Origin of the sequence: Rhizobium sp. NFR12, from assembly GCF_900108545.1 — a bacterium.
GTDB classification, from domain to species: Bacteria; Pseudomonadota; Alphaproteobacteria; order Rhizobiales; family Rhizobiaceae; genus Neorhizobium; species Neorhizobium soli.
Map to the genome: position 1 here is coordinate 288,358 of NZ_FNWM01000005.1, position 56,217 is coordinate 344,574.

The following is a 56,217-nucleotide window of genomic DNA, read 5'->3' on the forward strand; positions in this document are numbered from 1 at the left end:
GACCGTGCCGTGGAAGGGGGGCAGGTTCCAGGCGTAAAGCACGATAAACACGCCGACGATCCCGACGATGAGCGCGACGTATGTGGAAATGGATCTGAAGGCAGCGTTCATAGCTCTGTTCTTTTTCTAAAGTGTATCGAATTGACGGTCAGGCCTGCGTGGAGGCAGACGCATGCGGTATGAGCCGATCGCGGTGGGTCCACGCGAGATGGCATAAAAGCATCACGATCGCGCCGATTGCGATCAGGAAAGTCACGTAGAAGGCGTCGTTATAGGCAAGCACATAGGCTTGTTGCTGAACGGCCTTGGCGAAGGTCGTGGTGCCCTGGATCGTGCGCTGGGTCAGATCGGATGTCGACCGTGCGTAGGCGCCGACATACTGCTGGATTCTCGCCGTCACCATCGGATCGGTGGGGAGAAGGCGGGATGTCAGGATCGACGAGTGATATTGCTCGCGCCAGGTGACAAAGGTGCCGAACAAGCCGCTGCCGAGGAACGCGCCGACCTTCTGGGTAAACAGGAAGACGGCGATAAAGCTGATGACGTAGGTCAGGCCCTTCTTCAGCGCGGCGGCAAAACCCACCGCCATGGCCGGCGGTAGAAACAGACCGCTTCCGAATGCGATCATGGCCTGGCTGACATACATCTGTTCGGGCCGGGTCAGGACCGTGGATTGGCTGTCCATGTAGCATCCCGCCGCAATCAGGATCAACGCGACGAGGTGGATGAAGCCTTCACGGCCGGGCTTCATCACAAGCGCGCAGACGAGGCCTGAAATCACGCTGGCAATCAGGATCGCCCAGTAGAGCCCAGCCATCTGTTCGTTGAAGAGGCCGAGCTGTTTGAAGAAGTTGATCGCCCCTGTGGATTGCTCGGTCAAAAGCATGCGGAAGACCAGGAGAACGCCTGCAAAATGGATGATCTCGCGCGAGGTGATCCAGCGCACGTCGATGAGGTTTGTCTTGCGGTTGAGTTCGATGATCGTCATCAGAACGCCGGTGACGATCGCGACGACAAGCAGCCAGCCGAGCCAGTCCGCTTCCAACCACCAATACAGGCGGCCCATGGTGAAGACGACGGCAAGGCATCCCATGCTGGTGGCCAGAAGTGCATAACTGACAAAGTCGAGCGGCGCGATCACCTTGGCTCTTGGAGGCGAGGTGAGTGGCAGCAGGAACACAAGGCCGAACACGATCAGTGCGAGGCCCAGTTCCAGAAGGTAGAGGCCCTGAAGGTCGCGCTCGTCGAGCAGCGATGGCGACACGAGACCGGCAATCGGCGTTGCCAGAAGCAGACCGATCAGCGCCAGACAGATACCGATATTCAGCTTCTTCTCCGGCGGAAAGATCTCCAGCATGTAGAGAATTGCGATGGAGGAGACAGGCGCGGCCGCGGCTCCCGCAAAAAACCGGAGGGCAATGGCAACGCTGAGATCGTTCACCCACAGATGTGCCAGGCTGATGATCACGTAAGGGATAATGGCGATTTCGCAGAAGTTGCGGATACCGTATTGCGTGCGGACCTTGAACAGGAACAGACCAAGGCTGGCGTTGGGAAACAGATAGGCGGCCACCAGCCAGGACGCTTCGGTCTGGGTCGCTTCCATCGGGCCGGCAATCTGCTGGAGGTTGGCCGAAATCAGACTTGTGCCCAGGCCCTGCATGACCGCCGCGGCAATCGACGCGAATGCATAGAGGAGCGCAATCGGAAGCGGTTTCGGAACGAAAGCCGGGGGGGCTACAGGCGGCGCAACGGCAGGGGCCGCATCCTGCACAGCTGAGGCGGCCGATCGCCCCGCATCGGGGCTCGCATCTGAATTTTCGACGTCGTCTTTCACGACTGTTGTGTCACGTGATGACATTGAAGCTCTCCAGATCGGCAAGATTGGTGCCGATCGCGTCCAGAAGGTCGTTGGCACGGCGGATATCGTCGTGGTCGAGGCCTGCAAAAATCTGTTTCCGGATCTGGTCCGCGAGGGAGCGCACGAAGTCTGCCTGCTCCTTGCCGTGGGACGTCAGCGAGATCAGTTTCGCGCGTCGGTCGCCGGGATCGGGCCTGCGCTCGATCAGGCCGTTCTGTTCCATGCGGTCAAGCAGCCGGACCAGTGTCGCCTGCTCGAGCTCAAGCTCAAAGGCAAGCTCGGTCTGTGTCATGCTCTGCTTTTTAGTCAGCCGAAACAACGCACGGGCGCGCGGATAGGTCAGGCCGTGAGCCGTGACCTGCTGATTGAACGCCGTGCGGATTTTCCGGCTTACCTTGGTAAGCGATTCCAGAAAATCAGAGCTTGCGAGATCCTGATCCATAAAAGGTTAGTGTGCTAAGTTTATGATGACCATTAGTTAGCATGCGTACTATTCCGGTTCAAGGTCGGGATCGCCCTGTCTGCCGGCTTCAGCAACGCCATTATCGCATTGCGGACCCCGTTCTGCTGCATGGGTCCGGAGTGTCCGCTCCCATACTGACGTGCCTATTCCATAGAAAATGCCGCGCTCTTGGGAAGCGCGGCAGGACTTATCGCTGTATCGCAGAAAACCTGCGGCCAGCACTTGGTGTTAGCGGCAAACCTTCGTTTCCTTGATGATCACGGCACCGTGACGCATCGTCTTGACCTTCTTCACGACGCAACCGCGGCGCTGATGATGACGGTCACGTTCGCGCATCATGCGCGGCGGCGGCGGTCCACGGCGGTCGTCGGTAACGATCGTAACGCTCTGAGCCTGTGCAAAAGGTACAAATGATACAGTCGATGTAATAGCAATAGCGGCTGCGATAATAAAATTCTTCACGTTTCCTGCCCTCCTTGATGGCGGACAGTAACGCGAATGTCATCGACTGGTTCCACGCCTTTACATCTTAGCGAAGAAGGCTTTGCCCGCCGTCGACGAAGATCGGCGTTCCAGTGATGTGACGGGAGCGATTGGACGCGAGAAACAGCACGACGTCAGCAACATCCTCACTTTCGCCTGCCTTTCCTCCGGTGATCGGAATTTCACCTGCCGGGAAAACGACAGGCACAGCCGTTTCCTCCTTGCCGCGAAGGCTTGTATTGTCGTCGATGCTTGTCCCGATCGATCCCGGGCAGATCGCATTCACGCGGATCCTGTGCTTGCCAAGTTCGAGTGCCAGTTGCTGCACCATCGCAACCTGGGCAGCCTTGGTGGCCGAATAGGCGGTAGCGCCCGGCGTTGTGAACGTGCGGTTGCCGTTGATCGAGGAGATTACGACGACCGACCCGCCCTGTTTCTTGAGATGCGGCACGGTGACGTGAAAGGATAGGTAGGTGCCGCGCAGGTTGACGCGGATCGTGGTGTCCCACTCGTCCGGCTTCATGTCGTCGATCGGGGCCCAGACGCCATTGATACCGGCGTTGATCACAACGATGTCCAGTTGGCCATAGGCTTCGACGAGATGATCAACCGCTGCTCTCATTGCGGCTTCGTCCGCAACGTCGGCATCCAGCACGAGGGCGTCGCCGCCTCCGGCCGTGATTTCGTCAGCCGTCTCTTCCAGTTCGCTGCGCGTATGGCCGAGAAGCCCGATTCTGGCTCCCGATTGGGCCAGCTTGAGCGCTGCCGCCTTGCCAATTCCAGATCCGGCGCCAGTGACCAGGGCGACCTGCGTTTTCAATTCCATGAGCACATTCCTTGCTGCGACGCGAAAATCAGCGAAGGGCAAACGGCAAACGTAAATCGTGGTTCCCAGTCCGGACGTCAAAAGTGACCGCATGGAGAGACCCCGGTCGCCGGCGTCTCTTAACAGGAGCTCCAGGATCAAGGGTAGCGTCCCGCATTCGAGCCCGTCACAGTTCTCGTTCAGGCTCCGCCGTATCCTGCTTTGGAGGAGGGGAACTCCAAACGCGTTTGCGACGTTGGGTAGCAATCTCAGATGGAGCCAACCCATGCGCTTTCGCCGCCCGATCATCGCCTGCATCGCCAGCCTTCTCAGCTTGCCCGTATCGGCACAGGAGTCTTCCTTTCTTCCCACGCTCAAGGGCAGTTGGACCGGCGTCGGCACCGTCGTGACGCGCATCGGCGCAAAGCCGATCAACGTGACGTGCAAATTCGATATGTCGGGTGGGCGCACGGCGTTTTCGATGGACGGCACGTGCCGCGGCCTGCTGGTCGTCCAGCGCAAAATATCCGCCACACTTCAGGAAAGCGGCAATGGCTACCGCGGCACCTATACCGGCCCTTCCGGTCAGCCCTCGACCCTTTCGGGAAGACAATCCGGCAACCGGATCAATCTGTCCGTTCGTTGGGCACGTGTCATCAACGGCGATCGGACTGCCAATATGACAATTGAATCGCGCAGTGCTGGCAGCCTGCGTCTACAGACGGTCGACAAGGATCCGAGCACGGGCAAGACCGTCGTAACCAGCAGCATCAATTTAACCCGGTAGGCGCTCGAAAGCGCCTCGCCACGCACCTCGACGGCAGAGCGGGGAATGAACTTTTCGCTGCACTGCACGTTGTCTTGCGCCATCGATCATTCGGAGAGATAATTTTGGACATCATCCGCATCCTTTTTGCCTTCCTCCTGCCGCCGCTCGGCGTGTTCCTGCAGGTCGGCCTCGGCCTCCACTTCTGGCTGAACATCCTCCTCACCCTGTGCGGCTTTCTTCCGGGTATCGTGCACGCGCTGTGGGTCATCCTGAAGAAATAACAGGATCGCGGCGCTTGACGCGCCGTCGCGTCTCACTCGGACTTTCGCGATACTGCGCCCTGTAGCTGCGCGATAAGGCGGAAGCCGAGTTGAAACCGGTCTCGGCGGCTATGTCGGCGATTGTCCCTGAGGTCTCGATGACCTTTCGTCGGGCTGCGTTCAGACGCAGGGCAATATAATGAGTGTGTGGTCCTACACCCATCGTTGTCTGGAACATGTCTTGAAGATGCCGCGCGCTTACACCGACGCGCTTTGCGAGCCTGGTGAGAACCAAGGGAGCATCGACAGTCTCCTCCATCAATCGCACCGCCGCCTGAACTCTGGCGTCGCGTCCCTGTCTGACGGAAGTGACGGCTGAACCATGCTCGCGGCCTAGGCGGTGACCGTATTCATAGAGAAACAGCCTGGACACTTCGAGCGCCAGCGTATGGCCATGGGCCCTGCGGATCAGTTCCAGCATCAGGTCGAGCGTCGGAACCGGTCCGCCTGTCGTAATGCGCTTGCTGTCGATCACGAAGCGGTCTCGAACAAGCTCGACCTCCGGATAAACCAGCGAAAAGGCCTCCAGATCCTCCCAGTGGATGGTTGCACGCGACCCGTTCAGCAGGCCAGCCTCGGCCAGCACGAAGGTTCCGGTCTCAATACCCGCGATCAGGCTTCGATGTCTCGCTGTGCGAGCAAGCTGCGCCTTCAGGTCGTTCGTGACGCTTTTCTTCCAGTCATAACTCGACAAGACGAACAGCGGGTCCGTTTCCCTTGCCGGTCGAAACGCGCCAGCCACCGCGATCGGTATTCCGCATGTCGTGTCGACCGGCGTTCCATCAGGAGAACGCAGTGTCCAGCGATAGAGGTCGCCTCCGGCAATGCGATTTGCAGCCCGCAAAGGTTCGATCACCGACGCCAGAAGGATGAGGTTGGTCTCTGGCAGAAGAAGGATATCGAAGTGCTGACTGGGGGCCTTTTGGCTCATTCACCGTAATCCGTGCTGACTGCCGATAGTGTATGAAATGGCTCCGATAATGCAAAGCATTCCATCTGCCTCTCGGTCGTAATACGCTCAATCAGAAGGAGCATATGATGCCGCTTGAGATGAACCGCGAGGTTTTCATAACCTGCGCCGTGACGGGTGCCGGAGATACGACATCACGATCGTCACACGTGCCCATCACGCCGAAGCAGATCGCCGATTCTGCGATCGACGCGGCGAAGGCGGGAGCCGCCGTGGTTCACTGCCATGTGCGCAACCCGGAAACCGGTGCTGCGGCCCGCAATATCGAACTCTACAGGGAAGTGACCGATCGCATCCGCTCGGCCGATGTCGATGTGGTCCTGAACCTCACCGCCGGCATGGGCGGCGATCTCGTGTTCGGCAATGTCGAAGCGCCGTTCCCGGTCAATCCTGATGGAACCGACATGGCCGGCGCGACCGAGCGTGTGGCGCATGTGGCGGAGTGCCTGCCGGAGATCTGCACGCTCGACTGCGGCACCATGAATTTCTCGCTCGGCGATTACGTCATGACCAACACGCCGTCGATGCTGCGCGAAATGGCAAGGCAGATGACGGCGCTTGGCGTGCGTCCCGAGATCGAGGCTTTCGATACCGGCCATCTGTGGTTTGCCAAGCAACTCGTCGAGGAAGGCCTGATCGAGGATCCGGTGCTGATCCAGCTCTGCATGGGAATTCCATGGGGCGCGCCCGACGACCTGAACACGTTCATGGCCATGGTCAACAACGTTCCGAAAACCTGGACGTTCTCGGCCTTCTCGATCGGCCGCAACGCGCTTGCCTATCCGGCGGCAGCGGTGCTGGCCGGCGGCAATGTCCGGGTCGGTCTTGAAGACAATCTCTATGCCGGCAAGGGGCAGCTCGCGACCAACGCGCAGCTCGTCGAAAAGGCGGTTGGCGTGATCGAGGGCATGGGCGCAAAGATCATCGGCCCGGCCGAAGTGCGTGAAAAACTCAAGCTGCAGAAACGGCGATCGGCATGAGCAAGATCAAGAAGGCAGCCTGTATCGGTGGCGGTGTCATCGGTGGCGCCTGGGCCGCGCGTTTCCTGCTTGGCGGCATCGACGTTTCCATCTTCGATCCGCACCCCGATGCCGAGCGCATCGTCACGGAGGTGGTGGCCAATGCGGAGCGCGCCTATGGCATGCTGACCATGGCGCCGCTGCCGCCTCGGGGAAAACTCGTCTTTTGCCCCACGCTGGAGGAGGCGGTCGCAGGCGCCGACTGGATCCAGGAAAGCGTCCCGGAACGGCTGGACCTGAAGCGTGGCGTGCTGACGAAAATCGATGCGGCCGCCGATCCGAAGGCGCTGATCGGGTCGTCCACATCCGGCCTGATGCCGACGCAACTGCAGCGCGACATGCGGCATCCCGAGCGAATGTTCGTCGCGCATCCCTACAACCCGGTCTACCTGCTGCCGCTGGCCGAACTGGTCGGCGGGGAACGCACAAGTCCGGAGACCCTGCTTCTCGCCCGCGAGCGGCTGGCGCCGATTGGCATGAAGGGCGTGATCCTCAAGAAGGAGATCGAAGCCTTTGTCGGCGACCGTCTGCTGGAAGCCTTCTGGCGTGAGGCGCTGTGGCTGATCCATGACGATATCTGCGATACCGAGACACTCGACGATGTGATCCGCTATTCCTTCGGCATGCGCTGGGCGCAGATGGGACTGTTCGAAACCTACCGCATTGCGGGTGGCGAAGCGGGCATGCGGCATTTTCTGGCGCAGTTCGGCCCCTGCCTCGCCTGGCCCTGGACCAAGCTGACCGACGTGGTCGATCTCGATGACGCCCTGGTCGACAAGATCGCAGCCCAATCGGATGCCCAGTCCGGCGCCTATGGCATCCGCGATCTGGAGCGGATCCGGGATGAAAACCTCGTCGGAATCATGCAGGCGCTGAAGGCCGGCGACGGCGGCAAGGGCTGGGGCGCGGGCAAAATCCTGTCCGAGTTCGAGACGCATCTCTGGTCCGAAGGTGGCGGAAACGGCAAGGGGACAAGCCTGTCCGTCGACACCTCGGCCCCGCTGCGGCTGGTCGATACCAAGGTCAACGCCGCCTGGGTCGATTACAATGGCCACATGACGGAGCACCGATACCTCCAGGTGTTCGGCGACACGTCCGATGCCCTGCTGCGCCTGATCGGCGTCGACTTCGCGTATGTCGAGGCGGGCCACAGCTATTACACGGTCGAGACGCATATCCGGCATCTGGGCGAGGCCAAGCTCGGCCAGGCGATCTACGCCACACTGCAGATCCTGTCCGTCGACGAAAAGCGCGTCCGATTTTTCTCGACCATTCACGACTCGAAGACTGACGGCATCATCGCGACGGCAGAGCAACTGATGCTGCATGTGGATGCAAGCGCCGGCAAATCCGTTGTCGCTCCTCCGGAAGTGATGGCAAAGCTTGCGCCGATTGCGCAGGCGCATGCCAAGCTAACGTTCCCGGACGGGGCAGGCCGCTCAGTCGGGCAGAAAAATTAGCTCAGCGGAAGCGTTAGGCGGCCGGAACAATAACCGCATCTCCTCTGTTTCTGACAACAAGGAGAGATGCGCCATGACCTACGAGTTAAGGGCCGTCCGAGGCGATCAGATCATTCGGGAAAGTTTCGCAACGGCGCAGGATGCCGTCTCTTCGATCGATGCGTTGCGTGGACAGGGGGTGCGGGTGGAAGTAGCCATCGACAGCACCGCAGTCCAGCCTGATACACTGACGGATTCGGAACGGCTGATCATCCTGAAAGAAGGCCGGAGGTCCGCGGCAAGCGGCAACACGCTGGACACCTGCCCTTACACGGATGATCTTGACCGTCGCGCACTTTGGCTGGAAGGATATCAGGATCCGAGCTGATTGATTTTTCTGCCGGACGATCACACGTATCCCAACAGGGCAAAAATCATGCAGATTCGTCCGTTTAGCGCCGGGGACACCGATGAACTTGCGGGACTGCTCGAGGAAATGCAGGGCTATTACGGCGTGTTCTGCCCTCCGCGGGACGCAATCGTCGCGGGGATTCTCAACCGGCCGCTCAATACCGAGATCATCGTCGCCGGAACCAGCCGCGTGATCGGCTTTGCCGCCTTCGCTTCGATCTTTCCCGGTCCCGGCCTGGTGCCGGGCCTGTTCCTCAAAGAGCTTTTCGTGTCAGCTTCCGAGCGGGGCCAAGAGGTTGGTATCAAACTGATGCAGCGGCTTGCAGCGATTGCCGTCGAACGGAAGTTTGGCCGCGTCGATTGGACGGCGGCGCGCACGAACCAGCGGCTGTTGAAGTTCTACGACGACCTTGGCGGCGAGCGGAAGGAAACCCACATCTTCTACCGTCTCGAGGGTGCGAAACTGAACGCGCTGGCTGAACGGAGCTAGCTTAGAAAGCGCTGTCCTATCCCGGAAGCACGGACAGCCAGCGCCCCCGCTATGACATTCCTGCCACAGTTTGACCTCGCGTTTCCGTTCCGGGCAACTCTTGCTTTGAGCAAAAGAGTTCAGCCGTTGACTTGCAAAAGCCCTCCCGATAATTCCTGATCAAAATAATCATGATTTCCTTTCCGCTTGGTCTGAAGCGGCGGGGCGTCGTGGCAGGAATTTTAGTACGAGGGGAATTTCGCGTGGCGTTTCGGTCAAGACCTTTTCAAGTCAATGGTTTTTCACGGATTTCGACGGGGCGACGGGTAAGCGCCCAATGGATAGCGCTTCTTTCCAGTGTGGCAATCCTGCTGCCGCTGCAGGCTCTTGCACAGACAGCTGATGCCACCGGCACAACGCTCGCGCCGATTGTGCTCGAAAGCGGTGGCAATGGAGTGGGTCCTGATGCGACGATCGTTGCCAAGGCTTCCCGTTCCAGCAGCAAGACCGATACCCCTCTGCTCGACGCGCCCGCTTCGGTTTCCGTCGTGACGGAAGAAGAACTGGAAAAGCGCGGCGTCACGACGCTCGACGAGGCTCTGGCCTATACGCCGGGTGTTTCGACCGACATCTACGGCTCCGACAATCGCTACGATCACTATCTGATCCGCGGGTTCTACTCGACCGGCAACGCGACCTATCGCGACGGTCTGCCGATGTATACGGGTGGCGATTTTACGACCAACCGTATCGAACCCTACGCGATGCAGCGCATCGAAGTGCTGAAGGGTTCCAACTCGTCTCTGTTCGGACTGTCGGGACCGGGTGGTATCGTTAATGCGGTGACCAAGCTTCCGCAGGACGAGAAATTCGGCGAAGTCTACACGACACTCGGCGACGGTCATGTCGAGACTGGAACCGATTTCGGCGGCCCGCTGGATGCAGACGGTATCTGGAGCTATCGTTTGACCGGCAAGTGGCAGAATGCCGACGCAGGGATCGACGAGACCGAAGACGATCGCATCTACGTCGCGCCGGCGCTGACCTGGTCTCCGACCGCGGATACGTCCTTCACGTTTCTGATGGACTACAACAAGCGTGACGGCAGCACGTCTCACGGCATTCCGCTCGGCTCCGGCATCGATTCCGAGACCTATCTCGGCGAGCAAGATTTCGACAACATGGACGTAATCGAGAAGAATATCGGTTACCAGTTCCGCCACGATTTCGGCAATGGTTTCGAGTTCCGCCAGAACGCCAGGTACACCAAACTCGATGTCACATACGAGAGTGTCTACAATTCGGCTGATCCAGCCACGAGCCGGAACGCTCTTGCAGTCTACGGCGAATCCACGCGCTTCCATATCGACAACCAGTTGCAGTACGAGGCGAGCTTTGGTGCCTTCGACAGCCGGACGCTGCTCGGCTTCGACTACGGCCGCGACAGCAACGAGGAAATGCGGTTTGACGGTACTGCACTCGGCATCGGCGATATCCGCAATCCGGTATACTGCGGTCGAAGCTGCGTGTCATTCGGTGCCGGCGTTGCGTCCGAATCCGATCTCACGACCAAGGGTCTCTATATCCAGGAAGAGCTGACCTACGACGATCGGCTGATCTTCACTGTTGGCGGTCGTTATGATCACGCCGAGACAGAAAACACCTCCTACGGGACCTACTCCGACGCGATCGACGAGAATTTTTCGAAGCGCGCCGGTGTGACGTACAAGGCAACAAGCGAAGTATCCGTCTACGCCAACTACTCGGAATCCTTCCTGCCGGTTGCGGCCAATCGCAGCTACTTCATCGGCACCCCTAAACCGCAGGAAGGCAGGCAGTACGAAATCGGCATCAAGTATGAGCCGACCGGCATCGATGCGCTCTTCACGGCGGCACTGTTCGACCTGACGCAGACCAATGTTGCACAATGGGCACCGGACTATTCGGCACAGTACCAGGTCGGAAAGATCAACGTTCGCGGTCTCGAACTGGAAGCCAAGGTCGCGCTGTCCAATCGGATCAACTTTACCGCCGGATATTCCTACCTGGATGCAGAGATCGAGGAGGATGTCGACCCCACTCTCGTCGGCAACCGGCCGTATCTGGTTCCCAAGCACATGGCGTCGGCATGGTTCGACTACACGCTTCCCGGCAACGGCGCGCGCGGCGATCTGACGCTCGGCGTTGGCGGACGCCTGGTCGGCAGTTCCTATGCCGATAACGCCAACACGGATCCCGTTCCGTCGAGGGTCCTGTTCGACGCAGCCGTGAAATATCAGATCCGCGACAACGTCGCTCTCTCGGCGAACGTCACGAACCTGCTCGATAAGGAATATATCAGCCAGATCGACGGCTTCAGCAACACCGCCTATTACGGCGATCGCCGTACGGTTCTCGCAACGCTGAAATACACTTGGTAACCGGGCTTCGCCTCAATGGGGCACTCGAACTGTGAAACCTGATTATACCAAGACATGACTGTGGAAAGGACCGTTTACAGATGCCTATCTGCCAGACAGCGATCGGCTTCGGTATCGTTGCACCCACGAGACGACAGGTTCTGACGGCTATCGCGTCGGGGTTTGCCGCTGCGGCGACCGGAGGCCTTCCTGGTGTCGCGATGGCGCAAGACGAACTTCGCTTTGTCCATGCCTTCGGTGAAACGGTACTGCCGCAGCCGGCCAGGCGTGTGGTCTCGCTCGGGTATTCCACCCATGATCCTCTCCTGGCGCTGGGTGTCGTCCCTGTCGCCACGCGCCAGTGGTTCGGAGGCTATCCCTACAACGTCTGGCCTTGGGCCCAGGCGCTGATGGGAGATGCCCAGCCGCAGGTCATCTCGGGTGAAGTGTCAATGGAGATCGTCGCTTCGCTCCAACCGGACCTGATTATCGGCATCGGATCAGGTATCTCGCAGGCCGAATACGATATCCTATCCCAGATTGCGCCTGTCCTGATGCAGGAAAAGGGCGATCTCGCCTATGGCACCACCTGGGACGCCCAGACCCGCGTCATCGGTCGCGCGGTCGGCAACACTGGCAAGGCTGAGGAACTCATCGAAGGCGTCAAGTCGAGGTTTGCGGACATCAGGACACGGCATCCGCAATGGGCGGAACAGACCGCTGTCTGCGCCTACAATTTCGGCGGAGAAACCGGTGCCTTCATCGGCACCGATACCCGCGCGACGTTCCTGAAGGAATTGGGTTTCAGGCCGCCGCCAGCACTCGCCAACCTCGAAACAAACGAGGGTTTTTACGCCCGGCTTTCCCCGGAGGATCTTTCCAGTCTCGACGCGGACCTGCTGATCTGGGTCTCCACGTCCGATGCCGTGCCGGACATCGTCTCAATGCCGATGCGCAAGACGCTGAAGGCTCATGTCGAGGGTCGTGAGGTTCTGGCCGGAGCGCTTCTGGCCGGAGCGTTGACCTTCGGCAGCGTTCTTTCCCTGCCGTTCGCGCTCGAGCGGCTCGAAGCGGAGATCGGGTTGGCTCTGGACGGGAAAGTCGAGACACAGGTTCCGTCAAGCGTTGCCGCCGGGCTTGCCCCGTGAAATCAGCCGCCGTCCTTGGCCTGATTTTCCTCTTCGCCGTGGTGCTGACACTTGGCGTCGGGGTGCGCGATGTCACGCCTATCGATGTGTTCCAGGCAATCTTTGCATATGATGAGAGCAATCCGGTCCATATCGTCATCGGTTCCGTCCGAATGCCGCGCCTTGTCGCGGCGCTGATCGCCGGTGCGGGCCTCGGTATCGCCGGCACGATCATGCAGGCGCTCACTCGTAATCCGCTGGCGGATCCCGGCATCATGGGCGTCAACTCCGGTGCCGCCTTCGCAGTGGTGATTGCGGCTTTGCTGACAGGGCGGTCCGATAGTGGCTTGATGTCTGCCATGGCCTTTCCGGGCGCAGCACTCGCCGCCGCCGCCGTGTTCATGCTGGGCGGTGGACTACGCGGCGATGCAGGCCCCGTCCGGCTGGCGCTCGCGGGCACAGCGCTCAATGCGATGCTTCTGTCTCTGGTCTCGGCCATCGTCCTTGCCCGCAACGAGACGCTCGAAATTCTCCGTTTCTGGATCACAGGATCGCTGGCACAGGCTGGCGCGCGTCCGCTCGCCGGCATGGGGAGCGCCGCTGCCATCGGTATCGGGGTGGCTCTCCTGATTGCGCCGCGCATCGAGGCACTTTCACTCGGGTCTTCGCTTGCCCGCGGGCTGGGCACGAAACCGGCGCGCGTGCAGGCCGGAGCTCTCGTGGCGATCACGCTGACGACGGGTGCTGCGGTCGCGGTCGCGGGCCCCATCGCTTTCGTCGGCCTTCTGGTTCCGCCCCTGGCGCGGCGCGTCGCCGGACACGCCCTGCGGTTCGAGCTGATGGCGGCCGCTGTCATCGGCGCGTCGATCCTGCTCTATGCGGATACGCTCGGGCGTATCCTTCTCGCGCCATCGGAAATTCGCGTCGGCATCATGACAGCGCTGATCGGGGCTCCGGCTTTCGTCATCATCGCACGGCGGCTTCGTCCCGGAGCGACATCGTGACGGCGCGAGGCAATGGTCGGGCGAGGGGTGGCGGCAGGGCTGGCGTCGTCCTGCTGGTTGGCCTGCTGCTTTCCTCCATTCTCGCATCGCTCATGCTCGGCCAGATCTTTTTGACACCGCAGGATCTGTGGACCGGTCTATGGACGGGGACCGGGCCAGGAGCGCTGACGCTGCGTGTCCTGCGAGGCCCGGGAATTGCGACGGCAGTCGGTGTCGGGGCCGTTCTCGGCGCGTCCGGCACGATCTTCCAGATCCTGCTGCGCAATCCGCTGGCGGCGCCGGATGTGATGGGTTTCATGCAAGGTGCTGGCCTTGCGGTGATCTGCGGCGTCGCCTTCGGCCTTTCCCTGCCGCTGCCATTTCTGGCCGCCGCTGGCGGATTGATTGCGGCTGTCATTGTTGCGGGACTTTCTTACCGGCGGCACGGTACGCAGGCGGCGCTGACGCTTATTCTCGTCGGCCTCGGAATGGGTTTTTTCTGTTCTGCTGCAAGCAGCTTCCTGATGACCCGCCTGCCGCTCCAGGAGGCTGCGGATGCGCAGCGCTGGCTTGCAGGCTCTCTGGCCGCCCGCAACTGGGGACATGCGCTTCAGGTTTCCGCCACCGGCGGCGTTCTGTTTGCTTTGCTGGCCTTTCAGGTGCGCTCGCTCGGCCTGCTCGAACTGGGCGATGAGCTTGCAACGGGTCTCGGCGCGCGTGTGCGCCGGTCGAAATATCTGCTGATCGCCACGGGTGTGCTGCTGGCCGGCGCCGGTGTCGCCGTGGCGGGGCCGGTGCCGTTCGTGGCGCTGATGGCCGGGCCGCTCGGCTCGCGGATGACTAAGGCCAGCAGTCCGGGATCGCGGCTTGCAGCAGCCGCCGTCACAGGTGCCACAATTACTGTACTCGCGGATCTCGTCGCGCGCTCGCTTGTGCCGGGTCTGCAGCTACCGGTCGGCGTGATGACAGGGATCATGGGAGCGCCCTATCTACTGTGGCTGCTCTCGCGTGAAATGGAGACTGGAGACCTGTGACAGGCAAGGCGCTGAAAACCGAACTCCTGACCCTTGGCTATCGCGACCGGATCGTGATCCAGGATCTGTCGCTCACACTGCCGGACGGCAAGATCACGACCATTCTCGGGCCGAACGGATGCGGAAAATCGACGCTTCTGAAAGCGTTGGCACGGCTTATCCCGCCGCTGCACGGCACTGTGACGCTGGGGGGGGATGATATTGCGAAGATCGACACGAGAGCTCTCGCACGAAGGCTCGCCATCCTGCCGCAGGCATCCAAGGCCCCGGAAGGCATCAGTGTGTCTGATCTGGTGCGGCGAGGCCGCACACCCTGGCGCGGACTGCTCGCGCCCTGGAGCGAGACCGATGCGATCGCCTGCGAACGGGCGTTGTCACAGGTCGGCCTTGCCGATCTCGCCGACAGGCCGCTCGACGAACTGTCCGGCGGCCAGAGGCAGCGGGCCTGGATCGCGCTCGTGCTCGCACAGGATACGCCCTACCTTTTGCTCGATGAGCCGACGACATGGCTTGACCTCAGCCACCAGATGGACGTGCTTTCCGTGCTGCGCGAGCGCAATCGCAACCACGGAACGACGGTTGTGGCCGTACTGCACGATCTCAATCTAGCCGTCCGGTTTTCCGATCATCTCGTGTTGCTCGGCAGTAACGGACTGGTGGATGTGGGAAGCCCCGAGCAGGTCATGACGGAAGCCAATCTCGACGCGGCTTTCGGTTTGAAATCAATGATCATTGCCGATCCGGTGACGGGAAAACCGATGGTCGTCCCGCGGTAAACTGGTCGATGCCGGCGGCATGCCGACAAGCCTCGCGCCAGAAACGTGATATATATTCATATCACGGGGAAGATCTCATTCATAAAAACTAACAGTGATTGTTTTCACTTAAGAATTTGGACTGTTTATTGCCGCGAAGCAAATCCGTGCCGGATTCACGAATCTATACTGTTGCGCTAGATTCTGCTCAGCAAATGATTCGCCGTCACGATGCATTTATCTAGTGAGGCCACATTGGACGCAGTAAGCCACAGGTTTGAAGACCAGAGTTCTTCAGTCGAATACTGGGCCATGAACAGGGCCCATCAGATTGTCGTCCACCACGGTATGAGCCTGATCGAAGCCGCGCAGTGCCTTGACCGCAAGCGAACCAGCGCAAGCACCTACGCGCTCAGAAAAGCGATCATGGATTGCCTTGTCGAAGCGCTCACACAAGGCACCCAGCAGGAGGTGACGCCTGCAGAATGATTCTCATCACTGAGAGTTGAAGTCGAGTTCGCGCAACGGCATCGAAGCTTTTCATTCCTGTGTTACTGTTTTCAGCAGTACAAACGCAGTGATTGGAGTGCAGATGCTTGCAACACTCGCGATGCTGATCAGCCTGTCTTTGGCTGCAACGCCCGTCGTACAATCGCCTGCCACTGCGGGCGGTCCGTCCGGCGAGGTCGATGTCGAACTCGTCCTAGCCGTCGATACCTCCCGTTCCATGGATTTCGAAGAGGTCGCCATCCAACGCGAAGGCTATATCGAAGCTCTCCAGCACAGGGAATTTCTCGATGCGGTCAGGTCAGGCATGACCGGCCGCATTGCGATCAGCTATTTCGAATGGGCTGGCGGGGTCGTGCCGGGGTCGGTCATCGACTGGCACGTGATCGAAAATGCGCAGGATGCGCTCGTCTTTACGCAAAAACTGGCAGCGCGTCCGATCGAGACACAGAGGCGGACGTCGATTTCCGCGGCGATCACGCAAGGGGCGACGATGATCGTCTCCAACCCGCTGAGGGGCATGCGGCAGGTCATCGATATCTCGGGCGATGGGCCCAACAATTCCGGCAACCCGGTTGAGCCTGCAAGGAACAAGGCGGTCGAGGCCGGAATCGTCATCAACGGTCTAGCTCTGATGCTGCGACCGTCAGGTGCACCGGGCGGCCTGGACAAGTATTACGCGGATTGCGTGACGGGTGGTCCGGGCTCCTTCGTTCTCCCGGTTCACCGCATCGAGGATTTCGCAGTCGCGGTGCGCCGCAAGCTGGTGATGGAGGTGAGCGGCATCACGCCACCGGAGAAAGTCATGAAGATTGCTTCGGCGCCCAAGAGCGATTGCATGATGGGCGAGAAACAGTGGCAGGACATTTTCGACCGTTAGACTAAGACTAAAGACGGGGTAGTGAGCATCAAAGCCCCGCGGACCAGCTTTTGACGTGGGCCGCAACCGTCTTCAGGTGATCGTCGGCGGAATAGCCTGAAACGGTTTTTCGCGGCTTCAGATCGTGATCGCCATCGGGAAGCCACAGGAGTTCGATCGCGTCCGAAAGATCGTAGCCTTTGACCTCCTCTTCGCTGCCGAGCGGGTCGCGGGTTCCCTGGCAGATCAGCGTCGGCGTCTTAAGGTCGCTCAGATGTGCGGTGCGGAGCTTGTCCGGTTTGGCCGGCGGGTGGAACGGATAACCCAGGCAGAGGAGACCGGCAATCCTGCCATCGGCAAACGCCTGGTCAGCAACCATGCTGGCGACGCGTCCGCCCATGGATTTTCCGCCGATCACCAAAAGGGATTTCACATCAAGGTCGGTGATTGCCTTTAGGTATTCCTCCTGCAATCGTTCGGCTTTCGGTGGCGGCCGGTTGCTGCCGCTTTCACGCCGCGCCGCCATGTATGCGAACTCGAACCGCGCCACGCGAAACCCTTCGTCAGCGAGAGCCTCAGTGACGGCTGTCATCGCGCCTGAATCCATCGGGGCGCCTGCGCCATGCGCAAGAAGGATGGTCACCGGCGCGTCTTGTCGTCCATCGATCAGAAATTGTGTCGCCATCGTCAAGAAGCCCTTCCGCAAACTGAGGATAAGTCCTTTTATCGGCAGACGGATAGCTAGCCAATCGGGGCCATGTTCCTATCTATGCCATTCAGGCGTGTAAGCGAAAGCGACCGGTTTGGGCGGAACTGCCAGTATCGAAAACAGCAAGACGCAAGCCGATGGCGAATTGCGGCGCTTTCTCGTGGGCCTTGGCCGGGGTGCCGCGGGCGCGATGCTGTTCGGCATTCCCATGCTGATGACGATGGAGCTGTGGGAACTGGGTTTCTATATCGAGCAATCCCGGCTCCTGATCCTGCTCCTCGTCAACATCCCGCTCCTGATCGTGCTTGCGCATCTCATCGGGTTTGAGCGGACCTCTACCTTCTGGCAGGCCGTGCGCGACGCGTTGACGGCCTTCGCGCTCGGGATCGTCATGAGTGGTGCGGCACTTGTGATGCTCGGCGTGCTGAAGGCCGATATGCCCATGGCAACGATCATCGGCAAGATCGCCATCCAGGCGGTTCCGGCAAGCATCGGCGCCATGCTCGGGCGCTCCCAGCTGGGTGGAGAGGATAACGCTGACGACGAGGACGACGAGACGTCCCAGTCATCAGATGCCGTTCCCGACAGTCTTTCGACGAACTACGTGCGCGAGCTGTTTCTGATGGCGATCGGTGCACTGTTTCTCAACCTCAATGTCGCGCCGACGGAAGAAGTCGTCCTGATTTCCTACAAGATGATGAACTGGCACGGGGTCGTGACAATCCTGGTGTCGATCGCCATCATGCACTGTTTCGTCTATGCGGTGTCTTTTCGCGGCGGGCACAGAATGCCGGAAGACAGCTCACGCTGGCCTATCTTCTTCCGCTACACGCTTCCCGGTTATATGGTCGCGATGCTGGTCAGCCTCTATGTGCTGTGGATCTTCGGCCGGCTGGACGGCATGGCGGCAACGCCGGTGCTGATCTCGGTCATCGTCCTCTCATTCCCGGGGGCGATCGGCGCTGCCGCGGCCCGACTGATCCTTTAGCGAGGCCCTGATGAAAGACACGAGCGATATCGGCAAGGTCACCGAAAAGGGTGAGGCACACTGGATCGAGTGGGTCACTGCGATCGTTTCGACGCTGATTGTTGCGGGCGTCCTAGGCTGGGTTGGCTGGCGCGCCGTAAGTGAGGAGAAAGTCCCGCCCGCGTTCCGTATCGAGATCACCGAGCGCATGCCCGTCGAGGGCGGCTACCGCATCCGGTTCGATGTTTCCAACAGCGCTAACCGAACGGCGGCAGCGGTCGTCGTGCGCGGCGAGGTCATGGATGGTGATGCGGCCGTCGAACAGGCGGATGTCACCTTCGATTACGTTCCCGCGCAATCGAAAGCCTCGGGAGCCATCCTTTTCGCCCGTGAGCCGCGTCAGGATCAGATCCGGTTGCGGACGATCAGCTTCACCGATCCCTGAACGGACGCCGCCAGCCGATCATGGCTTTTCGACGGGCGCCGCCAATGCAATCCACTCACGTTCTGGAATCCGGCGTGACATTTCGTGTAGCGATGACGGGATCGATTCGGAGTCATGTGCGTTTATGTTCGCTGCCTGCGACCGACCAAGAGGTGAGGTCGCGGTAAAAGAAGAATTAAATGGAGTACAGGGATGAATAAGACTTTCGCCGCGGCTGTTGCCGCCCTGCCGATCGTTCTCACCGCAACGACCGCCTTTTCTGCAGACGTGATTTCGCGCAGGGATGCACCATACCAGGAAGCTGACCAGCGCGGCGGCGTCCGTATCGGCTATCTCGATTGCCAGGTCGGCGGTGGCGTCGGTTACGTCATCGGTTCCGCCAAGGAAGCCGAATGCACCTTCTCGTCCACGATGGGCAGCGAGCCGATCGATCAGTACACCGGCGTCATTCGCAAGATGGGTGTCGATCTCGGATTTACCACGCGCAGCCGCCTGATCTGGGCAGTCTTCGCACCTACCGCTGGCTATCACCACGGTTCGCTCGGCGGCCTCTACCAGGGCGCAACGGCTGAAGCGACTGTCGGTGCCGGCATCGGCGCCAACATTCTCGTCGGCGGCACATCCGGTTCGATCCATCTCCAGACCGTCAGCATCACCGGTCAGCTCGGCCTGAACGTTGCTGCGACAGGTACTTCGGTTACGCTGACCCCAGCCAACTGATCTATCGGCCAGACGTCAAGTCATTTGGAAGGCCGCCGGGTAACTCCGGCGGCCTTTCCATGTCTGGTAGCAACCTCTTGAACCGGTCCGCGCAAAATCATATTTTGACCCTGTCGCTTGGAAACAGCGTGCAGTTTGCGATCAATCAATTCGGCTAGGCGGCCGCGCCCCTACCGCGACAAGATAAGGATCGGCATCATGGATATAGAGAAAATCTTGGCGTCCGTCGTCGCGGTACGCGCCTCCATTCCCGATAACGCGTTCACGGCCGATGCTCTCGGCGTCCGGCGCGAAGGCAGCGGTGTGGTCATCCGGGAAAACGGTCTTATCCTGACGATCGGCTATCTGATTACCGAGGCCGATGACGTGTGGATCACGAGCCGTGATGGCCGCAAGGTCCCGGGCCATGCACTCGCCTACGATCAGGAAAGCGGCTTCGGTCTCGTGCAGGCCTTGGCGCCCTTGGAACTGCCTGCGCTCGAGATCGGGGATTCCGACAATGCTGCTGTCGGAGATCCGATCGTTTTTGCGGACGGGGAGGGCCAGTATGTGCGCGGCAATATCGTCGCCAAGCAGGAGTTCGCAGGATACTGGGAGTACCTGCTCGACGAGGCGATCTTTATCACGCCGGCGCATCCCTCCTGGGGAGGCGCCGCGATGGTCGATGCCGAAGGCCGGTTGATCGGCGTCGGCTCGCTACGGCTGCAGATGAGCAAGGGCGGAGAGATCGCCGATATCAATATGGTGGTCCCGATCAACCTACTGGCTCCAATCTTGGATGACCTGCTCAACAGCGGCGAATTCAAGCGCCAGCCGCGCCCTTGGCTCGGCGCGTTCTCGGCAGAAACGAATGGCGACGTCGTTGTCATGAGCGTCACCGAAAATGGCCCGGCCGCAAAGGCAGGGCTCAAGCGTGGCGACGTCATCTCGGAAATCCGCGACGGTGAGGTCGACGGGTTGGCTGACTTCTACCGCAAGGTTTGGGAAAGCGGTCCGCCCGGTGCGGAAATTCCCATGCGTGTTCTCCGTGACGGCCGCGAAGCCTGGCTTCGCGTGAAATCGGCGGACCGCAACGACTTCCTTCTGAAACCGCAACTGCAGTGAACGACAGCCGGATTACCGGATCAGGATCGCCCTGAAATCGTTGACATTCGTGCCCGTCGGGCCGGTGACGAACAGGTCACCGGTCGCTTCGAAGCCGGTATAGCTGTCGTTGCGTGACAGAAGCGCGCGTCCATCCTGTCCGGCCGCGATCAGTCGCCTTGTCGTGCTGCCGTCGCAAAAGGCGCCGGCGTTGTTTTCGGAGCCGTCGATCCCATCCGTATCGGCTGCGAGCGCAGTGATCTCGAGGCCGTCGATAGCGAGCGCATGGGCCAGTGCGAATTCGCCGTTGCGTCCGCCACGTCCGCCGTCGGAGCGCAGCGTCACAGTCGTTTCGCCACCTGAGAGAAGCACGGCAGGCTTGGCGAACGGCCGGTCGTGCTTTGCAATTTCCCGCGCAATCGCTGCATGAACGAGCGCCACATCGCGCGCTTCACCTTCGATGGAATCCGACAGGATATGCGGCGTCAGGCCGTGTGCCAGCGCTATCTCGGCGGCGGCCTGCAGCGAAACGCCGGCCGAGGCGATGACGTGATGCTCGTTCCGGGCGAAAACCGGGTCTGAAGGATCCGGAGCATCGGCTGCGGGTGACGTCAGATGCGCCATCATGGCCCGCGTGAGATTGAGTCCGTAGTTTTCGACGATGGCCAGCGCATCGTGCCGCGTGCTTTCGTCGGGGATTGTCGGGCCGGACGCGACAAAGGCCGGATTGTCGCCGGGGATGTCGGAGACGATCAGGCTGACGACCCTGGCCTGGGTTGCTGCCGCAAGACGGCCACCCTTGATCGTCGACAGATGCTTGCGGACAACGTTCATCGCAGAAATCGGCGCGCCCGATGCCAGCAGGATCTCGTTGAGGGCGATCTCGTCATCGAGCGTCAGTCCCTCCGGTGGCGCCGGCAGAAGGGCAGAGCCGCCGCCGCAGACCAGTGCAATCACCAGATCCCGTTCCGTCAGATCAGAGACCGTTTCCATGATCTTCACCGCAGCGGCGAGACCGGCCGCATCAGGCACAGGGTGAGACGCTTCCAGAACCTCGATAAACCGTGTTTCGCAACCGTAGCCGTAACGGGTGACGACGACGCCTGAGAGCTCGCCGGGCCATATCGTTTCCAGCGCAGCTGCCATCTGGGCTGCGCCCTTGCCGGCGCCGACGACTACGGTACGGCCGTTCTGTGGCGGCTCAGGCAGGTGCCGGCTGATGCCGGTTAGAGGATCGGCTGCCTTTACCGCTGCGCGGAACATCGCCTCCAACAATTCCCGATCCTGCATTCTCCGCTCCCTCATGCCTTCATTCGTCCGTTCGATCACGGTGACTTGCGGTCGTCAATCGCGTTTGCCCGCCGCCCCTGCAATGCCGCGTGCAGCCTGGCGGATCGTCTGCATCAGAATGTCGAGTGGCGCGGGGACGCCGGCTTCGGCCTTGAGGGTCAGCCCCACCGGACCCTTCGTCTCCGCCGTGTCGATGGGCAGCGTTGCCAGCAGGCCGTGGGCGATATCGGCCGCCACAACGCCGTGGGAGATGATCCAGATAGCGTCGCTGGTCTGGACGAAGGCGCGACCGAACGTATCGGAAACCGTCTCGATCTGGACCGGGAGATCGGTAATGCCGTGGGTGATCAGAAACTGTTCGACGACCGGCCGAATGATCGATCCGCGCGTCGGCATCAGGATCGGGAAATGACCCAGCGTTTCAAACAGCGACTGTTTCGCCTCGAGCAGTGGATGCCCGGTGCGGACCGCAAACACGACCTGTTCCGAATAGAGATGCTCGAAGCTCAGCCCCGCCATTTTCTCGGGCGCCGCAAGCCGTCCCACCACCAGATCGAGGTCGCCGAGGCGTAGCTGTTCCATCAGGACGGCATTCTCGCCCGTCACGATCTTGACCTGGCCGCCTGCATTCTCGGCAAGGAAAAGCGTCATTGCCCGCGGCATGATGTTGCTGGCGACCGTCGGGAGTGCGCCGATCCGCAGCGGCATCGTGTCACCAAAGCGGGTGGTGGAGACGGCATCCATGCCCCTCTTCAAGGAGGCGAGCGTGGTCCCGGCGTGGCGCAGAAACACTTCCCCTGACCGCGTCAAGCGCAGACCGCGGCCTTCGCGCTCGAACACCGTCACGCCAAGCGCCTCCTCCATCTCGCGAATGGTCTTCGTCACCGCCGGCTGGCTGACATTCAGCACCTTGGAGGCCTGCACGACACTCTTCTGCCGTGCGACCTCGACAAAGGTCTGCAGGTGGCGGAACTTGATTTTCAGATTGTCCAAATTCATAACCCATGGGTTAAGTAATGGCCGGAAATTATCATTTTACTTAACCGCATGCCAGTGCGAACACTATGCCCGGGAGGATTTGGTTCATGCAGTTTGTCGATCTTGACGGCGTCGTGGTTCACTATGATACCGACTGGGCGGGAGATAACCGGCCGGTCGTGGTGCTCGTGAATTCGCTCGGTACGGATAGCCGTATCTGGCATCACGTTGTCCCCAAGCTGGCAGGCGACTACACCGTGTTGACCTACGACAAGCGTGGTCACGGGTTGTCGGATCTGGGCAACCCTCCCTATTCCATAGAGGATCTCTCCGGTGAGCTTGCCTCGCTGCTTGATCACCTTGGTCTGTCCAATGTCATCGTCTGCGGCCTTTCCGTGGGTGGATTGATTGCCCAGAGCCTCTACGCGTCGCGGCCGGATCTCGTTCGCGCGCTGATCCTTTCCAACACCGCGCACAAGATCGGGACGCCGCAGATGTGGGCTGACCGTATCGGCGCCGTCGAGCAAAACGGCATCGCCAGCATTCTCGAACCTGTCATGCAGCGGTGGTTTACAGCGTCGTTCCGCGAGCCCGGAAATGCCGCCTACAAGGCCTATTGCAACATGCTGGTGCGCCAACCCGCACTCGGCTACAGCGGCACATGTGCTGCGATCAGCAAGGCGGATTTCACGGAGCAGGCAGCCCGGATCTCGGTGCCGACGCTGTGCATCGCGGGTGATCAGGATGGATCGACCCCACCGGAACTGGTGCGTTCCCTGGCGGATCTCATTCCCGGTGCACGCTATGAAGTCATCGAAGGCACGGCGCATATTCCCTGTATCGAAGCGCCTGGCGCCTATGCGGCCCTGATCCGCGGCTTTCTCGAAGAACTGGAGTCCTGAACGACATGGCAGAAGCTTCCATCCCGTCGGAACGCTACAAGCAGGGACTGGCGACGCGCCGCTCGGTTCTCGGCGAGGCGCATGTGGACCGCGCTCTTGCCAACGAGACGCCGTTCGACCAGCCCTTCCAGCAGTTGATCACCGAAGGCGCCTGGGGCTCGGTCTGGTCGCGGGACCAATGGTCGAAGCGGGAACGGTCGATGGTGACGATCGCGCTTCTGGCCGCACTCGGCCATGATGAAGAGGTGGCGATGCATATCCGCGCCACGGCCAATACGGGAGCGACGCGCGAGGATATCTGCGAGGCGCTGATGCATGTGGCGATCTACGCCGGCGTGCCCGCCGCCAACCACGCTTTCAAGATCGCCAAGGCCACCTATGCCGAAATCGATGCGGCAAAGCCTGCTGCGGAGGAGCAGAGATGAGCAACGCACCACCAGAAACAACACCCTTTTTTGCACGCGACCGGGAGAGGCACCCTCCGGCATACACGCCCGGCTACAAGACCTCGGTCTTGCGGTCGCCGCAGCGGGCGTTGATCTCGCTCGAAGGCACGCGCAGCGAAATCACCGGGCCGGTGTTCGGTCACAACATTCTCGGCGAATTCGATAACGACCTGATCGTCAACTACGCCAAGCCCGGTGAATCCGCGATCGGCGAGCGCATCATGGTCTATGGCCGTGTGCTCGATGAACGGGGCAGGGGCGTTGCGGGGGCTCTCGTCGAATTCTGGCAGGCCAATGCCGGCGGACGCTATCGCCACAAGAAGGAAAGCTATCTTGCACCGCTCGATCCCAATTTCGGCGGTTTCGGCCGGGCGATCGCGGATGCAGAGGGCTATTACTGTTTCCGGACGATAAAGCCCGGTCCTTACCCCTGGCCGAACGGCGTCAACGACTGGCGTCCGGCGCATATCCATTTCTCGGTATTCGGGCACGGTTTTGCCCAGCGCTTGATCACCCAGATGTATTTCGAGGGTGATCCGATGATCTGGCTCTGCCCGATCGTCAAGACGATCCCGGACCGGCACGCGATCGAAAGCCTGATCGCACCGCTCGACATGAATGCCTCGATCCCGCACGATCTGCGGGCCTACAAGTTTGATATCATCCTGCGCGGGCGCCGCTCGACCCTTTTCGAAAATCGTCTGGAAGGCAATTGATCATGGCGCAGCCGCTGAACTACCTCAAGGAAACGCCATCCCAGACGGCCGGACCCTACGTGCATATCGGTTGCACGCCGAATTTCGCAGGGCTTGAAGGCATCTACGACCAGGATCTCGGGTCCGGGCCAATGGCCAGCGACAAGACCAAGGGCGAACGAATCACCATCAGGGGGTTCGTCTATGACGGTGCCGGTGCGCCTCTGAAGGACGCCCTGATCGAGATCTGGCAGGCCGATGCCGACGGGATCTACAACAGCCCGTCGGAAACGCGCGGTGCGGCCGATCCCAGTTTCCTGGGGTGGGGCCGTTGTCCCGGCGATATGGCAACCGGCGAGTTCGCGTTCGAAACGATCAAGCCCGGGCGCGTGCCGTTCCGGGACGGGCGGCTGATGGCGCCGCATGTCACGTTCTGGATCGTGGCGCGCGGCATCAATCTCGGTCTGCAGACGCGAATGTATTTCTCCGACGAGGAAACCGCCAATGCGGAGGATCCGGTCCTTGCCCGCATCGAGCATCGCGTGCGGGTGCCGACCCTGATCGGGCAGCGGGACGGTGATACGGTTCGCTTCGATATCCATCTCCAGGGTGACAAGGAAACGATATTCTTCGATATCTGACGGACACTCTGAGAGAGACCAGCAAGGTGACAATTCCGGCATGACCGTTTCCGCATTCGAACATCCCTTCCTGTCTGGTCTGCTCGGCGATGAGGAAGTGTCTCGGCTTCTGTCTCCAGAGGCCGAGATCACGGCGATGCTGGCGTTCGAAGCGGCTCTCGCCACCGCGCAGGCAAAAAGCGGTCTGATACCGGATGCATCCGCACAGGCGATCGCTGCGGCATGCGCGTCGTTTTCGCCCGATATAGCCAAGTTGAAGCAGGCGACAGGCCGCGACGGTGTCGTCGTGCCGGAGTTGGTCCGACAGCTGCGCGGTGCGATCGGGGTTGAGGCGGCCCCGCATATCCATTTCGGCGCGACCAGCCAGGACGTGATCGATACCGCACTTATGCTGCGCCTGAAATCGGTCGCCGCGCTTCTGTCGGGGCGACTGCAGGATCTGGCCGAGCGGTTCAGTGAACTGGACCGGGCGAACGGTTCCCGCGCGATGATGGGGCATACGCGCATGCAGGCGGCTTTGCCGATCAAGGTATCGGACCGCGTGGATGCCTGGCGCCATCCGCTTATCCGGCAGAAACATCTGCTTGCCGCCTTTGCCGAAGATGGCTTTGCGCTGCAGTTTGGCGGTGCCGTCGGCACGCTGGAAAAACTAGGTGATCACGCGGCTCAAGTGCGCGCCATGATGGCCGCCGAGCTTGGTCTTGCCGATGCTCCGCAATGGCAGAGCCAGCGGAGCAGGCTTGCCGAGTTCGCCGGCATCCTTGCCACGATCTCCGGAAGCCTCGGCAAATTTGGACAGGATATCGCTCTTCTCGCGCAAATGGGTGGCGAGATAACCTTGTCGGGCGGTGGTGCCTCATCGGCCATGGCGCACAAGCAGAACCCGGTGGCGGCCGAAGCGCTTGTCGCTCTTTCGCGTTACACCGCGGTCCAGCTTTCCGGCATGCAACTGGCCATGGTCCACGAGCAGGAGCGCTCGGGCGCTGCCTGGACGCTGGAATGGCTGGTCCTGCCGCATATCGTGATGGCGGCGGGTGCGGGCCTGCGGCTGGCCGGCGAGCTCGCTTTCAACATCACCGCGCTCGGCCGCGATGCCCCGCGCGATATTTGACGGATAGCAATCGGCTGACACGCCGATTTCGGTTTTACATTGCAGCACCGCATGCAATCTTCTCGCAACGTTACATCGGGAGGCGATGCGACACATGGCACGGGAGAGCCTAATGAAGACGCTGATTTCAACTGTTTTCGCACTGACCTTGATGTCGGGAGCCAGCTATGCCGAGACCATCAAGGTCGGCGTCGTCGGTCCCTTCTCGGGCCCTTTCGCGCTGCAGGGAAAAAACTTCAAAGCCGGTATCGATGCCTTCTTTGCCCTGAACGGCAAGAAGGTTGGCGATAACGAGATCGAGGTGGTCTATCGCGACGTGCCGACCGCCGATCCCGCCAAGTCCAAAGCGATGTCGCAGGAGCTGATCGTTCGCGAGAAGGTCCAGTATCTCGCCGGATATTATTTCACGCCAGACGCGATGGCGGCGGCCCCCATGCTGCAGCAGGGCAATGTGCCGATGGTTGTCATGAACGCCGCCACGTCCGCAATCGTGAACGCGAGCCCTTATGTGGTGCGCACCTCGTTTACCACCTGGCAGACGGCCACGCCGCTCGCCAAGGTCGCCAAGGACGGCGGCGTTACCAAGACGATCACGCTGGTCAGCGATTACGGCCCAGGCGCCGATGCCGAGACGGCTTTCAAAACAGCGTTCGAGAAAGAGGGCGGGCAGGTTGTCGAATCCATCCGGATGCCGCTTTCGACAACGGATTTCGCACCCCTGATGCAGCGGATCAAGGATTCCGGCGCGCAGGCGCTGTTCACCTTCCTGCCATCCGGCCCGCCGACGCTTGCCTTCGTGAAGGCCTATAACGACACCGGCCTCAAGGCAGCAGGCATCAAGTTCTTCGCGACGGGCGATCTGACGCAGGAATCCGATCTTCCCGCCCTCGGTGAAGCCGGCCTCGGCCTTACCACCAGTTTCCACTATGCGGTGTCGCATGACTCTGCGGAAAACAAGGCTTTCGTCGAAGCGGCGCAGAAGGCGATCGGCAACCCCGCCGAACTTTCCTTCCCGGCCGTCGGCGCATTCGATGGCATGCATGTCATCGCAAAAATGATCGAGGCAACCGGCGGCAAGCAGGATGCGGCCAAGGCCGTCGAGGCCGTCAAAGGCCTGTCATGGACCAGTCCGCGTGGACCCGTCACGATCGATCCGGCCAGCCGGCACATCACCCAGAACATCTATCTGCGCAGCGTCGAGAAAGGCGCAGACGGCAAATACTTCAACAAGGAAGTCCAGACCTTCGAGAAACAGGGCGATCCGGGTCTGGCCTTCGCCAAGAAGTAGGCGTTCCGGCTGAGAGCTGCTCCGGCCTGTCAATGGGTTTGTAGGACCAACCCAATTGTCAAAAAGGCCCTGCTGAGCCCGTGTTCAGCAGGGTTGGAAAGCCTTCGAGTTAGGATGCCCGGCTCGCCGACACGTTCACAGCATCCGTTAGTTTGCAAAGCGCCATTACCCTTCTTACTCATGTCGAGCGGATCGTAGGCGTCCTCAGTCGGGCTACGCGTCGGAGAACCCAAACGGAGCCTCCGTCCTCCGATAGTTGTCCGGAAGTACCTGCCGTCCAATCGGCGGTTCGGCACGCGAAGTGCATTCTGTGCGCTGACAGAGCTGGCACGCAATGCCGATAGGCGTCGGCTTATGTGTCTGAGGGTGCTCTGAGGCGTAGACAAGCCGGTCTGCATATCGAGCCTCACAGACGATCGCGATCGCGCGGTCGACGCTCGGAAGGCCGTGGCTGCCACCGCCCGAGTGCACGGTTCGAGCTATCGAGAAGAACCTTTGGCCATCAGGCAGCTCCATCCATTGTGTCACGACCCGCCTTGGAGAGGTAAACACCTGATGGACCGTCCACAACGGACAGCCGCCGCCGTGTCGTGCAAAGGGAAAGGCGCCGCTGTTCAGTCTCTTGGAGACGTTTCCGGCAACGTCGACCTTAATGAAGAAGAAGGGAACTCTCTCGTGTCCGGGCTTTTGGAGCGTCGTGAGCCGGTGTGCAGTCTGCTCGAAGCTCGTCCCGAAGAAACGGGCTAATGAGTCTAGATCGTATCGGCGAGCCTCCACAGCTTTGGCAAAGGCAGCATACGGCATCAGGATTGCCCCCGCGCAATAGGCAGCGATAGCTCGATGAGCAAGCCGCTCCGAATTCTGCGATTCGAAATTCCCTTCGGCAACGGTGCTTGCAATCTCGTTCTCAAACTCGAGGTAGGCGAGCTGCTGCGCCATCTGGAAATTCTGGCTTGAATGATCCAGAGCTTCGTTGAGCAGCAGTTCCTTGCGATGCCAGTCAAGTCGCCGGAGGGATCCTGACATCACCTCTGCGGGAAGCCTTCGGACTTTAAACCCGTGCTCGTTCTGGAGGAAGGCTGGCAAACCGCCGCCCTGGCTTACCCGGCCCGCCAGCTTTTCCGACAGCGTGTCCAAAACCGGGAAGTAGTTCTTTCGGGCGGCTAGAAAGCTTCTGACGGCGGCGATGGAATCCCCTTCAAACGGGCGTCCATCGTTTGTCGTGTCTTGGCGCCGGTCGGCTAAAGCGAACTGCTCCTCTTTGTATGCCGTGTAAAGTCGCAGCAGCGCTTCAGCAAACCCGGGAAAGCTGTGTGCGATATCCGCGATATCGACCGCATTCAAATCGATGTCAGTGAAGATCGCGTCTCGTGCTGCAAGCCGTAACTGCGCGACAAGATCCTGGCCTGCGTCAGCGGTAAATTCGCTAAAATCGATCTTATATGCCTTGGCCAGTCGCAGCAGTATTTCAGCTGTCACCGGGCGCTGATTGCGTTCCATCAGCGCGACATAGGATGGCGAGATGTCGAGGTCGCTCGCCATCTCTACCTGCTTCAGGCCCAAGTCCCGGCGAAGTCTTCGCAGGCGCGGCCCAAGGTAAACACGATTATCCATACAAGCATTACAGCATTACGAAGAACTTCTGTAAAGTTTGACAGCTTGACTTCAGCGTGGCTCGCCATGGCCTTACCGGCTGTTATCCTCCCATGGACAGAAACATTGGAGGGTCTCATGTCGTATCAAAAGCTACTTGAAGAAGTCGAGCACCTGATAGGTGCGAATGAATGCTGGACTGGAATGACACCCGAGGCCGTTGCGAGGATGAGGCTTCAGAACCGGTTCAAGACCGGCCTCGACATCGCCAAATACACCGCCAAGGTCATGCGGCGAGACATGGACGCGTATGATAACGACCCGTCCAAGTACACGCAGTCGCTCGGGTGCTGGCATGGGTTCATCGGTCAGCAGAAGATCATATCGATCAAAAAGCATTTCCAAAGCACGGAGCGGCGCTACCTTTACCTCTCCGGCTGGATGGTCGCCGCGTTACGCTCGGAGTTCGGGCCGCTGCCAGACCAGTCGATGCACGAGAAGACGACCGTACCGGCATTGATCAACGAGTTGTACACGTTCCTGCGGCAAGCCGATGCTCGTGAACTTGGTGACCTATTCCGGCAAATCGACAAAGCCCGGGAGGCAGGCGATGCTGTCAAGGAACGGCAGCTCACCTCCGCGATCGATGATTTCCAAACGCACGTCGTCCCGGTCATAGCCGATATTGATGCCGGGTTCGGCAATGCCGAAGCGACCTACCTGCTCGCCAAGAAAATGATCGAGGCAGGGGCCTGCGCTCTTCAGATCGAAAACCAGGTCTCCGACGAGAAGCAGTGTGGCCATCAGGATGGTAAAGTTACCGTCCCTCATGAAGACTTTGTCGCGAAGATCCGTGCGTTGCGCTACGCTTTTCTCGAGATGGGAGTGGACGACGGCGTCATTGTGGCTCGCACGGATTCACTGGGTGCGGGGTTGACCAAACAGATCGCCTTTTCGGTCTCCGAAGGCGATATCGGCGACCAGTACAATTCGTTTCTGGATTGCGAGGAGGTCGGCGCGGGCCAGCGATCGAACGGTGACGTCCTGCTGACCCGTGGCGACAAGGTTCTTCGTCCGAAGCGCCTCCGCTCGAACCTCTACCAGTTCCGACCCGGCACGGGTGCGGATCGTTGCGTGCTCGATTGCATCAATGCGCTTCAGAACGGCGCGGACCTTCTCTGGATCGAGACCGAGAAACCGCACATCGAGCAGATCGCCGGGATGGTCGACCGCATTCGCGATGTCGTTCCGAACGCGAAGCTCGTCTATAACAACTCGCCTTCCTTCAACTGGACGCTGAACTTCCGGCAACAGGTCTTTGACGTGTGGGTCGAGCAGGGCAGGGACGTTTCGGCGTATGACCGTGCGAAGCTCATGAGCGTCGTTTACGACGGTACGGAACTCGGCAAAGAAGCTGATGAGCGCATCAGGACATTTCAGCGTGACGCAGCAAAGCGAGCAGGCATCTTCCATCATCTGATCACCCTGCCGACCTACCACACGGCGGCGCTTTCGACCGACAATCTTGCGAAGGATTACTTCGGCGATCAGGGAATGCTTGGCTACGTCGCCGGCGTTCAGCGGCAGGAAATTCGCCAGGGGATCGCAGCGGTGAAGCACCAGAATATGGCCGGTTCGGATCTGGGCGACGATCACAAGGAATATTTTGGTGGCGATGCGGCGCTGAAGGCGGCTGGAGAGCACAATACGATGAACCAGTTTGCAGCTTGAGCTGCAGGATCATACGCCTCGAAGGAGTGATGCTCCCTCGAGGTACACCTTCAACGGAGGAGCTGAAATGTCGACAAATACTGAGACCAAGACGTCACAACCCGAACGATCGAGAGCCGTCTTCTCAAACCAGGACTTCGAACTGATCCGGGTCGCGATCAGTCACTATTTGCAGCAAATCAAGGAGCAGCCGGAGGCGGTAAAATACTCGAACCTGTACCACCGGCTCGGTCGCGTTGTTTGAACCCGCAAAGCAGCACCGGTGATAGAGACCATCGGTGCTGCGCTCGAGGCTGGTGCTTGGGGCCGATTGCTGTGGAGCGTTCTGGATCGGCTTACCCAGCGAGATATTTCGCCGAATATATCCCTTGGCAAAAATTCCGCGTGCGATATATCGAGATGGATATCTTGCTTATGCCTGGGAGCGCGATTGGATGAATGGTAAGACTCGACGTTCCTATGTTTTTCAAGGGTTGATGACCGTCCTCGCAGCCTCCCTGTCTCTCGCCTTGCTGGCTGCTCCGGCCGCGGCGGATGAGAAGGTGACGGTGTTTGCTGCAGCCAGCATGAAGAATGCGCTCGACGCTGCCAACAAGGCCTATGGCAAGCCGGTGACCGCTTCCTATGCGGCAAGCTCGGCGCTCGCCAAGCAGATCGAAAGCGGTGCGCCGGCAGACGTGTTCGTCTCCGCGGATCTCGACTGGATGAACTATCTGTCCGGCAAGGCTCTGGTGAAGGAAGACACAAAGTCCAACTGGCTCGGAAATCAAATCGTGCTGGTCGCGCCCAAAGAGAATGCCGCACCGGTCGATATCATCAGGGGTCTCGACCTTGCCCGGCTTTTGAACGGCGGCAAGCTTGCCATGGGTGAGCCGAATTCGGTGCCTGCGGGCAAATACGCAAAGTCGGCGCTGGAAAAGCTCGGCATTTGGTCTTCGGTCGAAAAAAGCGTCGCCGGTGCCGAAAGTGTGAGGGCAGCGCTCGCGCTGGTGTCGCGCGGCGAAGCGCCTTACGGCATCGTCTATGCAACCGATGCCGCTGCCGATCCGGGTGTCGCGGTGGTCGGAACCTTCCCCGCGGACAGCCATGCGCCGATTATCTACCCGATTGCGATTCTCTCGGATTCAAAATCGCCGGATGCCGCGGGATATCTTGATTACCTGAAGTCCGCCAAAGCCGCGCCTTTCTTCGAAAAGGAAGGCTTTACGGTTCTGAAGTAAGCCAGTTTGACTTGGCCCCCTTGGGCTGATGTCTGAAGGGAAGCAGCGTTGGACTGGTTGGTACTCAGCGAGGAGGAATGGACGGCGGTGCGCCTGAGCCTTCGGGTCTCGAGCGTGGCCGTCCTTGTCAGCCTGCCCCTTGGCATTCTCGTCGCCTATGTCTTGGCGCGCGGAAAATTCTGGGGCAAATCGATCCTCAACGGCATCGTGCTTCTGCCGCTGATCCTGCCGCCTGTTGTGACCGGGTTTCTGCTTCTCATCGTCTTCGGAAGACGCGGCGTGGTGGGCTCGTTCCTCGCGGACTATCTCGGCATCGTCCTCTCCTTTCGCTGGACGGGTGCCGCCCTTGCCTGCGGGGTGATGGGATTTCCCCTGATGGTCCGCTCGATCCGGCTGTCGATCGAAACTGTCGATCGGAAGCTGGAGGAGGCGGCCGGAACGCTTGGCGCCAGTCCCCTCTGGGTCTTCCTGACCGTTACCCTGCCGCTCATTCTTCCCGGCATTATCGCCGGTATGATCCTCGCCTTCGCAAAGGCCATGGGTGAATTCGGTGCGACGATCACATTCGTATCCAATATCCCCAGCGAAACGCAGACGCTGTCGGCAGCGATCTACACGTTCACGCAGGTTCCCGGCGGTGATGTCGGCGCCATGCGTCTTACCATCGTAGCGATCGCGATCTCGTTTGCGGCGCTGCTCGCGTCCGAATTCATGGCCTATCTGGTCGGACGAAAGGTGGCGGTCGAATGACGATGATCGTGGACGTGCGGCAGTCGTTCAAGAGCTTCGTGCTCGACGCATCCTTCACGTCGACAGGCGGCGTGACGGCGCTGTTCGGCCGCTCGGGATCCGGAAAGACATCGCTGGTGCGCGCCATTGCCGGCCTCTCCAAACCGCAGCGCGGACGGATCGAGATCGACGGCGATGTCTTGCTGGATACCGAACGTGGCATCTTCGTGCCAATGCACAGGCGTCGCTTCGGATATGTCTTCCAGGAAGCACGGCTCTTCCCGCATCTAAGCGTCCGTCAGAACCTTCTTTACGGAAAATGGTTCGCGCCCAAGTCAGGGCAGGTCGGAAATATCTCGCATGTCGTCGAACTGCTCGGCATCGGTCCGCTCCTCGAGCGTCGGCCGGGCAATCTTTCCGGTGGCGAAAAGCAGCGCGTGGCGATCGGCCGAGCGCTTTTGTCGTCACCCAGACTGCTCCTGATGGACGAACCACTCGCAGCGCTGGACGACGAGCGAAAGGCCGAAATCCTGCCCTATCTGGAGCGGATGCGCGATGAGACCGCGATGCCCATCGTCTATGTCAGCCATTCGGTCGCGGAAGTGGCGAGGCTCTCGGACCGCGTCGTGATGATGAGCGACGGTCGGGTGGAGATATCAGGCACACCGTCGGACGTGCTGTCCGGCAGCCAAGTGCTGGCCACAGAGCGCCGCGAAGCCGGCGTGGTGCTTTCCGGAACCGTCGAAGCGATCGATTCGGCGCATGGCTTGGCGACTGTGCGGCTTTCGTCCGAAGTTCTCGTCGTTTCGAACGCGCGGGCGCAGGTTGGACAGAGCGTCAGGCTCCATGTGCCGGAGCGAGATGTGATGCTCGCCACCAGGAAGCCCGAAGGGCTGAGCGCCCTCAACATTCTGGAAGGGCAGATCGCCCAGATGGATGCCGAAGGGGAGGGCATGGTGCGCGTCAAGATCCGGTGTGGCGAAGACGTGGTTCTTGCCCGGATCACCGGCCTGTCGGTGCAGCGCCTTGCACTTCAAACCGGACTGCCCGTCTATGCGGTGATCAAGACCGTCGCCCTGGCACGGTAATTGGCCGGGTACGCTGTGCCCGAAATAAAAAGGGCCAGCGCTGGCTGACCCTTTTCGTCTGTCTATCGGCTTTAACCCGTTCGATCAGGTCGCGACACCCTGCGGGCTGTCGGCCGACCTGTCGGGTGCACGGCTGAGCATCAGGGCGACGATCGTGCAGATGGCACCCGAAATCAGGTATCCGCCGATGAAGATGATGCCGAACTGGCTCGCGAGACCGAGCGCGGTCAGTGGCGCAAAACCTGCGCCGACCAACCATGCGAGGTCGGAGGTCAGGGCCGAACCGGTGTAACGGTAAGGCTGGCTGAAGCGCGACGAAACCGAACCGGAGGCCTGACCAAAGGAAAGGCCGAGGATGGCAAAGCCGATGATGATGAATGCATCCTGGCCGGTACCGCCCGCATTCAGCAGGAACGGCGCCGTAAAGCTGAAGATGGCGATGATCACCGCACCAATGATCAACTGGCGGCGACGACCGATCCTGTCTGCAAGAAGACCGGAGATCACGACCGTCACGAGTCCGAGCAAAGCACCGATGACCTGGACGAACAGGAATTTCCCGGCGCTCTGGCCACCGAAAAGTGTCACCCAGCTCAGCGGGAAGATCGTTACAAGGTGGAACATCGCGAAGCTTGCAAGCGGGGCAAAGGCGCCGAGAACGACGTCGCCCCCGTGAACGCGCAGCACTTCCAGAACCGGCTTTGCCTGCAATTCGTGCGCTTCGAGCGCATCGCCGAACTCTTTCGATGCAACAATACGCAGACGAGCAAACAGGGCCACAACGTTGATGGCAAACGCGACGAAGAACGGATAGCGCCAGCCCCAGCTCAGGAAGTCGGCGTCGGAGAGATTGAAGACGAAATAGCCGAACAGGACGCTCGCGAGCGCAAACCCGAATGGCGCACCGAGCTGCGGGATCATCGCGTAAAGGCCGCGGCGGTTCGGGGGTGCATTCAGTGCCAGCAGCGATGCAAGACCGTCCCAGGCTCCACCCAGCGCAAAACCCTGGCCGAGACGGAACAGCGCCAGCAGAGCCGGCGACCAGTATCCGATCGTCTCATAGCCGGGCAGGAAGGCGATCGAGGCCGTCGAGCCACCGAGCACGAGAAGGGCAATCGTCAGCTTCGTGCCGCGTCCATAGGTACGGTCGACCCACATGAAGACCACCGAGCCAACAGGACGCGCGATGAACGCGAGCGAGAAGATCGCAAACGAGTAAAGCGTGGCGGTGACCGGGTCTCCGGCAAACGGAAAGACCACGCGAGGGAAAACCAGGACCGAGGCGAGGCCGTACACGAAGAAGTCGAAAAATTCCGACATTCTGCCGATGACGACCCCGATAGCAATATTGCTCGGTTCGACCGGCTTGTCGTCGTGGATCTGCCGGGCATCCCGTTCCATCTCTGTGGATGTAGGATTGGCAAGTTGGCTCATGAATGTGTTCTCCTGCACGTCTGTTTCCACATGAGAATGTCGGGCGTACCAGCTGTCAATCAAGACGTCGCGCAAAAAGCATATTTTGGGCGGATTTTGGTGTTTTCTGAGGCACCCATGGCAACAGATGGACATTGAGGCGGAGTTGATGTTTTTGCAACGACCATCATCAATCCACACACCCCGCTTGCATTGCAGCGCGAAAAAGTTATTGCACTGCGACGAAACACCTCATGGAGATCAGTTGCTTGCTCCGTTAGGCCGACTGGACACATCGAAAGTTTCGAGCAGACCAATGTTCCCAATGTTGAAACGTCTCATCCAAATCGCTTTGCTGCCGCTTTTGGCCACCCTTTCGGGCTGCAATCTCGTCGTGATGTCGCCATCAGGCGATATCGCCAGGCAGCAGGCAGATCTGATTATCGTCTCGACCGTTCTGATGCTGCTGATCATCGTGCCGGTCGTGTTTCTCACGCTCTACTTCGCCTGGCACTATCGTCATGCGAACACCACAGCAAAATACGATCCGGAATGGCATCACTCGACACGGCTCGAAGTGGTTATCTGGGCCGCGCCGCTGGCGATCATTGTGGCGCTCGGTGCGATCACCTGGATCAGCACCCACCGTCTCGACCCGTATCGTCCTCTCGACCGCCTCGATGCGGAACGTCCGGTTCCCGCCGAAACGCGGCCTCTGACGGTTCAGGTCGTGGCGCTCGACTGGAAGTGGCTGTTCTTCTATCCAGAATACGGCATCGCCACGGTCAACGAGATGGCCGCACCGGTCGATCGCCCGATCACGTTCGAGATCACCTCGAGCTCGGTGATGAACTCGTTCTACATTCCGGCGCTCGCCGGCCAGATCTACGCGATGCCGGGGATGCAGACCAAACTGCACGCCGTCATCAACAAGGAAGGCGAGTTCGAGGGACTTTCGGCAAACTACAGCGGTGCCGGGTTCTCGCACATGCGCTTCAAGTTCCACGGCTACACGGCCGAAGGCTTCGACGGCTGGATCGCAAAGGTCAAGCAGCAGGGTACCGCACTCAACCGCGATGCCTATCTAAAGCTTGAGAAGCCGTCCGAGCGCGAGCCGATCCGCTATTTTGCGGCGGCCGACAAGGATCTCTACAGCGCGATCCTCAACATGTGTGCCGAACCGGGCAAGATGTGCATGAACGAGATGATGCATATCGACATGATGGGTGGTGCCGGCACCGAGAGCCACGAGAACCGCGCGAAACTTCAGTATGACAATCGTCGTATCGGAGATGCGGAAGGTACAAACGCCGCGACTTTCCCCGCGACTGGCACCCCTGCCAAGAGCGATGAACAGCCGCACAATGAGCAAGGTCACGGCAACCACTCGATGCCGGACACGAACAATGGCGACGCCGATCCGGCGCCTGCGCAGATCAACAATTAACGGGTTGTCCCATGTTTTCCAATCCTGACATCCTGAAGTTTATCTTCGGAAGGTTGTCCTTCGAATCACTGCCGTTTCACGAACCGATCCTGATCGTGACGTTTGCGGCCGTGTGTCTGGGCGGCATCGGCGTGGTGGGTCTCATGACCTACTTCAAGCTCTGGGGGCCATTCTGGCGCGACTGGGTTTGCAGTGTCGATCACAAAAAAATCGGCATCATGTACATCGTGCTGGCCATCATCATGCTGTTCCGCGGCTTTGCCGACGCCATCATGATGCGCGTACAGCAGGCCATCGCCTTCAACGGCAACGAGGGTTACCTCAACTCTCACCACTACGACCAGATCTTCACCGCCCATGGCGTGATCATGATCTTCTTCGTGGCGATGCCCTTCGTTACCGGTTTCATGAACTATATCGTGCCGCTGCAGATCGGCGCGCGTGACGTCTCGTTCCCGTTCCTGAACAACTTCTCGTTCTGGATGACGACGGCCGGTGCGATCATCATCATGATCTCGCTGTTCATCGGCGAGTTCGCACGTACCGGCTGGCTGGCCTATCCACCACTGTCGGGCGCCGATTACAGCCCGGGCGTCGGGGTCGATTATTACATCTGGGGTCTGCAGGTGGCGGGCGTCGGCACGACGTTGTCGGGTATCAACCTGATCGCGACAATCGTGAAGATGCGTGCTCCCGGCATGTCCTTCATGAAGATGCCGATCTTCACCTGGACGGCACTCTGCACCAACATCCTGATCGTTGCCTCGTTCCCGATCCTGACCGCAACCCTCGTGCTGCTGTCGCTTGACCGTTACGTCGGCACCAACTTCTTCACGAACGACCTCGGCGGTAACCCGATGATGTACGTGAACCTGATCTGGATCTGGGGTCACCCGGAAGTCTACATCCTGATCCTTCCGGTCTTCGGGATCTTCTCGGAAATCGTTGCGACCTTCTCCGGCAAGCGCCTGTTCGGCTATGCCTCGATGGTCTACGCGACTTGCGTGATCATGATCCTGTCCTACCTCGTGTGGCTGCACCACTTCTTCACGATGGGTTCGGGTGCTTCGGTCAACGCCTTCTTCGGCATCACCACGATGATCATCTCGATCCCGACGGGCGCCAAGATGTTTAACTGGCTGTTCACGATGTATCGCGGTCGTATTCGCTACGACGTTCCGATGCTCTGGACGGTCGGCTTCATGGTGACCTTCGCCATCGGTGGTATGACCGGCGTCATGCTGGCTGTTCCGCCTGCCGACTTCGTGCTCCACAACTCCCTGTTCCTGATCGCCCACTTCCACAACGTCATCATCGGCGGCGTGCTGTTCGGCCTTCTCGCAGGCGTCAACTACTGGTTCCCGAAGGCGTTCGGCTTCAAGCTGAACCAATTCTGGGGCAAGGTATCGTTCTGGTTCTGGTTCGTCGGCTTCTACTTCGCCTTCATGCCGCTCTACGTTCTTGGCCTGATGGGCGTCACCCGCCGCGTATCGCAGTTCGAAGATCCGTCGCTGCAGATCTGGTTCATCATCGCAGCCTGCGGTGCAGGTATGATTGCCATCGGTATCGCCTCATTCATCATCCAGATCGGCGTCAGCGTCTGGAAGCGTGATGAACTGAGGGACGAAACCGGCGATCCGTGGCACGGCCGTACTCTGGAATGGTCGACATCGTCGCCGCCACCGGACTACAACTTCGCCTTCACTCCGGTGGTCCACGATCACGACAGCTGGTACGACATGAAGAACCGCGGTTATGCGCGTCCTCTTCAGGGTTTCAAGCCGATCCACATGCCGAAGAACACCGGCACCGGCGCGATCCTCTCCGGCATCAGCGTGGCACTCGCCTTCGGCCTGATCTGGTACATGTGGTGGCTTGCTGCCCTGTCCTTCATCGCCATCATCGTTGTGTCGATCGTCCATACGTTCAACTACAACCGCGACTACTACATTCCGGCGGACGACGTTGTCGCGGAAGAGAACAAGCGGACCGAACTGCTCGCTAGGCAGGTGTGATAACCATGAGTGCTTCTAAAACAGAGACGGCGGAAAACCCGCAATTCTACCTGGAAGAAGATCATCATCCGGAAAACAGCACCAATCTTGGGTTCTGGCTCTACCTGATGAGCGACTGCCTGATCTTCGCGATCCTGTTCGCCACCTACGCTGTCGTCGGCCGCAATTATGCGGCCGGCCCATCGCCGGCGGATCTGTTCGACCTGCCGCTCGTCGCGCTCAACACCGCGATGCTGCTGTTCTCGTCGATCACCTACGGGTTCGCGATGCTTCAGATGGAGCGTGGCGCCAAGGCGGAGACGCTGTTCTGGCTGGGCGTGACCGGCGTGTTCGGTCTCGCCTTCCTCGGCATCGAACTCTACGAATTCAGCCATCTCCTGCACGAAGGTGCCGGTCCGCAGCGCTCTGCGTTCCTGTCGGCGTTCTTCACGCTGGTCGGAACCCACGGTCTGCACGTCACCTTCGGTATCATCTGGCTGGTCACGCTGATGGTGCAGGTTTCAAAGCATGGCCTGATCCCGGAAAACCGCCGTCGCCTGATGTGCCTGTCGATGTTCTGGCACTTCCTCGACGTTATCTGGATCGGCGTCTTCTCCGTCGTTTACCTCATGGGAGTCCTCGGATGACCGACAAAGCACCCGCGCACGAAGATGCGCACGCAGCGCATCACGCCCATAGCCACGGGCACGAGGCCAGCCACGGTTCGCTGAAAAGCTATACGACCGGCTTCATCCTGTCGGTGATCCTGACGGCGATACCGTTCTGGCTTGTGATGGGCGACGTCTTCGACAATAAGGCTGTCACCGGCGCTCTGGTTATGATCTTCGGCGTCATCCAGATCGTCGTGCACATGATCTACTTCCTGCACATGAACACCAAGTCCGAAGGCGGCTGGACGGCGATGGCACTGATCTTCACGATCGTCATCGTGGTCATCGCTCTCTCCGGCTCGCTCTGGGTCATGCACCATCTCAATGCAAACATGATGGTCATGTCGCCGGAGATGATGAAGAACATGCCTTGAGGCGGTCATGAGACCGGTTGAGACAGACACCAATCAAAGTGGCGCGGGTCATTCCGCGCCACTTTCCCGTTCTCGCTCCCATATCATGCGGGCGTTTCTGGTCTTTGCGGCGCTGATTTTCGTGGCGCTCGGATCCTGGCAGGTGCAACGCCTGTTCTGGAAGCTCGATCTTATCGCAAGGGTCGACGCTCGTGTGCATGCAACGCCGGTGGCACCGCCGGCAGCCGGCCAGTCACCTGACGATATCGAATATCTCCACGTCGCCATCTCCGGGTCCTTCGATCACACGAAGGAAGCGCTGGTTCAGGCCGTGACGAAGCTCGGGCCCGGATACTGGGTCGTGACGCCTCTGAAGCTTGAAGACGGCAGGACGATCCTGATCAATCGCGGCTTCGTGCCCCCTGACCGCAGGGATCCCTCAACCCGGGTTGAAAGCCAGACCGTCGGCCAAGCCGCCGTCACAGGTCTTGTCCGCCTCTCCGAACCTGGCGGCGGCTTCCTGCGGGAGAACGATCCGGGCAACGAGCGTTGGTATTCGCGCGATGTCGCAGCGATCAGCGCGTCGCGCGGGCTTCAGGGCGTCATGCCCTATTTCATCGATGCGGACGCAACGTCGAACCCGGGTGGCTATCCGGTCGGCGGCCTGACCGTCATCCAATTTCCCAACAGCCATCTGAGTTACGCACTGACCTGGTTTGCGCTCGCAATCATGTCTCTCGGTGCTGCGATCTTCTTCGGACGCTTGCAGCGCGCAGCCGGTTGATCCGCAACGACTTCATCTTGAGGAGAACGCGCCTTGGATACTCCCGCCATCAGCGATATTGGCCTCGATTCTGATGTCGAGATCGCGGTTCGCCAGGAACTGACGCTCGTCGCACTTGGCAAGCTGCCGGCGGATACATCGCTCCGGGTAGGGCGGCTGCTTGATGTCAGCACCCGGATATGGCGCACCGATCAGGAAATCATCATCAAGGGCCGCCGCATTGCCTATGTCGGCGATGCGGGATCCTATCCGGGCACCGTCTCTCACCGGGTGCATGAACCCGATCTGGCTGCCATTCCAGGGCTTGGAGAGGTGCACAAGCATATCGAAAGCTCGCATTTGACACCGGAATGGGAAGCAGCACTCGTTCTTCCCCGCGGCAATACCTGGACCTGTGAGGCAAGCCATGAGTTTTCGAACGTCAACGGCGCGAAGACGCTTGAATTCTGGCTGAAGGCCCGCGCGGCCGGTTCGCCGCTCAAGATCTTTCCGCTGCCCGGCTCGGCCGTGCCGCCCACAGGTTATGAGCACGGTGGCGGCTATCTCGGCTACGACGAGCAGAAGCAGTTCATGACCGAAAGCCTGATGGTTGCGGGTCTCGACGAGGTGATGGACTGGCCGGGCGTGTGGGACAGAACCAGCCCTTCCTACGACCGCCTCTGGGGCATGATCCGAGCAACGTTCGAGAAGCGCGGAGTCGTTGAAGGTCACGCGGCGGGCATTCGCGACATTCCCACCATCAACGCTTTCGCCGCGGCCGGTCTGGCATCCGATCACGAAGCTTGGACGGTCGAAGAGTTCTGGGACAAGCTGACCCGTGGCCTGTTCATGGAACTGCGTCCGCACAGTCTGCCGGAGGTCATCACCGGTCTTCTCGAGAAGGGCCTCGCGGACTGGTCGCAGATCGCGCTCACGACGGACGATCGCAGCGCCTCCGATACGCTGACACTCGGCGCCACCGACTACAATGTCCGCCTTGCCATCGAGGCAGGCCTGGCGCCCGAAATCGCCATCCAGTGTGTGACCATCAACCCGGCTCGTCACATGCGCCTGACGCCGTGGGTCGGCACGATCGCGCCGGGACGTTATGCCGATATCGTGCTTCTGTCCGACGTCGGAAAATTCGAGATCGCCAAGGTCTGGGCCGATGGCATCCAGGTCTCTGAGGGAAATCGCTATCTGCCCGAGGTGCCCAAAATCGACTGGCCGGACTGGGCGACGAAGACAATCAATATCGGCCGTGAGCTGACGGCCGCAGATTTCGCGATTGCCGCTCACCCCGGCCGCCAGACAATGACGGCTGCGGTGCTGCGACCGTTTCACTGGACGGATGATTTCCTGACCTTCGAACTTCCCGTCGAAGATGGGCTCGTCCAGCGCGATGCCGATCGCAACATCACCAAGTTCTCGATCATCGACCGGTTCTCGGGCAAGGGAGCGGTGTCGAAAATGTTCTGGCTTGGCTGCGGGCCGCGGACGCCGGATACGGCACTTGCCTGCTCCATGGCACATGACAAGCACAATATCTGGTGCGTCGGCTCATCGGACGAAGCGATGGCCGCAGCTGTCAACGCCGTCGCTGCCAATGATGGTGGCTGGGCATTGGTTCGCGATGGAAAGGTCGTCGCGCGGGTTCGCTACGAGGTGGCGGGGCTGATGAGCTGCCGGTCGGCGGACGCTCTGCATGAGGAGATGCAGGTGCTCTATGCAGAGGGCGAAAAGGTCGAGTGGATGTTCGAGCCGAGCTTCCATCCGCGCTGGTCTGCAGGCTTCCCGGAGCGTCTCGCCTTTGCGACGCTCACCTGTGCACCCTGGCGCTGGGTGCTGGTCGCCCCGAGCGATTACGCGCCGGAGGGGCTCGTCAACGTCCAGACCGGCAAAACCCATCCGGTCGTTTTTTGACGCCGCTTCACCTTCCGAGCTTCGGCCAGGTATCCGAAAGAAGGTAACCGCCCGGCCAAGGGTCCGACGGATCCAGCATCAATTGATGCGTTCCGGTAATCCAGGCGCGGCCTGAGATCAGCGGATAGATTGCCTCGCGATCACCGACACGCGTCGTCGAATCGATACGGCAGTGGAATTCCGAACCGATGATCGAGCGTCCGATATAGGTCTCGCCGATCGCCATTTCGCCGCGGGCGTAGAGAACCGCCATACGCGCCGAGCAGCCCGTGCCGGTGGGAGACCTGTCGATCTTGCCCGGCTGGATGACGACGGCGTTTGCGCCGCTCAGCACGTCGTTTTCCCGGGTAAGGGGAGCGGCGATCTGGCAGAAGGAAATGTGGTCCCAGCCGGTATTGTCCGGATGGGTAAAGCCGATCTGCTCGTTGGCAGCCGCGGTAATCTTCACGCCCGCTTCTGCAATTTCGCGTGCCTCGTCGGGTTTCACCTCGAACCCCAGTGAACCCGCATCGACGATGACGAAACTGTCTCCGCCATAGGCTGTGTCGACCGTCAGTGTTCCGAAGCCGGCCACTTCCAGCGACACTGCGAGCTTGTCTGCAAAGGATGGCACGTTGCGCACCGTAATCCGTTCGGCCTTGCCGTCGCGGCATTCCGCTGTGACCTCGACCAGGCCGCCTGGCGCTTCGAGCGTCACGCGTGTCACCGGCTCGGTCATGGGAATGATGCCGGTGTCGAGCAGTACGGTCGCAACACAGATGGAGTTGGAGCCGGACATCGGTGGCGTGTCGGCGGGCTCCATGATGATCCAGCCCATCTGGGCGCGCGGATCCTTCGGCGGCACCAGCAGGTTCACATGCCGGAAGACGCCGCCACGGGGCTCGTTCAGCACGAAGTTGCGCAGCGTCTCGTCACGGGCGATGAAGCGTGACTGTTCCCAGAGTGTATCGCCCGGCAGCGGCAGCACACCACCGACGATTACGTCCCCGACTTCGCCCTCCGCATGGCAGCTGACGATGTGGATGACCTTTGATGTGCGCAATGCGACCCCCCGGCAGATGTTACCGCTTGGGTGTCATCAGGTAATGCCCAACGCCCCAGACCTCTCCCTTGTCATGGCCGAACAATCCGGCAGTGGCAAGGAAGAACAGACGCCAGCGGCGCTGCCAGAGGCAGGCATCCTTGCCGTAGACATCCTTCAAAATTGGTTGGATCTGCCCGATCTCGCGATCGAAATTTTCAAGCCAGTGCATCGCGGTGCGGCGATAGTTGAGACCCGACCAGCGCCAGTCTTGTTCGACGGTGAAAATATCATCGAAACGCCGCGGCAGGTCGTGCGCGGGCATGATGCCGCCGGTGAAGAAATGGTGGGCAATCCAGTCAGCTGGGTTGTCGTGCTCGAACCGGTAGGACCGATCCTTGTGGGTAAACACGTGCAGGAACAGCTTTCCGTCGGGCTTCAGCCAGCCTCTTGTGCGCTCCATAAGGCCTCGCCAGTTCGACATGTGCTCGAACATTTCCACCGAAACGACCCGGTCGTAGGTCTCATCCGTCGAAAAGTCGTTCATGTCGGCGGTGATGACGGTGAGGTTGTCGAGCTTCAGCCGCTCGATTTCGCTGAGGATGTGCTCACGCTGCGGGGCCGAGTTGGAGACGGAGGTGATCCGGGCATTGGGAAAATGCTGGGCCATGTAGAGCGACAGCGAACCCCAGCCGCAGCCGAGCTCGAGAATGTCCATTCCATCACTCAGTTCCGCGTGTCGCACGGTCTCGGCCAGCGCGTAGGATTCCGCTTCCGCAAGCGTGGTATCGTCAGCCAGATACAATGCGCAGGAGTACTTCCGCTGTGGACCGAGAGCGAGGCTGAAGAACTCTGGCGGGAGTTCGTAATGCTGGCGGTTGGCATCATCCGTATGGGTGGCGATCGGAAAGTCGGCCATCGACCTTGCGAACGCGTCCTCGGCGGTTGCCGGCGTGGAGGCCAGCTTCCGCTTGGTGCGACCGCAAAGAAAGTCGATCCCGGCAAGCGTCACGCCATCGCTTAAGGGTGCTCGTTCAGCCGTATTGATGGCAAAGGCCAGCATGTTCATCGTGGCGTTCCCCTATTGTGTTGAGAGTTTGGATCGACGCGGACCGGGGAAAAATGCGTTGACGCGTGCCTGGACAGCACGGAACTGGTCACCCCGGGATTTCAGCATGTGTTCCTCAAGCGGCGGAATGCCGGAGACGTGCACCAGCAGCCAATACATCATCACCGGCGCGAGGAGCGCGATCGCGGCAAAGCCCAGCGCCGGAAGCGCCATCAGCGGCCAGCTGCACCAGAACAGCCATTCGAAGAAATAGTTAGGGTGGCGGGAATAGGCCCACAGCCCCTTCTGGCAGATTTCCCGCTTGGCTTCCGGCGTCTTGCGGAATCTCGAGAGCTGAACGTCGGCTACCATCTCGCCGATAACGGCAATCGCTGCCACGGCAAGCGCGAGAAGATCGCCCACCTGCGGGTATTCTGCCGGGTTCGAAGCGGCGCAGTAGACTGCAAGCACAAGAATGAAGGCAGCGACCGCCTGGATCTGGAGAAAATAGAACAGGCGGAAGGAAGCGCGATCGCCCCATTCCTTGATAAGCTTTTCGTAGCGGGGATCCTCGCCGCCGAGCCGCGTGCGGGCGCCAATATGGAAGGCAAGCCTCAGCGACCAGGCCGCAACGATGACGATTGCCGTCACGCGGCGCTCGACGGGACCGGCCGCCAGATAGGCCGCAGCCACGCCGCCGACGCCGACCGCCAGCGACCAGATCGTGTCTATCCAGCCGCTCGCACCCGTCGCGCGCTGTACGGCCCAGGAGATCGCCATGGCCAGCGACAGGCCTATCGCCAGAAAAATGAGGTGAATGTAATCCATTGGTCTCCTCGAACGTAGAAAGCCCGACACGTTCTTTGTGTCCCTCTACGGCTGACATAGCCAATCAGTTTCATGGGCTTGGAAAAAATGTCGCAAAAAGAAGTGATATTGCGTGAAACTCTCTATCTCAATCTCTCGTAATGATTACAGAGCCCACAGGGCAGGTGATCGATTGCTTTGGGAGCTGGGGGAATTGTATGGCATTTCGTGAGACGCATAGGACCTCGGGACGTCGACGCATCGCAGTTGTCGGCAGTGGAATATCCGGCATGTCCGCTGCATGGCTTCTGGCCAAGGCCCACGATGTTACCATGTTCGAGGCAGCCGATCGTATCGGCGGCCACAGCCATACCGTGGATTTCGACGCATCGGGAAGAACCGTTTCCGTCGACACCGGCTTCATCGTCTATAACGAGGTGACCTATCCTAATCTGACGGCGTTGTTCCGTCATCTGGATGTCCCAACCACGGCCTCCAGCATGTCCTTCGCCGTCTCGCTCGACGATGGCGGTTTCGAATATTCTGGTGGCACAGGGTTCGGACTGTTCGCCCAGAAGTCCAACATCGTCAGCCCACGCTTCTGGTCGATGATGCGCGATCTCGTCCGCTTCTACCGCAATGCTCCCCGTGATCTGTCGACGATGGGCGGTTTGTCACTCGATGACTACCTCGACCGACATCACTACGGACGGGCGTTCCGCGACGACCATCTCTACCCGATGGCGGCTGCGATCTGGTCGATGCCCGCGGGTAAGGTGGGTGAGTATCCCGCGGTCAACTTCGTCCGTTTCTGTGGCAATCACGGGCTGCTCGAACTCTGGAACCGTCCGATCTGGCGCACGGTGCCGGGCGGAAGCCGGGAATATGTGGATCGCCTGACAGCTGACTTTCGCGATCGCATTCGCCTGTCGACACCCGTCCAGGCGATCAGGCGAACCGGTGGCGGTGTTGAAATTTCCACCGGACCGGACGGATGGCAGGCATTTGACGAGGTGGTGATCGCAACGCACGCCGATCAGGCACGTCGTCTCCTGTCGGACGCTGATGACCACGAGGCACGCATTCTGGGGGCCTTCCGCTATTCCCGCAACGAGGCGATCCTGCACAGCGACCAGAGCTTCATGCCGAAGCGCAAGGGCGCATGGTCCAGCTGGAATTATTCGGCAAAGACCGGCGAGGCGCAGGTCCAGCCTGCCATCACCTACTGGATGAACAAGCTGCAGCCGCTTGGCGATGCGCCGCCGACCTTCGTGACACTCAATCCCCCACGTCAGCCCCGCGAGGACGCAGTCATCCGACGCGAGATCTACGAGCATCCGATCTTCGACATGGCAACCGAGCGGGCACAGCAGGAAATCTGGTCGCTTCAGGGTGTGCGCAACACATGGTTCTGCGGCGCCCACTTCGGCTCGGGCTTCCATGAAGACGGCCTCCAGGCAGGCCTGGCGGTCGCGGAAGATCTCGGCGGCGTTCGGCGCCCCTGGAAGGTCGCCGAGGAAAGCGCCCGGATCGTGCGCCGGCCGCTCGGCGCTACCGTTCCGATCGAGGTCACGGCATGACGGCTTCGTTTCGGTCGGCGCTTTATCCCGGTCATGTCACGCATGCACGCATGCGGCCGAAAGAGCATCGGCTGGCCTACAGGATCTATTCGCTGCTGATCGATCTCGATGAGCTCGACGCGCTTGATCGCGGCCTGAAATTGTTTTCCGTCGACCGGTTCAATCTATTCTCGTTTCGGCAAAGAGATCGCGGCGACCGCTCGGGATCCGATCTTCGGGGCCAGATAGAGCAATGGATGCGCGCCGCAGGGCTCGAGCCTGATGGCGGGTCGATCAAGCTTCTCACCATGCCGAGAATACTCGGCTGGGCCTTCAATCCGCTCAGCATCTTCTTCTGCTACGGACGCGATGGCGAGGTGAAGGCGATCCTGTGGGAAGTGGACAACACGTTCGGCGAACGCCACGGCTACCTCATCCCGGCCGATAATCGTGTCGGCGGCGAGATCGTCCAGCACTGTGACAAGGCATTTTATGTCTCGCCGTTCATGGACATGGACCAGCGCTATACCTTTCGCGTGACGCCGCCGTCCGAACGGCTGTCGATCAAGATCGATACATTCGATGCCGAGGGGCCGATGCTGACTGCCCGTCATCTCGCGCACCGCCGTGATCTGACAGACCGGGCGCTTCTGAAGGCCTTCTTCGCCATTCCCTTCCTGACGCTCCGGGTCGTCGGCGGCATCCATTGGGAGGCACTGAAAATCTGGCTCAAGGGCGTGCGTTTGCGCAAGCGTCCAAAGCCACCGGAAAACCCCGTCTCCGTCACTCCTGCTGTTCCCCTACGCAAAGTGGAAATCCATGAGCCAATCTGACGAATTCACCTCCGTAACGACCGATCGCACACCCGGAGCTGGCGTTGCCGGCTTCGGCGCGCGCGTCGTGAACCGGCTGCTGAGCGGTATCCGCTACGGTTCCATTCGCGTTGTGCTGCCTTCCGGTCGCACCATAGAGATGGCCGGGCCGGAAAAAGGGCCGGACGCCGTTATCGTCATCAAGCGCTGGCGGATGCTGAGCCGCGTTCTGCATGCGGGCGACATCGGCTTTGCAGAAGGATATCTCAAGCAGGAATGGACGACACCTGATCTTACCAATGTGATCCGGTTTGCTGCGCGCAACCGGCATGGGCTGACGCTTGCGACCCATGGGGGCTATCTCGGCCGGATCGCGGTTCGCCTGTCGCATCTTCTCAACGCCAATACCAAGCGTGGCAGCAAACGCAATATCGAGGCGCATTACGATCTCGGCAACGAGTTCTACGCTGAGTGGCTAGACCCTTCGATGTTCTATTCCTCGGCGCTCTACGAGCATCAGGGACAGTCTCTCGAAGATGCCCAGCGTCAGAAACTCGAGCGTATCCGCGAAAAGCTCGCCATGAGCCAAGGCGACAGCGTGCTGGAGATCGGCTGCGGCTGGGGCGCTCTCGCGTTGGATCTCGCACAGAACGTCAATGCCCGGGTCACCGGCCTTACTCTTTCTCCTTCGCAGCTGGCCTTTGCAAACGAGCGCATCCGGCAGGCCGGCGTGGAAGGGCAGATCGATCTCCGACTGCAGGACTACCGCGATACATCAGGGCAATTCGACCGGATCGTCTCGATCGAGATGTTCGAAGCGGTCGGAGAGGCCTATTGGCCAGCTTATTTCGACACCATCCGTCGCTGTTTGAAGCCCGGTGGCCGTGCGGTTTTGCAGGTGATCTCGATCAACGAGGACCGCTTCGATTCCTATCGGCGCAATCCGGATTTCATCCAGAAATATGTGTTTCCGGGAGGATTTCTTCCCTCGGACAGCGCGTTCACGGCAGCCGTTGAGAAATCCGGGCTTGTCGTCAGCGACATCGAACATTTTGGCGCGTCCTATGCGCGGACGCTGGCCGAGTGGCGGACGCGGTTTCACGCCGCTTGGCCGAAGATTGCGGAACTCGGTTTCGACGGCCGTTTCCGTAGGTTGTGGGACTACTACCTTTGCTATTGCGAGGCTGGCTTCGAGGAGGAAGCGATCAATGTTGGCTTCTATACGATTGAACATGCGTAATCTGGGTTTGCGAGGCGGTGCTGTCGCAGCACTCTTGTCACTGTCGGCAGGGCCGCTTCTTGCCGCTGATCTGGACGGCAACTGGGCTCGTGGCGACGGCAATGCCAAGGTCGAGATCGCGCCTTGCGGCGCCCAGATCTGCGCCACCAACACATGGATCAAGCCCGGATCGGGAAGCGAGAAGGCCGGCGACAAGCTGGTCATGACGATCGACCGAACAGCGGACGGATCCTATTCCGGTACCGCCTTTGATCCGCAACGCAACATGACGTTCAAGATCACGGTCGTTGTCGCGGAAAAGAAGATGACGACGAAAGGCTGCGTTGCTGGCGGTATTCTTTGCCGTGCCGTCAACTGGTCACGCATCGACTGACACGAAAAGAGGGAACGAACCCATGGCGAAGATCTCGCTGAAGACGCTGGCTCTTGCCTACATCACCACGTTCATCGTGTTCGGCGCGATAGACTCCGTCTGGCTCAGCACGATGACAAGCCTGCTTTACCGGCCGGTCATGGGCGACATGCTTCTGCCGAGTTTCCGTCTCGCGCCTGCCGTGATCTTCTACCTTCTCTACATCGGCGGACTGACGCTGATGGCAGTGCGTCCGGCCCTGATTGCAGGCGGTGTCGGAGCAGCGGTGCGGCAGGGAGCGGCGATCGGGTTCATGTCGTACATGACCTACGATCTCACCAACCATGCGGTCATGAAGAACTGGTCGACGCTGCTTTCAGTGGCCGACATCATTTGGGGTACCTTGCTTTCGGGTCTCGCCAGCGGTCTTGCCACCTGGATCGTTCTGCGGTTCTTCAGAACAAAACACCACTAGCGTTCGAAAACAATATGGCCGGGAAATCCCGGCCATATCTTTGAGCTATTACTGTTCAGGCTCCTCGACCACGGTCGGCTGACCGCGCTGGTCGAGTATCTCTCGTTTGCCCACATGGTTGGCCGGTCCGACCAGCCCATCCTTCTCCATGCGTTCGACAAGCGATGCGGCCCTGTTGTAGCCGATCGACAGGCGGCGCTGGATGTAGGAGGTCGAGCACTTCTTGTCGCGCATGACGACCTTGATCGCCTGCTCGTACATCTCGTCCCGGTCTTCCTCGCTGATCGCGGACCTGTCGAAGACCGCCTGGTCTTCCTCCTCGACCTCTTCACCCTCTTCGTCTTCCGTGACGCTGCCGAGATAGAGCGGCTGACCTTGCGTCTTCAGATGCGCAACGATGCGCTCGACTTCCTGGTCCGATACGAAGGGACCGTGAACGCGGGCAATGCGTCCGCCGCCCACCATATGCAGCATGTCGCCCTGACCGAGCAGGTTTTCGGCACCCTGTTCGCCAAGGATGGTGCGGCTGTCGATCTTGGACGTCACCTGGAAGGAGATACGGGTCGGGAAGTTCGCCTTGATCGTACCGGTGATGACGTCGACCGAAGGCCGCTGCGTCGCCATGATCAGGTGGATGCCGGCAGCACGCGCCATCTGCGCAAGCCGCTGGATCGCACCTTCGATCTCCTTGCCGGCCACCATCATCAGGTCGGCCATCTCGTCGACGATGACGACGATATACGGCAACGGCGTCAGGTCCATGTCCTGCTGCTCGTTGATCGGCTCGCCGGTCTGACGGTCGAAACCGACCTGGACGCTGATCGAGATGACCTCGCCGGATGCGGACGCGGCCGCCACACGAGCGTTGAAGCCGTCGATATTGCGAACGCCGAGACGCGACATCTTGCGATAGCGGTCTTCCATTTCGCGCACGGCCCATTTCAGCGCCAGAACCGCTTTCTTGGGGTCGGTCACGACAGGGGTGAGCAGATGCGGGATGCCGTCATAGGCCGACAGTTCGAGCATCTTCGGATCGACCATGATCAGCCTGCACTGGTCCGGCCGCAGACGGTAGATCAGCGAGAGGATCATCGTGTTGACCGCGACCGACTTGCCCGAACCGGTCGTGCCGGCGACGAGCAGATGCGGCATCTTCGCAAGCTCGGCGACGACGGGTTCTCCGCCGATCGTCTTGCCAAGGCAAAGCGGAAGCCTGAAGCCGGTACCCGCATAGGTGCCGCTTTCGATCAGCTCACGCAGATAGACGGTTTCGCGCACGGGGTTTGGCAGTTCGATACCGATCACGTTGCGACCGGGAACGACAGCAACACGCGCCGAAAGCGCCGACATCGAGCGGGCGATATCGTCCGAAAGGCCGATCACGCGGGAGGATTTGACGCCGGGTGCCGGGGCGAATTCGTAGAGCGTCACGACAGGGCCGGGACGAACGTCGATGATCTCGCCGCGGATGCCGAAATCCTCCAGCACGCTTTCCAGAAGCCCGGCGCTCTGTTCCAGGCTTTCCTGGCTGACGGGGCTGATCTGGTCGTCCACCGGTGCCTGCAGCAATTCGATCGACGGGAACTCGTAGTCGTCGGACGCATGCAGCGGTTCGGTGTTGAACGGCCGGATCGGAGAGATCGCGCGGGTCGCCATGACAACCTGCCGCGTCGACTTTACTGGCACGACGGGAGCGACCGCAGGCGCCGGGGCCTCGATGACGGTCTCAGCGATGACGGGCGCAACGAGAACAGGCTCAGGAATGACAGGCTCAGGAGCGACCGGAGCAGCAGCAGCGATGACGGGCGCATCCTCCACTGGAGGCACCACCGGATTTGGCGCAGCATCGTGGCCGGCCTGGCGCAACGTGATCGATCGATAGAGATCAAGCGGCGACGGCCCCACCGGAATTTCTTCAACCAGACGTTTGGTCAGGGTCTCGATCGGCTGGCGAATGACCGGCGCCCTCAGGGCAACCCGCACAGGTTCGGGCCGGACCGGCTGTTTCGGATAGGTCGGGAGCGGACGCTGAGCAACGAACACAGGTCTCTGCTCGACCTTTGGCGGGGGAGGCGGGGTCAGCGCGAACTCTTCGCCGGTGGCCTCTCCAAGGCTCATCACCTCGAAGAACAGATGATCCGGCATGTTGGCGATCGGAGACTGTCTTTCAGTGCTAATCACGGGAGCATCAATCACTGCTTCAGGCTGCGCCGGCGCAACTGCGACCAGCACCATTTCAACGGTTTCCCGGGCAAACGTGGCCCGGCGTTCCCTCAGCGCCTGATCGAGAGTGCCGACGAGATTGCGGGCGCCGGGTTCAGGCGACAGGAAGCTGGCGATAGAGGTCGACAGCGCGTCGCCGTCATGTCTTTGGGTGAAAGTAATCTCGGAAATCTCCTGAACGGCTGGCGCCGCCATAGGGGGAATGACAGCCTCGGGGACGGCGTGGGAAGCGACGGCTTCGCCCTCCGCTTCCGGGCCGGAGGGTGCCCCACGCCTGGAGATGGTTTTCTCCGGCGTGCGGGTGAAACGAACGGTCGGGCCCAACATGAAGGCCTTCTGCCAGTCCGGCAGCGCCTCGATCTCGTGAGCCTGCATCTGGACTGTCGACACGATGTCGCAAGCCACCTGTTGCCCCGCATTCGGGGGCTCAGGCGGATTTATGGGGTGAGAGTGGCCGGTATCCGGCAGTTCGGAAGCCTGGGCTTCCAGCTTGTCAGTTTCGCGAAATTGCGGGCCTGTGAGACGCATTGCCACCAATGAAACCATATGAACAAATCTGGGACACGAACGTCCTTGGATATAAAACAAACATTAACCATGCGTTGCCGGCGCCGATAAATCGTCGAGCGCGGTGATGGCCTGTGACAAAAGGCGCCGGTGAAATGGTCTTTGGGACGGAACAGACTCGGGCAGTTGGTGGTTATTGGGTCAACTGTAGTCGTCAAGATGGAGCCCCCATGTCGAGTCCGAATTCGTTTGAAATGTCACGACGGGATCTTCTCGTCGCAACCGCTGCCGGCTCTGTGGCCGTGGCAAATAGCAACAGAGCTGCAAATGCGCAGGCGGCAACACCGCCTCCCCGGCCGGGGACAGCGACGTCGCGGGTGGGTTTTGTCGTCAACGGCACACGCCAGGATCTCGATCTCGACAACCGTACGACCCTGCTCGACGCGTTGCGTGAGAACCTGCACCTGACCGGCACCAAGAAGGGTTGCGATCACGGCCAGTGCGGCGCCTGTACTGTCATGGTCGATGGTCGCCGCATCAATTCGTGCCTGTCGCTTGCCATCATGCACGAGGGCTCCGAGATCACCACGATCGAAGGCCTTGGCACACCGGACGAGATGCATCCGATGCAGACGGCATTCGTCAAGCACGATGGCTTCCAGTGCGGCTATTGCACCCCTGGGCAAATCTGTTCCTCCGTCGCCGTTCTTGAAGAAATCAAGGCCGGCATTCCGAGCCATGTAACGGAAGACCTGACCGCCCCCACGCAGGTTTCCGAGATGGAAATCCGCGAACGTATGAGCGGCAATATCTGTCGATGCGGGGCCTACCCGAACATTGTTGCGGCTATCACGGAAGTTTCGGGGAGGCAGGCATGAAACAGTTTACTTATGAACGCGCCGCATCACCGGCTGAAGCTGCGTCCAAGGCCGCCAACAACCAGAACGCCAAGTTCATCGCGGGAGGCACCAACCTCCTTGACCTGATGAAGCTAGAGATCGAATCACCGACCCATCTCATCGACGTCAACGGTCTCGACCTCGACAAGATCGAACAGAGCGAAGATGGCGGCGTCCGGATCGGAGCGCTCGTGCGCAATACGGATCTCGCCTCGGACGAGCGCATCCGCCGCGACTACGCCGTGCTTTCGCGCGCACTTCTCGCAGGCGCATCGGGTCAGCTCCGCAACAAGGCAACGACGGCCGGCAACCTGTTGCAGCGGACGCGCTGTCCTTACTTCTACGACACCGCCCAGCCTTGCAACAAGCGAAAGCCCGGTAGCGGCTGTTCCGCCATCGGCGGCGTGACCCGCCAGCTGGGCGTGATCGGCGTCAGCGATGCCTGCATCGCCACCCACCCCGGCGACATGGCAATCGCCATGCGTGCCCTCGATGCAACCGTTGAGACGGTCAAGCCCGATGGCGCAACACGCGCGATCCCGATTGCCGACTTCCATAAACTGCCCGGCGATACGCCCGAGATCGAAACCACGCTTGAGCGCGGCGAGATCATCACGGCCGTTACGCTGCCGGCACCTGTGGGTGGCAAGCACGTGTATCGCAAGGTGAGAGACCGTGCGTCCTATGCGTTCGCTCTTGTGTCGGTTGCCGCGATCATCCAGCCGGATGGCACCGGTCGCGTTGCGGTCGGCGGTGTGGCTCCCAAACCATGGCGCGTCGAAGAGGCGGAAGCCGACTTGCCGCAGGGGTCCAAGGCCGTGATGGCCAAGGTCTTTGCAGGCGCAAAGCCAACCGAAGAAAATTCGTTCAAGGTGACACTGGCGGAGCGCACGCTCGCCGGCATCCTTGAAGAAACCAAGGGGTAAGCCATGCTATTCGATCGTCCCGCCACGACCAATCCCATCGACCAGATGAAGGTGGTCGGCCAGCACATCACGCGTATCGACGGCCCTAAGAAGGTCACCGGCACGGCGACCTATGCCTATGAATGGAACCACGCCAACCTCAATGTTGCCTACGGCTATCCCGTAGGCGCCGGCATCGCAAAGGGTCGGATCAGCTCGATGGATATCCAGGCGGCCCGCAACGCTCCGGGCGTTCTGGCTGTCGTCACGGCTGAAACGGCTGGCAAGCTCTCCAAGGGCAAGATGAATGCGGCCAAGCTTCTCGGTGGCCCCGAGATCTCGCATTATCACCAGGCCATCGCCGTCGTCGTCGCTGAAACCTTTGAGCAGGCTCGCGCCGCAGCGAGCCTCATCAAGGTGGATTACGTTCGCGCTCCCGGTTCCTACGATCTGGAAGCAGCGAAGGACACGGCCAAGAAGCCGGAGGGCTCCGAAGGTGAAGACGCAGACACCTCTGCCGGCAACTTCGAAAAGGCGTTCGCCGAGGCAGCGGTCAAGTTCGACCAGACCTACACGACACCCGACCAGTCACATGCGATGATGGAGCCGCATTCGTCTCTCGCCATGTGGGACGGGGACGAAGTTACGGTCTGGACCTCGAACCAGATGATTGCCTGGAACAAGTCAGAAATGGCGATCACGCTCGGCATCGATCCGGAAAAGGTCCATATCATGTCGCCGTTTGTCGGCGGTGGTTTCGGCTCCAAGCTTTTCCTCCGGTCGGATGCCGTGCTTGCAGCACTTGGTGCGAAAGCGGCGGGACGCCCCGTCAAGCTTGCGCTTCCGCGTCCCTTCGTGATGAACAACACAACGCACCGCCCGGCAACGATCCAGCGTATCCGCATCGGCACCACGCAGGAAGGCAAGATAACCGCGATTGCTCACGAAAGCTGGAACGGCAATCTGCCGGGCGGCAGCCTGGAGACAGCCGTGGCGCAGACTCGTCTTCTCTACGCCGGCGAAAACCGGATGACGTCGATGCGGCTTGCGGCGCTTGATCTGCCAGAGGGCAATGCGATGCGCGCACCGGGCGAAGCGCCTGGTCTCATGGCGCTTGAAATCGCCATGGACGAACTGGCCGAGCAGCTCAACCTCGACCCCGTCGAATTGCGGATCATCAACGACACGCAGGTTGATCCGGAAAAGCCTGAACGGAAGTTCTCGCACCGTCAGCTGGTCGAATGTCTTCGCCGGGGTGCTGAAACCTTCGGCTGGGACAAGCGCAACGCCGAGACGGGTCGCGTCAAGGACGGACGCTGGATGGTTGGCATGGGTGTTGCGGCAGCGTTCCGCAACAACATGAACATGAAGTCTGGCGCCCGCGTGCGGCTCGATTCCGAAGGCGTCGTGACTGTCGAAACCGACATGACGGATATCGGTACGGGTAGCTACACGATCATCGCCCAGACCGCGGCCGAAATGATGGGCGTAACGAT

The 56,217-nt window shown here is 60.3% G+C and carries 57 protein-coding genes (2 of these 57 cut by a window edge); 42 read left to right on the plus strand and 15 right to left on the minus strand.

The window, feature by feature from the left end; genetic code table 11:
* The 5 genes from BLW69_RS19990 to BLW69_RS20005 form a co-directional block, all read right to left on the minus strand.
* Positions 1 to 111, minus strand: the start of a protein-coding gene (locus BLW69_RS19990; RefSeq protein WP_092664474.1) for an HlyD family secretion protein. 960 nt of this gene lie to the left of the window's left edge; only the first 111 of its 1,071 coding nucleotides appear in the window; its start codon is at positions 109 to 111; the stop codon falls past the left edge of the window.
* A gap of 37 nt (positions 112 to 148) precedes the next feature.
* Positions 149 to 1,861, minus strand: a complete 1,713-nt coding sequence (locus tag BLW69_RS19995) for an efflux MFS transporter permease (RefSeq protein ID WP_092664477.1) — start codon at positions 1,859 to 1,861, stop codon at positions 149 to 151.
* Positions 1,848 to 2,303, minus strand: coding sequence for a MarR family winged helix-turn-helix transcriptional regulator (locus BLW69_RS20000; protein ID WP_062576743.1), 456 nt, complete (start codon positions 2,301 to 2,303; stop codon positions 1,848 to 1,850). Before BLW69_RS20000 ends, BLW69_RS19995 begins: the two co-directional genes overlap by 14 nt.
* Positions 2,304 to 2,552: 249 nt before the next feature.
* Complete coding sequence (locus tag BLW69_RS22610) at positions 2,553 to 2,786, minus strand: hypothetical protein (RefSeq protein WP_113110177.1); 234 nt, start codon at positions 2,784 to 2,786, stop codon at positions 2,553 to 2,555.
* Between the two features lie 67 nt (positions 2,787 to 2,853).
* A complete protein-coding gene (locus BLW69_RS20005; protein ID WP_092664480.1) occupies positions 2,854 to 3,633 on the minus strand; it encodes an SDR family oxidoreductase in 780 nt (259 codons plus the stop codon).
* A gap of 265 nt (positions 3,634 to 3,898) precedes the next feature.
* Here BLW69_RS20005 and BLW69_RS20010 point away from each other — a divergent pair, with 265 nt between their 5' ends.
* Together BLW69_RS20010 and BLW69_RS20015 are read left to right on the plus strand one after the other, a co-directional pair.
* Positions 3,899 to 4,399, plus strand: coding sequence for a hypothetical protein (locus BLW69_RS20010; RefSeq protein WP_092664483.1), 501 nt, complete (start codon positions 3,899 to 3,901; stop codon positions 4,397 to 4,399).
* 104 nt (positions 4,400 to 4,503) lie between these two features.
* Entirely contained in the window at positions 4,504 to 4,662 is a 159-nt protein-coding gene (locus BLW69_RS20015; RefSeq protein WP_082471680.1) for a YqaE/Pmp3 family membrane protein, read from the plus strand.
* Here the strand turns inward: BLW69_RS20015 and BLW69_RS20020 are convergent.
* Entirely contained in the window at positions 4,646 to 5,632 is a 987-nt protein-coding gene (locus tag BLW69_RS20020; protein WP_092664486.1) for a GlxA family transcriptional regulator, read from the minus strand. The genes BLW69_RS20015 and BLW69_RS20020 overlap by 17 nt on opposite strands.
* A gap of 107 nt (positions 5,633 to 5,739) precedes the next feature.
* Between BLW69_RS20020 and BLW69_RS20025 the strand changes: the two genes are divergently transcribed.
* From BLW69_RS20025 to BLW69_RS20070, 11 genes are all read left to right on the plus strand, one after another.
* Entirely contained in the window at positions 5,740 to 6,651 is a 912-nt protein-coding gene (locus tag BLW69_RS20025; protein ID WP_092664654.1) for a 3-dehydrocarnitine:acetyl-CoA trimethylamine transferase BcoG, read from the plus strand.
* Positions 6,648 to 8,150 carry a carnitine 3-dehydrogenase gene (locus BLW69_RS20030; protein ID WP_092664489.1) on the plus strand — a complete coding sequence of 501 codons (1,503 nt, stop codon included), beginning with the start codon at positions 6,648 to 6,650 and terminating at the stop codon, positions 8,148 to 8,150. Before BLW69_RS20025 ends, BLW69_RS20030 begins: the two co-directional genes overlap by 4 nt.
* Before the next feature lie 73 nt (positions 8,151 to 8,223).
* A complete protein-coding gene (locus BLW69_RS20035; protein WP_092664492.1) occupies positions 8,224 to 8,517 on the plus strand; it encodes a ribosome modulation factor in 294 nt (97 codons plus the stop codon).
* 48 nt (positions 8,518 to 8,565) lie between these two features.
* Positions 8,566 to 9,030 carry a GNAT family N-acetyltransferase gene (locus BLW69_RS20040; protein ID WP_244508902.1) on the plus strand — a complete coding sequence of 155 codons (465 nt, stop codon included), beginning with the start codon at positions 8,566 to 8,568 and terminating at the stop codon, positions 9,028 to 9,030.
* Positions 9,031 to 9,368: 338 nt separating this feature from the next.
* Positions 9,369 to 11,429 carry a TonB-dependent siderophore receptor gene (locus BLW69_RS20045; RefSeq protein WP_244508903.1) on the plus strand — a complete coding sequence of 687 codons (2,061 nt, stop codon included), beginning with the start codon at positions 9,369 to 9,371 and terminating at the stop codon, positions 11,427 to 11,429.
* Between the two features lie 80 nt (positions 11,430 to 11,509).
* Positions 11,510 to 12,556 (plus strand): iron-siderophore ABC transporter substrate-binding protein, encoded by a 1,047-nt coding sequence (locus BLW69_RS20050; protein ID WP_082476207.1) that lies wholly within the window; start codon positions 11,510 to 11,512, stop codon positions 12,554 to 12,556.
* Complete coding sequence (locus BLW69_RS20055; protein WP_062454449.1) at positions 12,553 to 13,539, plus strand: FecCD family ABC transporter permease; 987 nt, start codon at positions 12,553 to 12,555, stop codon at positions 13,537 to 13,539. Before BLW69_RS20050 ends, BLW69_RS20055 begins: the two co-directional genes overlap by 4 nt.
* A complete protein-coding gene (locus tag BLW69_RS20060) occupies positions 13,536 to 14,552 on the plus strand; it encodes a FecCD family ABC transporter permease (protein WP_062454447.1) in 1,017 nt (338 codons plus the stop codon). The genes BLW69_RS20055 and BLW69_RS20060 overlap by 4 nt, the downstream gene beginning before the upstream one ends.
* Complete coding sequence (locus BLW69_RS20065; protein WP_062454446.1) at positions 14,549 to 15,328, plus strand: ABC transporter ATP-binding protein; 780 nt, start codon at positions 14,549 to 14,551, stop codon at positions 15,326 to 15,328. The genes BLW69_RS20060 and BLW69_RS20065 overlap by 4 nt, the downstream gene beginning before the upstream one ends.
* A gap of 291 nt (positions 15,329 to 15,619) precedes the next feature.
* Complete coding sequence (locus BLW69_RS22870) at positions 15,620 to 15,796, plus strand: hypothetical protein (RefSeq protein WP_175487295.1); 177 nt, start codon at positions 15,620 to 15,622, stop codon at positions 15,794 to 15,796.
* 103 nt (positions 15,797 to 15,899) lie between these two features.
* A complete protein-coding gene (locus BLW69_RS20070) occupies positions 15,900 to 16,694 on the plus strand; it encodes a DUF1194 domain-containing protein (RefSeq protein WP_092664498.1) in 795 nt (264 codons plus the stop codon).
* Positions 16,695 to 16,722: 28 nt separating this feature from the next.
* Here the strand turns inward: BLW69_RS20070 and BLW69_RS20075 are convergent, their stop codons facing one another.
* A complete protein-coding gene (locus BLW69_RS20075) occupies positions 16,723 to 17,358 on the minus strand; it encodes an alpha/beta hydrolase family protein (RefSeq protein ID WP_092664500.1) in 636 nt (211 codons plus the stop codon).
* A 118-nt stretch (positions 17,359 to 17,476) separates the two neighbouring features.
* Between BLW69_RS20075 and BLW69_RS20080 the strand changes: the two genes are divergently transcribed.
* From BLW69_RS20080 to BLW69_RS20095, 4 genes are all read left to right on the plus strand, one after another.
* Positions 17,477 to 18,370, plus strand: a complete 894-nt coding sequence (locus BLW69_RS20080) for a TIGR02587 family membrane protein (protein WP_244473913.1) — start codon at positions 17,477 to 17,479, stop codon at positions 18,368 to 18,370.
* A 10-nt stretch (positions 18,371 to 18,380) separates the two neighbouring features.
* Entirely contained in the window at positions 18,381 to 18,794 is a 414-nt protein-coding gene (locus BLW69_RS20085; RefSeq protein ID WP_062454440.1) for a TIGR02588 family protein, read from the plus strand.
* A gap of 192 nt (positions 18,795 to 18,986) precedes the next feature.
* Entirely contained in the window at positions 18,987 to 19,514 is a 528-nt protein-coding gene (locus tag BLW69_RS20090) for a DUF992 domain-containing protein (RefSeq protein ID WP_062454438.1), read from the plus strand.
* Positions 19,515 to 19,712: 198 nt separating this feature from the next.
* Positions 19,713 to 20,618: a S1C family serine protease gene (locus tag BLW69_RS20095; RefSeq protein WP_062454437.1), complete on the plus strand. Its 906-nt coding sequence runs from the start codon at positions 19,713 to 19,715 to the stop codon at positions 20,616 to 20,618.
* Between the two features lie 12 nt (positions 20,619 to 20,630).
* Here BLW69_RS20095 and BLW69_RS20100 read toward each other — a convergent pair whose 3' ends face one another.
* Together BLW69_RS20100 and pcaQ are read right to left on the minus strand one after the other, a co-directional pair.
* Positions 20,631 to 21,887, minus strand: coding sequence for a glycerate kinase type-2 family protein (locus BLW69_RS20100; RefSeq protein WP_092664502.1), 1,257 nt, complete (start codon positions 21,885 to 21,887; stop codon positions 20,631 to 20,633).
* 54 nt (positions 21,888 to 21,941) lie between these two features.
* A complete protein-coding gene (gene pcaQ, locus BLW69_RS20105) occupies positions 21,942 to 22,880 on the minus strand; it encodes a pca operon transcription factor PcaQ (protein WP_092664661.1) in 939 nt (312 codons plus the stop codon).
* A gap of 92 nt (positions 22,881 to 22,972) precedes the next feature.
* On the opposite strand from pcaQ, the gene pcaD reads away from it, so the two are divergent.
* From pcaD to BLW69_RS20135, 6 genes are all read left to right on the plus strand, one after another.
* A complete protein-coding gene (gene pcaD, locus BLW69_RS20110; protein WP_092664505.1) occupies positions 22,973 to 23,767 on the plus strand; it encodes a 3-oxoadipate enol-lactonase in 795 nt (264 codons plus the stop codon).
* A gap of 5 nt (positions 23,768 to 23,772) precedes the next feature.
* Positions 23,773 to 24,192: a 4-carboxymuconolactone decarboxylase gene (pcaC, locus tag BLW69_RS20115; protein ID WP_092664508.1), complete on the plus strand. Its 420-nt coding sequence runs from the start codon at positions 23,773 to 23,775 to the stop codon at positions 24,190 to 24,192.
* Entirely contained in the window at positions 24,189 to 24,929 is a 741-nt protein-coding gene (gene pcaH / locus BLW69_RS20120; RefSeq protein WP_062454428.1) for a protocatechuate 3,4-dioxygenase subunit beta, read from the plus strand. Before pcaC ends, pcaH begins: the two co-directional genes overlap by 4 nt.
* Before the next feature lie 2 nt (positions 24,930 to 24,931).
* Complete coding sequence (pcaG, locus tag BLW69_RS20125) at positions 24,932 to 25,549, plus strand: protocatechuate 3,4-dioxygenase subunit alpha (RefSeq protein WP_092664511.1); 618 nt, start codon at positions 24,932 to 24,934, stop codon at positions 25,547 to 25,549.
* A gap of 40 nt (positions 25,550 to 25,589) precedes the next feature.
* Positions 25,590 to 26,660 (plus strand): 3-carboxy-cis,cis-muconate cycloisomerase, encoded by a 1,071-nt coding sequence (locus BLW69_RS20130; protein WP_092664514.1) that lies wholly within the window; start codon positions 25,590 to 25,592, stop codon positions 26,658 to 26,660.
* Between the two features lie 112 nt (positions 26,661 to 26,772).
* Entirely contained in the window at positions 26,773 to 27,948 is a 1,176-nt protein-coding gene (locus BLW69_RS20135; protein WP_092664517.1) for an ABC transporter substrate-binding protein, read from the plus strand.
* 213 nt (positions 27,949 to 28,161) lie between these two features.
* Here the strand turns inward: BLW69_RS20135 and BLW69_RS20140 are convergent, their stop codons facing one another.
* Entirely contained in the window at positions 28,162 to 29,562 is a 1,401-nt protein-coding gene (locus BLW69_RS20140) for a helix-turn-helix domain-containing protein (RefSeq protein WP_092664519.1), read from the minus strand.
* Between the two features lie 117 nt (positions 29,563 to 29,679).
* On the opposite strand from BLW69_RS20140, the gene BLW69_RS20145 reads away from it, so the two are divergent.
* From BLW69_RS20145 to modC, 5 genes are all read left to right on the plus strand, one after another.
* Positions 29,680 to 31,272: an isocitrate lyase gene (locus BLW69_RS20145; protein ID WP_092664522.1), complete on the plus strand. Its 1,593-nt coding sequence runs from the start codon at positions 29,680 to 29,682 to the stop codon at positions 31,270 to 31,272.
* A gap of 67 nt (positions 31,273 to 31,339) precedes the next feature.
* Positions 31,340 to 31,516, plus strand: a complete 177-nt coding sequence (locus BLW69_RS22875) for a hypothetical protein (protein WP_175487296.1) — start codon at positions 31,340 to 31,342, stop codon at positions 31,514 to 31,516.
* A 232-nt stretch (positions 31,517 to 31,748) separates the two neighbouring features.
* Entirely contained in the window at positions 31,749 to 32,492 is a 744-nt protein-coding gene (gene modA / locus BLW69_RS20150) for a molybdate ABC transporter substrate-binding protein (RefSeq protein ID WP_244508910.1), read from the plus strand.
* 48 nt (positions 32,493 to 32,540) lie between these two features.
* Positions 32,541 to 33,242 (plus strand): molybdate ABC transporter permease subunit, encoded by a 702-nt coding sequence (gene modB / locus BLW69_RS20155; RefSeq protein WP_092664528.1) that lies wholly within the window; start codon positions 32,541 to 32,543, stop codon positions 33,240 to 33,242.
* Positions 33,239 to 34,309, plus strand: coding sequence for a molybdenum ABC transporter ATP-binding protein (gene modC, locus BLW69_RS20160; RefSeq protein WP_092664531.1), 1,071 nt, complete (start codon positions 33,239 to 33,241; stop codon positions 34,307 to 34,309). The genes modB and modC overlap by 4 nt, the downstream gene beginning before the upstream one ends.
* An 84-nt stretch (positions 34,310 to 34,393) precedes the next feature.
* Here modC and BLW69_RS20165 read toward each other — a convergent pair whose 3' ends face one another.
* Positions 34,394 to 35,743 carry an MFS transporter gene (locus tag BLW69_RS20165; protein WP_062454408.1) on the minus strand — a complete coding sequence of 450 codons (1,350 nt, stop codon included), beginning with the start codon at positions 35,741 to 35,743 and terminating at the stop codon, positions 34,394 to 34,396.
* A gap of 304 nt (positions 35,744 to 36,047) precedes the next feature.
* Here BLW69_RS20165 and cyoA point away from each other — a divergent pair, with 304 nt between their 5' ends.
* The 6 genes from cyoA to BLW69_RS20195 all read left to right on the plus strand — a co-directional run bounded on the left by cyoA (position 36,048) and on the right by BLW69_RS20195 (position 42,873).
* Positions 36,048 to 37,169 carry a ubiquinol oxidase subunit II gene (gene cyoA, locus BLW69_RS20170; RefSeq protein WP_244473942.1) on the plus strand — a complete coding sequence of 374 codons (1,122 nt, stop codon included), beginning with the start codon at positions 36,048 to 36,050 and terminating at the stop codon, positions 37,167 to 37,169.
* Positions 37,170 to 37,180: 11 nt separating this feature from the next.
* A complete protein-coding gene (gene cyoB / locus BLW69_RS20175; RefSeq protein WP_062454404.1) occupies positions 37,181 to 39,184 on the plus strand; it encodes a cytochrome o ubiquinol oxidase subunit I in 2,004 nt (667 codons plus the stop codon).
* Between the two features lie 5 nt (positions 39,185 to 39,189).
* On the plus strand, positions 39,190 to 39,810 hold the full coding sequence (gene cyoC / locus BLW69_RS20180; protein WP_062454402.1) for a cytochrome o ubiquinol oxidase subunit III: 621 nt from the start codon (positions 39,190 to 39,192) through the stop codon (positions 39,808 to 39,810).
* Positions 39,807 to 40,208, plus strand: a complete 402-nt coding sequence (gene cyoD / locus BLW69_RS20185; protein ID WP_062454400.1) for a cytochrome o ubiquinol oxidase subunit IV — start codon at positions 39,807 to 39,809, stop codon at positions 40,206 to 40,208. The genes cyoC and cyoD overlap by 4 nt, the downstream gene beginning before the upstream one ends.
* Positions 40,209 to 40,293: 85 nt before the next feature.
* Entirely contained in the window at positions 40,294 to 40,971 is a 678-nt protein-coding gene (locus tag BLW69_RS20190; protein WP_244508911.1) for an SURF1 family protein, read from the plus strand.
* A 33-nt stretch (positions 40,972 to 41,004) separates the two neighbouring features.
* Positions 41,005 to 42,873 (plus strand): adenine deaminase, encoded by a 1,869-nt coding sequence (locus BLW69_RS20195; protein WP_092664537.1) that lies wholly within the window; start codon positions 41,005 to 41,007, stop codon positions 42,871 to 42,873.
* Positions 42,874 to 42,880: 7 nt separating this feature from the next.
* Here the strand turns inward: BLW69_RS20195 and BLW69_RS20200 are convergent, their stop codons facing one another.
* The 3 genes from BLW69_RS20200 to BLW69_RS20210 are packed head-to-tail and all read right to left on the minus strand — an operon-like array spanning position 42,881 to position 45,770.
* Complete coding sequence (locus BLW69_RS20200; RefSeq protein WP_092664540.1) at positions 42,881 to 43,915, minus strand: trans-3-hydroxy-L-proline dehydratase; 1,035 nt, start codon at positions 43,913 to 43,915, stop codon at positions 42,881 to 42,883.
* 19 nt (positions 43,916 to 43,934) lie between these two features.
* Positions 43,935 to 44,963 carry an SAM-dependent methyltransferase gene (locus BLW69_RS20205; protein ID WP_062454391.1) on the minus strand — a complete coding sequence of 343 codons (1,029 nt, stop codon included), beginning with the start codon at positions 44,961 to 44,963 and terminating at the stop codon, positions 43,935 to 43,937.
* A 12-nt stretch (positions 44,964 to 44,975) separates the two neighbouring features.
* The gene (locus BLW69_RS20210) at positions 44,976 to 45,770 is read right to left on the minus strand and encodes a DUF1295 domain-containing protein (protein ID WP_092664543.1); all 795 of its coding nucleotides are present in this window, start codon (positions 45,768 to 45,770) and stop codon (positions 44,976 to 44,978) included.
* A 197-nt stretch (positions 45,771 to 45,967) separates the two neighbouring features.
* On the opposite strand from BLW69_RS20210, the gene BLW69_RS20215 reads away from it, so the two are divergent.
* The 5 genes from BLW69_RS20215 to BLW69_RS20235 are packed head-to-tail and all read left to right on the plus strand — an operon-like array spanning position 45,968 to position 50,187.
* The gene (locus BLW69_RS20215; protein ID WP_092664546.1) at positions 45,968 to 47,329 is read left to right on the plus strand and encodes an NAD(P)/FAD-dependent oxidoreductase; all 1,362 of its coding nucleotides are present in this window, start codon (positions 45,968 to 45,970) and stop codon (positions 47,327 to 47,329) included.
* Complete coding sequence (locus BLW69_RS20220) at positions 47,326 to 48,141, plus strand: DUF1365 domain-containing protein (RefSeq protein WP_062454385.1); 816 nt, start codon at positions 47,326 to 47,328, stop codon at positions 48,139 to 48,141. Before BLW69_RS20215 ends, BLW69_RS20220 begins: the two co-directional genes overlap by 4 nt.
* Positions 48,128 to 49,360: an SAM-dependent methyltransferase gene (locus tag BLW69_RS20225; RefSeq protein ID WP_062577457.1), complete on the plus strand. Its 1,233-nt coding sequence runs from the start codon at positions 48,128 to 48,130 to the stop codon at positions 49,358 to 49,360. The genes BLW69_RS20220 and BLW69_RS20225 overlap by 14 nt, the downstream gene beginning before the upstream one ends.
* Positions 49,353 to 49,733: a DUF2147 domain-containing protein gene (locus BLW69_RS20230; protein WP_092664549.1), complete on the plus strand. Its 381-nt coding sequence runs from the start codon at positions 49,353 to 49,355 to the stop codon at positions 49,731 to 49,733. The genes BLW69_RS20225 and BLW69_RS20230 overlap by 8 nt, the downstream gene beginning before the upstream one ends.
* Before the next feature lie 22 nt (positions 49,734 to 49,755).
* Complete coding sequence (locus tag BLW69_RS20235; protein WP_092664551.1) at positions 49,756 to 50,187, plus strand: DUF2177 family protein; 432 nt, start codon at positions 49,756 to 49,758, stop codon at positions 50,185 to 50,187.
* A 48-nt stretch (positions 50,188 to 50,235) separates the two neighbouring features.
* Here the strand turns inward: BLW69_RS20235 and BLW69_RS20240 are convergent, their stop codons facing one another.
* Positions 50,236 to 52,785 carry a DNA translocase FtsK gene (locus BLW69_RS20240; protein ID WP_092664554.1) on the minus strand — a complete coding sequence of 850 codons (2,550 nt, stop codon included), beginning with the start codon at positions 52,783 to 52,785 and terminating at the stop codon, positions 50,236 to 50,238.
* Positions 52,786 to 53,147: 362 nt separating this feature from the next.
* Between BLW69_RS20240 and paoA the strand changes: the two genes are divergently transcribed.
* The 3 genes in view from paoA to paoC are tightly spaced (at most 3 nt apart) and all read left to right on the plus strand, a layout consistent with a single transcriptional unit that may run on beyond the window.
* The gene (paoA, locus tag BLW69_RS20245; RefSeq protein ID WP_062454375.1) at positions 53,148 to 53,795 is read left to right on the plus strand and encodes an aldehyde dehydrogenase iron-sulfur subunit PaoA; all 648 of its coding nucleotides are present in this window, start codon (positions 53,148 to 53,150) and stop codon (positions 53,793 to 53,795) included.
* Positions 53,792 to 54,742: an FAD binding domain-containing protein gene (locus BLW69_RS20250; protein ID WP_092664557.1), complete on the plus strand. Its 951-nt coding sequence runs from the start codon at positions 53,792 to 53,794 to the stop codon at positions 54,740 to 54,742. The genes paoA and BLW69_RS20250 overlap by 4 nt, the downstream gene beginning before the upstream one ends.
* Before the next feature lie 3 nt (positions 54,743 to 54,745).
* Positions 54,746 to 56,217 carry the 5' portion of an aldehyde oxidoreductase molybdenum-binding subunit PaoC gene (gene paoC, locus BLW69_RS20255; RefSeq protein WP_092664560.1) on the plus strand. 736 nt of this gene lie beyond the right edge of the window, so the window shows 1,472 of its 2,208 coding nt (coding positions 1–1,472); the start codon lies at positions 54,746 to 54,748; the stop codon falls past the right edge of the window.

What these genes read in the sequence shown, in the direction of transcription:
- BLW69_RS19995 (WP_092664477.1), bottom strand. Translation starts at nt 1,861, where the DNA reads ATGTCATCACGTGACACAACAGTCGTGAAAGACGACGTCGAAAATTCA.
- BLW69_RS20000 (WP_062576743.1), bottom strand. Translation starts at nt 2,303, where the DNA reads ATGGATCAGGATCTCGCAAGCTCTGATTTTCTGGAATCGCTTACCAAG.
- BLW69_RS20005 (WP_092664480.1), bottom strand. Translation starts at nt 3,633, where the DNA reads ATGGAATTGAAAACGCAGGTCGCCCTGGTCACTGGCGCCGGATCTGGA.
- BLW69_RS20010 (WP_092664483.1), top strand. Translation starts at nt 3,899, where the DNA reads ATGCGCTTTCGCCGCCCGATCATCGCCTGCATCGCCAGCCTTCTCAGC.
- BLW69_RS20020 (WP_092664486.1), bottom strand. Translation starts at nt 5,632, where the DNA reads ATGAGCCAAAAGGCCCCCAGTCAGCACTTCGATATCCTTCTTCTGCCA.
- BLW69_RS20025 (WP_092664654.1), top strand. Translation starts at nt 5,740, where the DNA reads ATGCCGCTTGAGATGAACCGCGAGGTTTTCATAACCTGCGCCGTGACG.
- BLW69_RS20030 (WP_092664489.1), top strand. Translation starts at nt 6,648, where the DNA reads ATGAGCAAGATCAAGAAGGCAGCCTGTATCGGTGGCGGTGTCATCGGT.
- BLW69_RS20035 (WP_092664492.1), top strand. Translation starts at nt 8,224, where the DNA reads ATGACCTACGAGTTAAGGGCCGTCCGAGGCGATCAGATCATTCGGGAA.
- BLW69_RS20040 (WP_244508902.1), top strand. Translation starts at nt 8,566, where the DNA reads ATGCAGATTCGTCCGTTTAGCGCCGGGGACACCGATGAACTTGCGGGA.
- BLW69_RS20050 (WP_082476207.1), top strand. Translation starts at nt 11,510, where the DNA reads ATGCCTATCTGCCAGACAGCGATCGGCTTCGGTATCGTTGCACCCACG.
- BLW69_RS22870 (WP_175487295.1), top strand. Translation starts at nt 15,620, where the DNA reads ATGAACAGGGCCCATCAGATTGTCGTCCACCACGGTATGAGCCTGATC.
- BLW69_RS20070 (WP_092664498.1), top strand. Translation starts at nt 15,900, where the DNA reads ATGCTTGCAACACTCGCGATGCTGATCAGCCTGTCTTTGGCTGCAACG.
- BLW69_RS20075 (WP_092664500.1), bottom strand. Translation starts at nt 17,358, where the DNA reads ATGGCGACACAATTTCTGATCGATGGACGACAAGACGCGCCGGTGACC.
- BLW69_RS20085 (WP_062454440.1), top strand. Translation starts at nt 18,381, where the DNA reads ATGAAAGACACGAGCGATATCGGCAAGGTCACCGAAAAGGGTGAGGCA.
- BLW69_RS20090 (WP_062454438.1), top strand. Translation starts at nt 18,987, where the DNA reads ATGAATAAGACTTTCGCCGCGGCTGTTGCCGCCCTGCCGATCGTTCTC.
- BLW69_RS20095 (WP_062454437.1), top strand. Translation starts at nt 19,713, where the DNA reads ATGGATATAGAGAAAATCTTGGCGTCCGTCGTCGCGGTACGCGCCTCC.
- BLW69_RS20100 (WP_092664502.1), bottom strand. Translation starts at nt 21,887, where the DNA reads ATGCAGGATCGGGAATTGTTGGAGGCGATGTTCCGCGCAGCGGTAAAG.
- pcaD (WP_092664505.1), top strand. Translation starts at nt 22,973, where the DNA reads ATGCAGTTTGTCGATCTTGACGGCGTCGTGGTTCACTATGATACCGAC.
- pcaC (WP_092664508.1), top strand. Translation starts at nt 23,773, where the DNA reads ATGGCAGAAGCTTCCATCCCGTCGGAACGCTACAAGCAGGGACTGGCG.
- pcaH (WP_062454428.1), top strand. Translation starts at nt 24,189, where the DNA reads ATGAGCAACGCACCACCAGAAACAACACCCTTTTTTGCACGCGACCGG.
- pcaG (WP_092664511.1), top strand. Translation starts at nt 24,932, where the DNA reads ATGGCGCAGCCGCTGAACTACCTCAAGGAAACGCCATCCCAGACGGCC.
- BLW69_RS20130 (WP_092664514.1), top strand. Translation starts at nt 25,590, where the DNA reads ATGACCGTTTCCGCATTCGAACATCCCTTCCTGTCTGGTCTGCTCGGC.
- BLW69_RS20135 (WP_092664517.1), top strand. Translation starts at nt 26,773, where the DNA reads ATGAAGACGCTGATTTCAACTGTTTTCGCACTGACCTTGATGTCGGGA.
- BLW69_RS20140 (WP_092664519.1), bottom strand. Translation starts at nt 29,562, where the DNA reads ATGGATAATCGTGTTTACCTTGGGCCGCGCCTGCGAAGACTTCGCCGG.
- BLW69_RS20145 (WP_092664522.1), top strand. Translation starts at nt 29,680, where the DNA reads ATGTCGTATCAAAAGCTACTTGAAGAAGTCGAGCACCTGATAGGTGCG.
- BLW69_RS22875 (WP_175487296.1), top strand. Translation starts at nt 31,340, where the DNA reads ATGTCGACAAATACTGAGACCAAGACGTCACAACCCGAACGATCGAGA.
- modA (WP_244508910.1), top strand. Translation starts at nt 31,749, where the DNA reads ATGACCGTCCTCGCAGCCTCCCTGTCTCTCGCCTTGCTGGCTGCTCCG.
- modC (WP_092664531.1), top strand. Translation starts at nt 33,239, where the DNA reads ATGACGATGATCGTGGACGTGCGGCAGTCGTTCAAGAGCTTCGTGCTC.
- BLW69_RS20165 (WP_062454408.1), bottom strand. Translation starts at nt 35,743, where the DNA reads ATGAGCCAACTTGCCAATCCTACATCCACAGAGATGGAACGGGATGCC.
- cyoA (WP_244473942.1), top strand. Translation starts at nt 36,048, where the DNA reads ATGTTGAAACGTCTCATCCAAATCGCTTTGCTGCCGCTTTTGGCCACC.
- cyoB (WP_062454404.1), top strand. Translation starts at nt 37,181, where the DNA reads ATGTTTTCCAATCCTGACATCCTGAAGTTTATCTTCGGAAGGTTGTCC.
- cyoC (WP_062454402.1), top strand. Translation starts at nt 39,190, where the DNA reads ATGAGTGCTTCTAAAACAGAGACGGCGGAAAACCCGCAATTCTACCTG.
- cyoD (WP_062454400.1), top strand. Translation starts at nt 39,807, where the DNA reads ATGACCGACAAAGCACCCGCGCACGAAGATGCGCACGCAGCGCATCAC.
- BLW69_RS20190 (WP_244508911.1), top strand. Translation starts at nt 40,294, where the DNA reads ATGCGGGCGTTTCTGGTCTTTGCGGCGCTGATTTTCGTGGCGCTCGGA.
- BLW69_RS20205 (WP_062454391.1), bottom strand. Translation starts at nt 44,963, where the DNA reads ATGAACATGCTGGCCTTTGCCATCAATACGGCTGAACGAGCACCCTTA.
- BLW69_RS20210 (WP_092664543.1), bottom strand. Translation starts at nt 45,770, where the DNA reads ATGGATTACATTCACCTCATTTTTCTGGCGATAGGCCTGTCGCTGGCC.
- BLW69_RS20215 (WP_092664546.1), top strand. Translation starts at nt 45,968, where the DNA reads ATGGCATTTCGTGAGACGCATAGGACCTCGGGACGTCGACGCATCGCA.
- BLW69_RS20220 (WP_062454385.1), top strand. Translation starts at nt 47,326, where the DNA reads ATGACGGCTTCGTTTCGGTCGGCGCTTTATCCCGGTCATGTCACGCAT.
- BLW69_RS20225 (WP_062577457.1), top strand. Translation starts at nt 48,128, where the DNA reads ATGAGCCAATCTGACGAATTCACCTCCGTAACGACCGATCGCACACCC.
- BLW69_RS20230 (WP_092664549.1), top strand. Translation starts at nt 49,353, where the DNA reads ATGCGTAATCTGGGTTTGCGAGGCGGTGCTGTCGCAGCACTCTTGTCA.
- BLW69_RS20235 (WP_092664551.1), top strand. Translation starts at nt 49,756, where the DNA reads ATGGCGAAGATCTCGCTGAAGACGCTGGCTCTTGCCTACATCACCACG.
- BLW69_RS20240 (WP_092664554.1), bottom strand. Translation starts at nt 52,785, where the DNA reads ATGCAGGCTCACGAGATCGAGGCGCTGCCGGACTGGCAGAAGGCCTTC.
- paoA (WP_062454375.1), top strand. Translation starts at nt 53,148, where the DNA reads ATGTCGAGTCCGAATTCGTTTGAAATGTCACGACGGGATCTTCTCGTC.
- BLW69_RS20250 (WP_092664557.1), top strand. Translation starts at nt 53,792, where the DNA reads ATGAAACAGTTTACTTATGAACGCGCCGCATCACCGGCTGAAGCTGCG.